Genomic DNA, 57,671 nt, shown 5'->3' on the forward strand with positions numbered 1-57,671 from the left:
GCAGCGCCGATGTGGCCAAGCTGAAGAAGCAGCTGGCGATGTTCTCCGGTATCTTCAACCTGCTGTGGGTTGTCTGCGCCATCCTGATGTACGTCTAAACTCTTCGGTTTAGGCCTCAACAGATAAAACCTCCCAAGCTCTCAGTGAGAGTTTGGGAGGTTTTCTCGTGCAGCGTTGGGGCCGCTGCGGCGCCTAGCGGAGCCTAGTCGCGCCAGCCCCCGCGGCGACCGCCACGGTCGCGGCCACGTCCACCGCGGTCACGGTCACGGTATCCGCCGCGCTCACCGCGTCCGCGTCCTCCGTAACCGCCTCGACCGCGGTCGTCATCGTAGTTCCGGCGCGGCGGGCGGCCGGTATCCTTCTGAATCTTGATGAGCTGTCCAGAAATGCGGGTGTCCTTCAGACGGTCCAGCACTGCCGGGTCCAGGTTCTTCGGAAGGTCCACCAAGGTGTGGCCCACCGCGATGGTAATGCGGCCGAAGTCCTTGGAGGTCAGGCCACCTTCATTGGCCAGCGCGCCCACGATCGCACCCGGGCGCACGTTCTGACGCTTGCCGACGTCCAGCCGGTACGTCTCAAAGTCCCCATCCGGGCGGCGCGGGCCGCGGTCACGGTCGCGGCCACCGCGGTCACGACCACGATCACGGTCACGCCCGCGGCCGTCGCGCTCGAAGCGATCGCGCTCGCGACGGTCCTTCTTAGTCACCGGGCGCTCCTTGAGCAGGAAGTCCGTCCCGCCCTGCAGCTGCACGGCCAAGGCCGCGGCGATATCATCCATCGCCACATTCTCCGCTGCGGAGTACTCGCGCACCATGTCGCGGAAGAATTCGAACTGCTTGTCCTCCTGCGAAGCGCCGATGGAAGCGAAGAACTTCTCCTTACGCTTAGCGTTGACCTCATCCGCGGTCGGAAGATCCATCTCCTCCAAGCGGGCGTTGGTCACGCGCTCGATGGAGCGCAGCATGCGACGCTCACGCGGGGTGACAAACAGGATGGCCTCACCAGTGCGGCCAGCACGGCCGGTACGGCCAATGCGGTGCACGTAGGACTCGGTGTCATTCGGGATGTCGTAGTTGACCACGTGGGTAATGCGGTCCACGTCGAGACCGCGGGCGGCAACGTCGGTAGCCACCAAGATGTCGAGGCGGCCATCCTTAAGCTGATCGACGGTGCGCTCACGCTGCTGCTGGGCAATATCGCCATTGATGGCGGCAGCGTTGTAGCCGGCCTCCTTGAGGCTATCGGCCACGTCTTCGGTCGCGTGCTTGGTGCGGCAGAAGACGATGATGGCGTCGTAGTCAATGACCTCGAGGATGCGGGTAAAGGCATCCATCTTGTGGCGGTGCGGGGTCAGCAGGAAGCGCTGCGTGATGTTGTCATTCGTGCGGCGCTCCGACTTCACAGTGACCTCGGCGGGGTCGTTGAGGTACTGCTTGGACAGGCGGCGAATCGAGTTCGGCATGGTGGCCGAGAAGAGTGCGACCTGCTTGTCTTCCGGGGTGTCCTCAAGAATGCGCTCGACATCTTCCTGGAAGCCCATGTTGAGCATCTCGTCCGCCTCATCGAGGACGAGGAAGCGCAGCTGCGAGATATCCAGGGAGCCCTTCTCCAGGTGGTCGATGACGCGGCCCGGGGTGCCCACGATGATCTGGGCGCCACGGCGCAGCCCGGAGAGCTGGATGCCATAAGCCTGGCCGCCGTAGATGGGCAGAACTTCGATGCGACCCAAGTGGTCGGCGAAGGACTGGAAGGAGTCCGCTACCTGGAGGGCCAGCTCGCGCGTGGGCGCGAGGACCAGAGCCTGCGGGTAGCGGGCCTCGGTATCGATCTGGGAGAGAACCGGCAGCGCGAAGGCCGCGGTCTTACCCGTACCCGTCTGGGCCAGACCGACGACGTCGCGGCCCTCCATGAGGATCGGGATGGTTTCTTCCTGAATTGGGGATGGCTTGGTAAAGCCCACCTTGGACACGGCTTCCTGAACGTCATCGGGAAGGCCGAGGTGTGCAAAACCCTGGGAGTTGTCGTTGGCTGAAGTTTCTTCAGCGCCGGTGTCCTCAGGGTTATTCGCAGCCCCGGTGTCCTGGTTGGATACCTGCGAAGCGTCCAGAGCTTCGCCACCTTGCGAGTTTTCCTGAGATTCCGACTTATTGAATTCTTCCGGCTCGTTTACGCCGCCGGTGGCGTTATCGGTAATGCTCATTGCTCAGACCAGAGTACGGCACCGGCACCCAATTAGCTATTTCACCGCTGAATTACCCGACCTTTTCCGCCTCGGGCTACTCCTTCGCAGCGTAACGCGTGGCGCGGTCACCGTGTTTGCCGCGCATCGTGACGTGCCCGGACTCGATGAGCTTGCCCAACGCGTAACGCACCTGGCCGCGGGTGAGCTGCGTGCTGTTTACGATGTCCACGAGCGAGAGCTCGCCGTTCCGGCGTAGTGCAGCAAGCACAAGTGCCGGGTTTCCGCCGAGCTTGGCGACGAGCCCGTCTTCCACCACACTGCCCTCCTTCGCTGTCTGCGCTGGGGCAAGCGCGGGCTCAAAGGAAGCAGAGGCGCTGCGAGTCGCGGGGCCGTGCTCGTCATCGCCTCGCCCCGCTCTCCAGAGGATCACGGTGAAGCGAACACCAGTGTCGATGAGGGTCGGCGGGCGCAAGCCGGCTTTGCGAAGGGACTCAAAGACGACCTTCATGCCTCCGCCCTGGCCCTCGATGACGCGCTCGCCATCCTCTAGACGCAATTTCGTGCTCAGTGCATACAGGCGCGGGTTTACAGCGACGGGTGATAGCACCCTTCCCTTGAGTTCTTCCACGGAGATGCCGCGTAGCCCACCCGGGCTGGTCACGATCAGTGCCTGGCGAGTCAGCCGAATGGTGACGAACTTCCCGGCACCTAAGCTTTCCGGCCCGAGGTCTCGGTGGACCACGGCATTAGCTATGACCTCGCGGACCGCTTCGAGGGGAAGCTCGGGAACCTCGCGCAGATGTCCATCCGTGCCATAGACCAAGTCGGTATCGATATTCCGGCGCACCCACGCCACGGCCGCATCCACCAGATCCGGGACGGGCCCATAAAACTCTTCCAGGTTCCGGGTGCGCGGTCCTTCCTCCCCCGCCGGGTATTGCACGGCCGCAGAAATATGCAGGTCGGGAAAGAATCCCTGCGGAAAGCGCCCCAGAGCGTACAAACCGGCCACACTCAGTTGTCCTCGGGAATCGACCACGCGGAATAGCTCCAGTAACTCGGCATCACTCGCACCCCGCAAACGAGCGGTGGCTTTGCGCAGCTCCGCCACTGCTTCCTTGAGCACCGAATCATCACAAACTTCTAGGCTTGACCCAGGAACGGGTTCTGAGTCATAGGCAATGGCCTCGCGCGCGTGTAGTTTATCCACCTCGATCATGCGGAGGTCATTGGAGCTCATGACATAGTCACCGTCCGCCATGCGCAGGTAGGGCCGCCCCCGATAGAGCGCCGGCCGCTGGTGCGGCAGCACGCCTTCGATGTGGCCGAGCACCACAGCACGCCCTTCGATTTGGAGGGTCTGGGTCTCAATGTAAGGCGCGGGTTCCACGAGGGTGCGTGCCTGATCCGCCAGGGCGCCTTCGATAGCGCCAGGATCGTCCACGCCGTGCACCGCAAAGCCGGGCTCCGCCACTCCAATGATGACGGTGCCGCCACGCGGCATGTTGGCGAAGGCACACAGAGTAGCCCCCAGGGACTGCGGCATTCCGCCGCGTCCCGATTTCACCTCCACGGTCGTCGTATCCGACTGCAAGAGGCGACAGTGCTCGAGGTAATCCTCGAGCTGCTCTGCTGTCCACATCATGCCTGCAGAATACCGCAGACTGCAAAGTTTTACACTCTAGAGTGCGAGACTTTGCTTTCTAGACCTCGCAGCCGCCGACGAAGGTCTTGAACGTCATCGGCATGCCCGGGCGGTAAGCCAGGTGGATAGCGCTCGGGGCATCAAGCACGTGCAGGTCCGCGGCTGCACCGACCACCAGCGAGCCCTTAGCCGGGCGGCCCTTCGCGTCCTTGCCCTCACCGACATCCTGGCGGCGCAGCGCGGTGGCACCGCCCAGCGTGCCGGCGGCAATAGCCTCATCCAGAGTCAGGTGCTGCTGAAGCACGGCCGTGGTCACGCAGAAGTTCATCGAGGACGTATAGGACGTGCCCGGGTTGAGGTTGGAGGCGATAGCGACGGTCGCGCCGGCATCAATAAACTTGCGTCCCGGCGCCAGCGGCTCGCGCGTGGACAGATCGCAGGCCGGCAACAGTGTGGCCACCGTATCGGAGGAGGCCAGGGCCTCAACATCCGCATCGCTGAGGTAGTTGACGTGATCCACGGAGGCCGCGCCCAACTCCACCGCGAGCGCCACGCCTGGGCCCTCGCCGAGCTGGTTGCCGTGCACGCGCACGCCAAGTCCGCGAGCCTTGCCGGCCTCGAGCACGCGGCGCGATTGCTTCTCGTCGAAGGCACCACGCTCGCAGAAGACGTCAATCCACTGCACGTGCTCCGCCACGCCGTCGAGCATCGGGCCCACAACCTCGTCGAGGTAGGTTTCGGCCTCTGCTCCCGGCGGCACGAGGTGCGCGCCGAGGAAGGTCACGTCATCGACGTGGCGGGCCGCCACGCGAGCGGCCTCCACCTCGGATTCGGTATTGAGACCGTAACCGGTCTTCGTCTCCAAGGTGGTCGTTCCACCCCGGCGGGCAGCGGCGATGCGCTCCACCAGAAGCTTTTCCAGGCGCTCCTCCCCCGCCGAGCGGGTCGCGTCCATCGTCACGGCGATGCCGCCAGCTTGGTAGGATTCGCCCGCCATGCGGGCCTCAAACTCGGCGGAGCGGTCGCCATCGAAGATCATGTGAGTATGGGAATCCACCCAGCCCGGCAGAACTGTGCGCCCGCCCAGGTCGACCTTCTCGTCCGCGGCCGGCGCCTCGGACGCCGATCCGATCCAGGCGATGGTGCCGTCGGTGTTGGCGATAAGTGCGGCGTCGGCAAGCGTGCCTGCCTCCGACACCGTGCGCAGCTCTGAGATTCCAGTAAACAGGGTGGACATGATCTTCTTTTCCTCTCTTGTCTAGTCGCGGGCCTTGAATTCCATCGGGATACGCACACCGCGCTCGTCGGCGACTTCCTTGGCGCGAGTGTAACCGGAATCCACGTGGCGGATAACACCCATGCCCGGGTCGTTGGTCAGCACCGCGCGCAGCTTGGCGGCGGCCAGCTCGGTGCCATCGGCGACGGTGACCTGGCCCGCGTGGATGGAGCGACCCATGCCCACGCCGCCGCCGTGGTGGATGGATACCCAGGTGGCACCGGAGGAGACAGCGGTCATTGCGTTGAGCAGCGGCCAGTCAGCCACGGCGTCGGTGCCGTCGAGCATGGCCTCGGTCTCGCGGTACGGGGAGGCCACGGAACCGGAATCGAGGTGGTCGCGGCCGATGACGATCGGAGCCTTGATCTTGCCTTCCTTGACCAGGTCGTTGAAGAGCAGGCCAGCCTTGTGGCGCTCGTTGTAGCCCAGCCAGCAAATACGTGCCGGCAGGCCCTCGAACTCCACGTACTCCTCGGCGGCATCGAGCCAGTTGTGCAGGTGCTCGTTGTCCGGGAAGAGCTCCTTAAGTGCTTGGTCGGTGACCTTGATGTCCTCCGGATCGCCGGAGAGCGCTGCCCAGCGGAAGGGGCCGAGACCCTCGCAGAAGAGCGGGCGGATGTAGGCCGGGACGAAGCCCGGGAACTCGAAGGCGCGCTGGTAGCCGGCCTTGCGGGCCTCATCGCGGATGGAGTTGCCGTAGTCGAAGACCTCAGCACCCTCGTCCTGGAATTCCACCATGGCCTGGACCTGGGCGGCCATGGCCTCGCGGGCCTTCTTGGTGAAGGTGGTCGGGTCTGCCTTGGCCTCGTTGCGCCAATCCTCGACGGTGATTTCGGTGGGCAGGTAGCTCAGCGGGTCGTGCGCGGAGGTCTGGTCCGTAACGATATCCACGGTGAACTCGCCCGCGCGCTGGCGGCGCAGCACCTCCGGGAAGACCTCGGCGGCGTTGCCCACCAGGCCGACGGACAGCGGCTTCTTGTTCTCCTTGGCGTCGAGCACCAGCTTGAGTGCCTCATCCAGGTCGGTGACGACCTCATCGAGGTAGCGCTTGGACTGGCGGCGCTTCAGGCGGGTCTCGTCAACATCGACGATGAGGCAGGCGCCGCCGTTCAAGGTCACGGACAGCGGCTGCGCGCCGCCCATACCGCCGCAGCCACCGGTCAGGGTGAAGGTGCCGGCGAGCGTGCCGTTGAAGCGCTTCTTGGCCACGGCCGCGAAGGTCTCAAAAGTACCCTGCAGGATGCCCTGGGTAGCGATGTAAATCCAGGAACCGGCCGTCATCTGGCCGTACATCATCAGGCCCTCGTCCTCGAGCTTGCGGAAGTGCTCCCAGTTAGCCCAGTCGCCGACCAGATTAGAGTTGGCGATGAGCACGCGCGGTGCCCACTCGTTGGTCTTCCAAATGCCCACCGGCTTGCCGGACTGCACCAGCAGGGTCTCGTCGGATTCGAGATCCTTCAGCGACTCCACGATGGCATCAAATGCTTCCCAGCTGCGGGCTGCACGGCCGGTGCCGCCGTAGACTACGAGGTCCTCGGGGCGCTCGGCAACCTCGGGGTCGAGGTTGTTCATGAGCATGCGCAGCGGGGCTTCGGTCTGCCAAGACTTGGCGTTCAGTTCGGTTCCGCGCGGGGCGCGTACTTCGCGGGGTTCAGACATGACTTCCTTTCGCTCGTGCTTTTCGACGCCCTTCCAAACCCCCAAGGCCGGTTGCCCGGGGCTGTCCCTTGTGGGGCTTGGTCAGCGTCACACATCAGAAGCTACTGTGACGCAGCACCATCTTCTAGGGCTCTTTTGGCCTGCCTGTCTCAGATACAAGACTGTCGCCCGACCAGTATTGGGCGCCGCGCTGCCTGCAATCCAGAGCCCAACCCAAAAGTGCAGACCTGGAAGTGCATTCACGCAGGTGGGCGTCGTCCAGCGCCAAGGCAGTGCTTTGCGACGACCAGCAGGTCTGCACTTCCAGGTCTGCACTTTTACAAGCGCGGGCCGCGTGCCAGGTGCTTGCCCACCGTCTCCTGGAAATAGTCAGGCCGCGAACTCAACTGTTCTGGGCTAAACCTCAAAACGATGTAGCCCTTGTTGAGGATGGCTTGCTGGCGCCGATGCTCCGCGCGAATTACCTCTTCGGCCTCGAAGCGGTACTTGACGTTTCCGTCAATCTCAATCACGAGCCACCCATTAATGACCAGATCCGCTCGATAGTTCTCAATCACATACTGCGCCTTGACCCAGCGCAGCTCCGGGTAGTCCGCCGCAAGAATCAAGGCACGGGCATAGGATTCCCACGGTGACTCCGCGCAATTGACGCTTTCAGCAACCGCCCGCCGCGCGGCGGCAACACCCTTAACTCTCCCCATAGCGCCGAGCGTTTCGTTAATCCCGAACTGACCTACATTGCGCGCCCGCACGGCATCGACGGCAACGAGCCCCTCCTCAAATCCATAGAACCGCGCAATATCAATGGCCGTGCGCTCCAGGGTTGACACGCGAATCCCGTGAACCACCGTCTCTTTACCGCGCAAATCCATGCGGCGATAACGGACAGTGGCTTTAGATCGTGGAGGTACCGAGTTCGAAGGCAACGTCGCCTCCCATTCGGTCGGCGGCACAACCAGCGGAATTCCATGAATAAGGGCGGCGGACTTTCCCACTAATGTCGCCTTGGGCAAGGTCAACCCGAGCACGTACGCCTTCGCGGTCTCCTTCTGCCACGGCTTGAGTTCGTGCCAATGCACCATCGGCAGCACGAAGCACCACGCCAGTTTGGCCACCTTGCCGGCGTGCACCTTCTTCCACCGGGGATCATCATTGGGTAGCTTGCGAAGGTCGATAAGATGCTGGTCTAAGAAGTTAAAGAGTTGTTCATTGTTCATGCACTACTCATAACCCAGCTTTGTGCGCCTCGCCACAGATAGGCTTCCGTTCTTCGCCTCCGCCGCACTACCTGCAATCCGGTGCCCAGCCAAAAGTGCAGACCTGGAAGTGCAGATGTGCAGGTGGGCGTCGTCCAGCGCAAGGCAGTGCTTTGCGACGACCAGCAGGTCTGCACTTCCAGGTCTGCATTTTTGGAAATAAGACGGCAAGAGAAGGCCCCATGGCACATGCCATGGGGCGGGAGGTGTTTAGCGCAGCGTGCCGACGGCCCCCTCTACCGCAGCCACCAGCGCACCCTCCTTGACCAGGCGCACGGTCTCCTCGATCTCCGGAGAGAGGTAGCGGTCGGTGCCCGGGCCTTGGACGGTCTGGCGCAGGGCATCGATGACCGCGCCGGTACCCTTGGCCGGCTGGCCCTCGCGCATATCGATGGCGCGGGCGGCGGTAAGGATTTCGATGGCGAGGACGCGCTGCAGACCGTCGACAGCCTTGCGGAGCTTGCGAGCACCCGACCAGCCCATGGACACATGGTCTTCCTGCATGGCCGACGACGGAATGGAATCCGCCGAAGACGGGTTGGCCAAGCGCTTGAGCTCAGAGACGATGCCCGCCTGCGCATACTGCGCGATCATGTGGCCGGAGTCCACACCCGGGTCATCGGCCAGGAAGGCGTTGAGGCCGCGGCTGCGAGCAACATCGAGGAAGCGGTCGGTGCGGCGCTCGGAAATGGAGGCCAGGTCCGCCACGACGATGGCCAGGAAGTCCAGCGCATAGGCCACCGGCGCGCCGTGGAAGTTGCCGTTGGAGACCACGCGCCCGTCCTTGGCCACCACCGGGTTGTCGACGGCCGCGGCCAGCTCGCGCTCCGCAACCGTTGCTGTGTGCGCCACGGTATCGCGGAAACCGCCAGCCACCTGCGGCGCACAGCGCACCGAGTAGGCGTCCTGCACCTGCTTCTTCTTAAATTCCTCGAGAGCGGCCGCGAGAATCTCCGAGCCCTCTGCGACCTGCAGGATATTGGCCGCAGCATCTGCCTGGCCTGGGTGCGGGCGCAGCTGCTGCAGGTCATCGGCAAAGACCACCAAGGTACCCAGCAGGCCCTCCACCGTCATCGCGGTGGCGATATCGGCGGTCTTGGCCAGCTCACGCAAGTCTGTAATGGCCAGGCAGAGCTGGCCCAGCATGCCATCGGTGCCGTTAATCAGTGCTAGGCCTTCCTTTTCCCGCAGCTTGAGCGGCTCGATACCCGCAGCGGATAGGGCTTCCGCGGCCGGGGTGACCTCGCCGCCATCAACGCGCACCTCGCCTTCACCGAGCAGTGCCAGTGCGCAGTGCGCAAGCGGTGCAAGGTCACCGGAGCAACCCAAGGAACCGTATTCGCGGACCACCGGGTGGATGTTGGCGTTGAGGACCGCAGCATAGGTTTCCGCCACCACCGGACGCACGCCAGTACGCCCAGTGCACAGGGTGGACAGGCGCAGCAGCATGAGCGCGCGAATGACCTCTTGCTCAACCTCCGGGCCCGTGCCTGCTGCATGCGAGCGCACGAGCGAAAGCTGCAGCTGCGCGCGCATCTCCTCCGGAATGTGGCGGCGCGCTAGGGCACCGAAGCCGGTGGAAATGCCATAAACCGGAGTCGGATCCTGGGCCAGCTCCTCGACACGCTCGCGGGTGGAGGCGATTTCCGCCAGGGCATCCTCAGAAATCTCCACCTTCGCGCCATAGCGCGCAACGGCCACGACCTCCTCGATGCTCAGCGCACCGATACCCACGGTCACGGTGGAGGGATAAGAATTAGACATGTAAGGCTCCTTTGACGTCGCTGCGGTACCCCGCCCCACCACCCGCGTGGAAGGGAAGAAGGCACGCGAAAACACGTACTTGCTTTCACAAGAATAGAAAAATAGTGATACGCGCGACAGCCTTACGCGTTGCGCTCATAGTACAACAGGCTGCCCGGCGCGCCAATACCCCGCGCACGACCAGTTAGCGGCGCCCGTACATTCTCTCCGCCACCTGCTGCGCTGCCGCGTGCAGTTGCTGGGCGACGTCGGCGGCGTCGGCAGTCCCCACCGGGAAGGTCACCGCCAGCGCCGCCGCGGGCCTGCCCACGTGGTCAACCACCGCCACGCCTACCGACGCCTGCCCGCGCGCCACCACCTCAACCTCTTCGGCCCATCCGCGTTCGCGCACCTGGCGCAAGATTTCCTTGTACTCCCCAAAACCTAAAGAACCGGGGACGAATGCTGCACGCCACTCCGCCTCTGGGAGCAGGGCCAGCATCGCCCGCCCAGAGGCCGTGCGCTGCGCCTGCAGCCGCACTCCCCTCTCCGTCACCAAGGACAGCGCCCCCGGCGCGCGAATCTCGTTGAGGTAGAGAATCTCCGAGCCCGCCAAACGCGACAGGTGCCCCGATCCCCCGACACTGCTGGCAATCCGCTCGAGGTGCCCCTGGGTTACCCGCACCAGGGGCTGCTGCGTGGCGTAGGCAGCAGCCATCGAATAGGCAACGAGCCCCAACCCATAGGTCTGGTTCTCCGGCAGGTGCACCACAAATCCCGCGTCCACCATCTCCTTGAGCAGGTGATAGGTAGTGGAGCGCGGCAGGTCCAGCTCACTGCGGATGCGCGCGGCGGAAATCGGCACGTCGATAGTGGACAGCAGCCGGAGGATCTCCAGCGCATTGCGCGCCGCCGGGACTCGGGAGGTACTCATGGGCCCACATTCTAGTGAGCCCTCGTACAAGTCCCAGCTAAGTCACCAGGAAGGCAATCGGCGTCGCAATAATGATGGTCAGCACCACGCGCTCGAACCAGATGACCACGATCTGCCAGAGCTTAATCGGAATCTTGGTGGCTAGGATGCACGGCACCAGCGCGGAGAAGAAGATAATGGCGGAGATAGCCACCACGCCGATGACGAACTTGAGCACCATGCTTTCAGAGCCCGCCACGGCCGTCGCCGGCAGGAACATCTCCGCAATACCCATAGCAGCGGCCTTGCCCGCCAGCTCCGGCTCCGGCAGCTGGACAAGCCACGCGAACGGGTAGAACAGGTAGCCCAGCCAATCAAAGAGGGGCGTGAAGTTAGCCAGCAGCAGGCCAATCAGGCCCACGGACATGATGGAGGGCACAATCGCCGACGCCATGCGCACGCCATCGCGCAGGTTCTCCCAAATGGCAGCGCCCAAAGACGGCGCGCGGTCCAGCGCCAGCAGCGCTTCCCGCCACGCGGCCTTAAAGAAATTGCCCTTCACCGGCTTTTCCGGATCCGCTTCCACACCATCGATGTAATCATCAGGAATCCTGCTCAGCGGCGGAATCCACACGGTAATCGCGGTGACCAGGAAGGTCACCACGAGGGAGACACCGAAGTAGATGCCCCACATATCCATAAGGTCGAGCTGCTTGGCGACGATCACCATGAAGGCAGCGGAGACCGTCGAGAAGCCCGTCGCGATGATGGAAGCCTCACGCGCGGTATAGCCGCCGCGCTGGTACACGCGGTCAGTAATGAGGATTCCCAAAGAGTAGGAGCCCACGAAGGAGGCCACCGCGTCAATGGCGGAGCGCCCCGGCGTGCGCCACAGCGGGCGCATGATGGGCTGCATGAATACGCCGACGAATTCCAGAAGGCCGTAGCTGATGAGCAAGGCCAAGAACGCGCCGCCGATGGGCACGATGAGCCCGACTGGCGTGGCAATCGAGTTCCACAGGAAGGGCACGATGTCCTCGTTGCCCAGCACTCCGGGAAGCTTTCCGATGACCATCAGGAAGGAGACCACCAGGCCCACCACGTTGAGCGCAGTAAAGACCGCCTGGAGCGGGCCTTCTTTCCAGTTTTTATTCACGATGCTGCGCACCGTGCCGTAGAGCGCCAGCGCCAGGATGAACCAAGGCACCAAGACGTCCGCATAGGTGCGGATGATGGTGACCATGTGGTCAAGCGGGATGGATTTCTTTCCGTCGTAGCTAATGGGAAAGAAGAATACGAAAGCGCCGATAGCACTGTAGACGAAGAGGCGCCAGATACCCTTCTTGGAGGGGACGTCGTCCTCGCTCTCGTAGAAGGCGTCAACGATTGCGTCTTCAGATTTCATGTTCTACCTCACGGTGGTGGAAACGACACGTCATTAGCACGGCCACAACACGTCCACTACACGAACGCGCCAAGCACACCCTCGCCAACACACGACGGCGAGTGCTTGTAGCCATGCCCACGCGACAGCCACACGCAGGTCTTCCATATACTAATGCCACCCCGAACAAATGTCACATAGGTCACCCCCGAGCAGCGAATGGGTGCAGGGTCATAGGGCAGATCGACCTCTGCCCCGTAGCGGAATTGACCGGACACACTAACTAGAGGAAAGTAGCTCCCGGAATCACTCGCACCAACCACTCCCCTCATCCGCAGCGCTAAGACTAGCTAGCGCCACAACAGGGGCACAGAGGAGGACGCATCCCCGTGGCAGAAACCACCACCAAGCGCCCCGGCTTGAAACACCGGCACCTGCACTTTATTGCCTTAGGTTCGGCCATCGGCACCGGCCTGTTCTACGGCTCCGCCGGCGCCATCCAAGCCGCCGGCCCCTCGGTCCTCTTGGTCTACCTCCTCGGCGGCGCCGTGGTCTACTTTCTCCTGCGCGCACTCGGAGAGATGTCCGTGCACCACCCCGTTACCGGCTCCTTCGCCGAGTACGCCCGCACCTTCTTAGGCCCCTGGGCCGGCTATATCACCGGCTGGATGTTCGCCTTCGAAATGGTCATCGTGGCCCTCGCGGATCTCACCGCCATCGGCGTCTACATGCAATTCTGGTTCCCCGGCTCTCCCAAGTGGGTCTGGGTCGCCGCCACGCTCCTCCTCGTCGGCGGCGCCAACCTCGCCACCGTCAAGGCCTTCGGCGAGCTGGAGTTCGCCTTCACCATCGTCAAGGTCGGCGCCGTCATCGCCATGATCCTAGGCGGCGTGGCCGTGCTCGTCTTCGGCCTCTCCACCGCGGAGACCACCGGCCCGGCCAACCTGGTCAACGATGGCGGCTTCTTCCCCAACGGCGTCTCCGGCATGGTCGCCTCCTTCATCCTCGTCCTCTTCGCCTTCGGCGGCACGGAGATCGTCGGCGTCGCCAGTGCGGAGGCAGAAGATCCCGCCAAGTCCGTGCCCAAGGCCGTCAACACCATCCCGGTGCGTATCCTGCTGTTCTACGTCTTGGCCATCCTGGTCATCCTCATGATCAACCCCTGGCGCAGCATCACCGGTGAGGAAAGCCCCTTCGTCCAAATCTTCTCCACCCTCGGCGTCACCTGGGCTGCGGCCGCCCTTAACGTCGTGGTTATCACCGCGGCGGTCTCTGCCATCAACGCCGATCTCTTCGGCGCCGGCAACGTTCTCACCGGCCTGGCCCGCCAGAACCTCGCGCCGAAGGTCATGGCCAAAAAGACCCGCGGTGTGCCGGTCATGACCATGATTATCCTCATTATCGTCATGATCATCGGCACCGGACTCAACGCGCTCATCCCGGACAACGTCTTCGAGGTCATCGCCTCCCTCGCCACCTTTGCCACCATCTACGTGTGGCTGATGATTCTGCTCGCCCACGTGGCCTCCCGCCGCCAAATGCCGCCTGAAGAACGCGCCAGCCTGAAATACACCGTCCCCTTCTGGCCATGGGGCCAGTACTTCTCCATCGCCTTCATCATCTTCACTTTTGGCATCATGGTGTGGCAGGAGCAGTACCGCCCGGCACTCGCCACGGGCGTTATCTTCATCCTCCTGATGACCGCCATCTTCTACCTCACCGGCCGCCGCAGCGCCGCCGCGAGCTCCCCACAGGGAACAGCTCCGCAAGGAACAGACGCGAAAGGATAACCATGAACACCGTTGATGCCCCCGCCTACTCCCCTGCCCCCGAGTGGTCCGGCCGCTCCGATGGCCCAGGCCCCGAGCATGCGCGGTGGCACAGCGTGATTCGCCCGCTGGACGTCGCCAAGCCCCAGGCAGAACCCGGCGTCGCACTCCTGGGCTTCGCCTCCGACGAGGGCGTGGAGCGCAACCATGGCCGCCCCGGCGCGGCTGCGGGCCCGGCCGCACTGCGCGGCGTCCTGGGTTCCCTAGCGCTGCACCATACGCATCCGTTGTACGACGCCGGCACGATCACCACCCAAGGCACCGACTTGGAAGGCTCCCATGCGCGCCTCTCCGACGCAGTGGAGACACTCTCGCGCGCCGGGCACCTGCCCATCATCCTCGGCGGCGGCCACGAGACCGCCTTCGGTTCCCACCGCGGCGCCTTTAGGGCTCTAGGCCCTCTGCAGATCATCAACCTGGACGCGCACTTCGATCTCCGCACCGCGGACGTGCCTACCTCCGGCACCCCGTTCAAGCAGATTTCCGAACTGGTGGGCCGGGAGGACTTCGACTATTCCGTCCTGGGAATCTCCCGCCCCAACAACACGCCCGTGCTTTTCGACGAAGCCTCCGACCTCGGCGTCACCGTCGTCCTCGACGAGGAACTGCTCAGCATGGACCGCGCCCAGCTGCGCGAAACCGTCGAGCGCATCTGCGCCGGCACCAAGCCCATCCACCTCTCCATCGACCTCGACGTGCTGCCTGCCGACCAGGCACCTGGTGTCTCCGCCCCCGCCGGCCTCGGCGTGCCGTTAAGCATCATCCGCGAACTCGCACTCACCATCGCCGCCACGGGACGCCTGGCGCTTGTCGACGTCGTCGAGCTCAACCCCACCTTCGACACCGACGCCCACACTGCCAAGCTGGCCGCGCGGTTGATTGATGACATTGTGACGGCGCATTTTTCTGCTGCCGCGGACACGAATTCCTAGATAAGACCGGGGCCAGCCGGCATACTGGTCCCCATGAGTTCACCGATTCGTGTTGTCGGAGCCGTCTTCGCTAAGGGCAATAGATTCCTGGCCTGCCGCAAAGCCCCGGGAAAATCCCTAGCCGGCATGTGGGAATTTCCGGGCGGCAAGATTGAACTCGGTGAAACACCCGAGCAGGCTCTCGCGCGTGAAATTAAGGAAGAGCTTTCCGTAACCGCAACCGTTGGCGACAAGGTCACCTCGACCGTGTACGAGTATGACTTCGCCACCATCGAGCTCACTACGTTTCTGTGCACCATCGAGTCCGGTGACCTGACTCTCAGTGATCACGATGCGACTCGTTGGGTGTCCCCTGCCGAGGCGCAGGAACTCGACTGGGCTCCCGCAGACATCCCCGCCGTCAAGCTGGTTTCTTCGCGCCTATGAGTTCCGATTCTCTCCTGCCTTTCGGCATCTATGAAACCCCGGTCACCGCTCGTATCCAGGAGCGGATCGAGGAAACTAAGCGGGCTCGTCCCACGGCCGCAACGGGCATCGCCCATGGAACCATGAAAGACGTGAACCCTCGGTTCGCCGCGGCAGTGTCCCAGCATTTTGCCAAGGTCCTCGAGCAAAAACTAACAGAGCTAAATAAGCCCGAGGAGCGCGTGGCCCTCATTAATGGACTCGCACAACACCTCGGGGAAGATGAGTCTATTTCTGCGGAACAGCTGCTCTATGCCATCTACAGCTCAGAGCTCGCAGAGGCACCAGAGCTTCCCGAGGTCTCACTCAACGCCAGTGCTTTGTTCACCAACAGCGTGGACGACACCAATATGTCGGTCGAGATCGCCCGCGAGATCCGCACTGCGGACTCCGTCGATTTGCTGTGCGCTTTCATCAAGAGTTCGGGTATTGCGGTCATCAGCGATCAACTGGAGTACCTCAGGGATCATCAGATCCCGCTGCGCGTCATCACTTCGACGTATTGCGGAGCGACCGAAGCCGCCGCCGTGCGTCGTCTCGTGGAGGACTATGGCGCTGAGGTCCGGATTTGCTATGAGCACAAGACCACTCGCCTGCATGCCAAGGCCTGGCTCTTCCGCCGCCAGTCTGGCTTCGATACCGCGTTCATCGGTAGCTCAAATCTTTCGCGCTCGGCGCTTGTCGACGGCTGGGAATGGAACGTCCGCGGCTCCCGCTCCTCCACTCCGGAGATCATCGAAAAATTCATCAAGACCTTCGATAGCTACTGGTACGACACTCACTTCAAAGCCTTCGACCCCGAGGAAGACTACGACCGCCTCGTAAACGCGCTCGGCAGCGCCAAATTTCTCGAATCAAAGCACGGCGAGAAGCTCGAGCTATCTGGCCTTCGCGTTGAGCCCTACCCCTACCAGGAGGAGATGCTTGAAGCCCTAGAGTCCGAACGCGAAGTTCACGATCGCCACCGCAACCTCCTCATTGCTGCCACCGGTACAGGCAAGACTGTTGTGGCAGCACTGGACTACCGCCGCTTATGCGAGAAGCTGGGGCGTAGGCCACGGCTACTATTCATTGCGCATCGGCGCGAGATTCTTACCCAGGCCCAGCGAACCTACCGCGAGGTTCTTCGCACTTCTGGTTTTGGTGAGCTCCTCGTCAGCGGTGAGCAGCCAGCCGAGTGGGACCATGTCTTCGCCAGCATCCAGTCCCTGCAAGGGAAGCGCATGGCCCAGATTGCGCCGGATCACTTTGAAGTCGTCGTCATCGATGAGTTCCACCACGCCGAGGCTTCGACCTACCGGGCAGTGCTCGACTACCTGCAACCGCGCGAGCTCTTGGGGCTAACGGCCACACCGGAGCGCGGTGACGGCGAGAACGTGCAGAAGTATTTCGACTACCGCGTGGCCCATGAACTCCGCCTCTGGGATGCGTTGCGCCTACAGCTCCTTGCACCCTTGCACTACTACGGGGTGGACGATGACACGGACCTGACGAGTCTGACTTGGAACCGCGGGAAGAAGGACTACCAGGCTTCGGAGCTCAGCGAGTTCTATATCAAGGCCGGTGAAAAGCGCACCAGGTTCATCATCAATGAGCTCAACCGTCGCATTTTCGATCTCTCCGAGATGAAGGCCCTTGGCTTCTGCGTGACCATCGCCCACGCCGAATACATGGCGGAGCAATTCAACCTTTTCGGCATCCCTTCCCTGGCGGTCAGCAGTAAGCTCAGCGTTGATGAGCGTCGCCGCGCCATCGAGCAGCTTCGCGAAGGCACTATCAAGATTATCTTCGCGGTCGATATTTTCAACGAAGGCGTCGACATCCCAGCGGTCAACACGCTGTTGCTTCTGCGCCCGACGCAAAGCCCGGTGCTCTTCGTCCAACAGCTTGGCCGAGGTCTGCGCCTCAACGAAGGAAAGAATGCCTGCACCGTCTTTGATTTCTTGGGCCTCCAGCACGAGGAATTCGATTTCGAAGAGCGCTTCAAGGTGCTTACCGCCGCTCGCGGAAAGAACTTGGCCAAGGAGGTAGAGCAAGGATTTCCTACCGCCCCGCCAGGCTCCAACATCACCTTGGACCGTGTAACGACCGAGCGCGTTCTCAAGAACATAAAGCGCTTGGCACGTAACTCCATTAAGAAAATACGAGCACTTATTTCTGATTACGGCACAACGGACCTCGCCAGTTTCACTAACAGCTCCGGAGTTCCGCTAGAAGACATCTACCGCCGCAAGGGAATTACGTGGACCACGCTGCTGCGCGATGAGAAGCTTCTGCCCTCCGTCCCTGCGAGCGAGCACGAAGAGTTTCTACTCAGCCGAATCCGGGTCCTGTTACACATCAACGATCCCAACCGCGTAGCGGCCTACAGTCTCCTGGTTTCTCGGGATGGGCCCACCCAAAAGGACATGACTCCCGAGCAGGTTCGGTACGCCACCATGCTCGTGCTGGCGCTGTGGGCGAACTCAAATACGCCGGTACCGGAATCCTTGGACGAGGCCCTCGGAATCATCCGCTCATGCCCTTCCTTCGTCGCTGAGGTAACTCAGGTCATGCAGCTCACGCTCGACCGCTCCCGCGTCATTCCAGAGAAGTCAACGAACAGCGTCTTGGAAACTCACGCCGACTACAGTCTTGCCGAGCTCGTCGGAGCTTTGGACGATGGCACGTTGCGCAAATTGGCAAATCTGCCGCGCGAAGGTGTACGGCGCTTCGATGCATCAAACACCGACCTCTTCCTCGTTACCTTTCAAAAAGACGAGAGTGTCAGTGCTTCCACGAACTACCGCGACTACCCACTGGCGCCGGATCGCTTGCACTGGGAATCCCAATCCACCACGTCGCTCAAGTCCGCGATGGCACGGCGCTACATCCACCATCATGAGCTCAACGGCAACATCATCATTGCTACGCGCTTTAACAAGCGGAACAAGGTGGACACTGCATCGGCATACACCTTCCTCGGCAATGTCGACTACGTTACGCATAGGGGCGAGAAGCCCATCCAGTTTGAGTGGAGCCTTCGCCGTGACATGCCTAAACAGCTTTATGCCGCTGGACGCACTGTGGCTTAAGTCTCACATAAATATAAATAATAAAGTTGACACCACAACTAACCCACTTTAAGATTTTCTTAGCAGATTAAGAAGAGTGCAGTCTCTGTTACCTTGGTGCAGAAGTGTGGAGGACGATCATGGGAGCCGCCAGCAAGCGTAGCCGGAAGCGGTGGAGCCGACCAGAGAACGGTTCCGAGACTTCCACGTACGGCTTTACGCGTTTTCGGGAGCGCAGTTTTAAGACTGGCACCACTCCACGCTGGGCCGCGTGCAGCAAGAAAGTACGCCGCACTCGCTAGGGATACACAGCCCTGAAGACTCAGGCTCCGTCAGTACTGTACTGACGGAGCCTTTCAGTTTTCCGTCTACTATCGCCGCGGGCGGTAGCGGCGGCGCAGGCCGCGCAGAATGCCTGTTCTCTCCCCCAAGGTGTCGCGGCCGAAAACCCACGCCACGACGCCGGCCGCGGCCACTACCGCGCAGAAACCAAAGGCTGCCTCAAACCCGTACCTATCTGCCAGCAGACCAATGACGATGGGGCCCAAGATTTGCCCGAAGTCACCAGCCATCTGAAAAGTTGATAGCACCTGTCCACCCGAGCGCTGCGAGCCGACGATATCCGCCACTGCTGCCTGCTGCGATGGGGCGATAAGGCCCGAAGCCGCGCCGGACAGGGCGGAGAGAATGAGGAGGGAAACGATGTTCGTCGCCAAGCCCAGCGTGCCCACAAACAGAGCGGAACCCACGAGCCCCGCAACGATGAGCGGACGGCGCCCCACACGGTCCGACCAGGAACCGGAGAACTGCAGAACAATGGCGTTGCCCGCGGCGAAGGCAGCCAACGCAACGCCGGATGTGGATGCGCCGTTGGCAAAAATGGCGGCCGCGAACAGCGGGAGAACCGCCACGCGCACGCCCATGTTGATCCATCCTTGGGCGAAGTTCGACGTCAGCACTGCGCGGAAGGCAGTATCCGCCCAGGCTTCCTCCAAGCGCATCGGTGTCAGGTGGCGCCGGCGTTCATCGGCCTCGTTGACCGAGGGCATAAGGATCCACACAACGACTGCTGCGATGGCTACGCCAACGCCATAAATGACGAAAGGCCAGCGGAATCCTAAGAAGGAGAGGCTTGCGCCCACGAGCGGGCCAATCACATTGCCAAGCAGGAAGGATGTTGCATAGGTGGCCGAACAGCGCCCGCGGATGCTGGGTGGCGCCAGGCGCACAATGAGTCCCATAGCCGCGACGGTGAACATCGTCGAACCAATGCCAGCGATTGTGCGCAAGACGACGATCTGCCAGTATTCCTGCGCCATTCCCACCAGGCCGGTCGTCGCCGCAACGGTGAAGAGACCCGTCACGTAGACGCGGCGCGTGCCCACACGGTCGATGAGGAACCCAGCGGCCGGAGCGAAGATGAGGCGGCTGGCGGAAAAGACGGAGACAACGAGGCCTGCTGCGGCCATTGAGACGTCGAAGCTGACGATGAACTGCGGCAGCAGCGGCGCAATGAGCCCGTACCCCAAGGCGATGATGAACCCGGCGGTGACCATGACCCAAATTTCCCGCGGGATTTTAACCTGCGGCGCAGCATTATTTTTCATATCGCCACTCACTGTATCCCACTCCGCCAAATCATCGCACACGAGTTCGATACTCGTGGAGGGAATGTCCGCTCGGTTTTCTAGTGTGTGGGCCATGAAGAACTACAGCAGCATTTACCAATCCGTTCAGTCCCCGTCCACGCTCAGCCCCGGTGAGCTCACCACGGAGATCCTTTACCACCACCATGAAACGCTTCGCTCCATCGAGAGCATCATCCGCCACCCACGCTCGCTCGCGCGGCCCACGCCGCAGTGGCGTCCACCATCCAAGGTGTTGCCGCCGGTAGACATACAAGGCGAAGAATCACTACCGCTGACTTTTACTGTCTCACGCCACCGCGTGGGTGAGCGGGCTAAGGCCCGCGTTCTGGGTTATGGCGAAAAGCGCGTGCCCTCTTACCTCATTACGGTGCGCATCACCGACCCGACTGGGCGTCCCGTTGCTCCCTCCTTGGCTGAGGCATGGGTCCGGGCACTGGTTCCAGAGGAGCTTGTCTCCGCGGTGCATGAGATTTCCAGCAGCAGTGCAGCGACGTTTGTGTGGCTGGTGGATAGCACCTATACCCCGGTGCATTCACCGCTCTCCCTCTTCGAAGGATTCAGCCAAGCCGCTTAAAACCTACTTAACTACTAGCCAAAGTAGGTGTGGCCCGAGTGGTCGGAGCCGCGCAACTTTAGAGCTTTCAGAAGTAGCGCTGCATCCGGCCCAAGAGGTTGCGGGGTGGTTCCTCATCAAGAGAAATCGAGAACCTGTCCTCCGTTAAGACACGGGCACGGGATCGGCGTGTCTCCGGGTAGTCATATAGACGGAGGATGGGCTGCGGCGCCAAGCGAATAGCTACGCAGACTACGAGGGCCGTGAATGTCTTATCAATCACGTCGGAGCTCAGACTCTGCAAAAGAACCGCCAGGCGCCCGTCATGCAAAATTAGCTCCCACAGCGCCATGAGCTTGATGGGTCCGCTTTGCCCATACTCACTGGGCAGGAGCAAGGTACACATCGTGGTCAATAGCCCGGCGACTACACCCACACCGGCGCCGGTGAGCATCATGACCAACATCCGCTTAAAGGCACCACGACGTGCCAGCCAACCAAATAGGTAGGCCACCACCACGGCCACCGGGAGGTACACCAAAAGCAGCGGGTTGTTGATGCTGGCCAAGCACGCAGTCAAAAGCGCTGTTCCCATGCCTAACACCGGACCGTAGACAATAGCCACGAATGCTGTACCCATCATGTCCAGGTATAGGGGCACGTTCACGTTGAAGATCAGCGATGACAGCACCAGGTTCACTGCCACCGCCAGCAACGGGTTAAGCAATGCGTGATGACCCAAAGAACGCCACTGCGCGGCAAGGAAGAGAAGGGCGCCGAGCAGGGTCAGGCACCACACACTGATGGAGAGGACAGAGCCAAAAACATAGTCCCCGCTACCGTAGTTCGAATTCAGCGACAGGACCCAAGCCAGAGCCGCGCACACTAATGCGGAGCCAACACACAGGCGTTGGCTCCGAGATGCCTTCTTGTCCGGCATGTGTTTTGGTTGCTCCTCATTAACGTAGGGAAAAGTACGCACCTACCCTACCCTGGGAGCTTTTAGCCCTCGGAGTCACCGTCGCTATCGGCATCCTCTGCTTCGTCCTCGTCGTAATCATCGTCATCGTCCTCATCGTCGTCGAAGAGAACGTCCTCCTCGTCCTCATCGTCGGCGCCGAAGATGTCATAGACCTCAGGCTCGTCGAAGTCGGAGTCATCGATGCTCACCAGCTGGGCTTCCCAGTCCAGGGCTTGATCAGAAACCAGGCTCAGCACATCAAAGAGGCGGTCGAAGTCGGTGTAGGTGCCCAGTTCGAGGGCCTCGGCGGGAACCTCGATGATGGGGGCTAGCCCGCCGTCCTCGTCTTCCGCATCACCGAAGATGGCAACGCGCTCTTCCTCGCTCATGTCCTCCGGGGTATCAACGTCCCAGAGCTTGCTGATTGCCTCATCCTCCAGCTCATCGAGCTCTTCCTCATCGAAGTCGAAGGAGAGGAAACGCACGATTGCGCTCGGGACACCATCGATGGTTTCCACCAGCACGCGCAGCTCCGAGTCGTTTGCTACCTCCGCCACGACGAGGTTCGGGTTGAACTCATCCTGGAGAAACTCCAACTCAGCGATGCGCTCATCGGTGCCCTCCAGCAGATCACGCAGCACGGTTACCACCTGGTCGGTCGCGATGTGACGCGACACAGCCTCGACTGCATCCTCGACGGAGAACGCCACAGAAACTAAAACGGCCTCGAAGTCCTCATCATCTTCATCCACATCGGCTGCGGCAATATAGACGTTGGCCGCCGGCAGGATGGGGTCAATTTCCACAAACTGGATTTCCAAATCGGAGGTGATGGGCACGAACATCACATCGTCGTTGACGCGGGACTCAATGCCCTCCCCGTCCAGCGCAGAGGCGATATCTTCAAAAAAGCTCATGTGATTAACATCCGTCCATGTGGGAGTCTCACCCGGGCTGCTGCCAAGGCCCCACACATCTTACCTGCGATCCCCATCAATAGCTCTCCTCATTGAGCAGGAATCCCAGTTCCTTCAGAATCTCCGGGCGCCCAGTGCCCCACTCCAACATGTCGTAGGCCTCCCATGCTTGGCGACGCCCCTCCATCGGCGCCTCCTCCACGCGCGGCTCCACATCGAAAACCATGGTCGAGCGCTCTGGGGCTGTGTACTGCGGCCAGTCCTCTCTCGGAGCCCCGCCCCGGATGAATTCGCCCCATTGCGTCTGCATGGCCCCGGTTACGTTCTCCATTTCGGAAGGCTTGGCGATGGTGTTCAGGAAGGAGACGCGCGACGCTCCTGGGTCACCAAAGATATTGGAGAGCTCCATCGAGTGCATCGCCCCCAACCCCAACCAGCGCAGTGCTGCCGGCGCGAAGTCGAAACGGTACATCCACGTCGGATAGCGCCGTGCGTGTTCGGAGGCCACGCGGACGGTGGGGGCCCAGAAGAGGGCGTCGGTCAGAAGGTCCCCAAAGTCGCGGCGTGAGACCGCACCGCCGTATGCCGCAATGACGTCCGGCGCACTCTCCGGATCGAAAGAGGCCAGCAGCCGCAGAGCCGCGCGCTCGCGGGCGCGCTGGCGTTGGAAGAGGAACTTACCAAAGCTAGCCTCACCGGAGTTGGTTCCCACCAGCAGCGGCACTGGGTGTTGGTTGCCGTCCTCAAAGGCCTCGATGGGATGTTGCGGGATGAGGTCACCGTCGACAGTCGGCGCGTAGCAGGAGTTCAGGTACAGCAACTCGCCCGCGCGCCACATCATGGACTGCCCGGAGCGCACCAAGTCCGCGAAATCCTCCTGGCGCAGATCATCCGCGGTGGTATCGCGCGGCAAAGCCATCTTGTGAACCAGCTCGCGGGCCCAAAACACCGACTGCGCCCGCGAATGAATCATGCCTATGGGCGGTGACTGCGCAATCGCGCGGTGAAAAAGCCCTTCTGCGCGCGGCACGGCCATGAGTGTCAGGACCGCTGCGCCGCCAGCGGATTCGCCCATGAGCGTGACGTTGTCCGGGTCCCCGCCGAAGGCGGCAATATTCTCGCGCACCCACTCCAGCGCTAAGACCTGATCCGCCACGGCCGGGTTGGCGCAGGCCTCCCCGCCAAGACTGCGGACGTCAAGGTAGCCCAAGGCGCCTAAGCGGAAATTCACCGAAACATAGACCACTCCCATCTGGGCCGCGAACTCGAAGCCGCGCAACATCAGCATGTGGGAGGAACCCACAATGAAACTGCCGCCATGCAGATACACCACGACGGGCAACTTCTCCCCTGCCGTGGAATCCGCCGGAGCCCCGGAGCCTGCCGAGGTCTCCGAAGGACCTGTACGGTGTGGGCGGACGATATCAAGGGTCAAGCAATCCTCTGCGCCTTCAATGCGATCCGTCCAGGAATAGACCGGCTGCGGGGCCACGTGCCCGAACTCGCGGCAATCCCGGATGCCTTCCCAGGACGGGGCGGGGCGCGGCTCCATGAAGCGGTTGGTGCCAGACGTATCCGCGCCGAAAGGAATGCCGCGCCAAGAGCGGACCGGAGCGCTCAGCGGGCGGTCCGTGCGCAACTCTTCTTCGATGCAGCCGCGTACCCAGCCGCTGGTGGTGAGCACCGTGAGGTCGTCGGCAAGCGCGGTGCGTGCCGCCTCCTGCGCGGCGCAGGCACGGGCATGCAGGGATTCGGCAAGCAAGCGCGCCGCTGCCGCGCTGACCTCGCGCGAAGGGGAAGGCTCAAACTCGCTCATGACTCATACACTAATGCCCTAACCTGCAGGCGCGCTGAATAAAACGTTTTCGATACGGTGGTAAACATACAGTTCAGATTCACAATCAGATTTAGTTAAAAGTTAGGTGAGACAATGTTGGACAAGGTCTTTGGCAAGGACAGCAAAGATAAGGCAGTTAGTCGCCGGGAAGCATCGGTCGATCAAGCCGGCTCCGCAGAGGCCGTGGGCACCTTAGAGGTCGATGAAGCCAACCGCATTACCAAAGGATTCCTGGGGGCCATCGACAAGATCGTTTCTGTTCAGTCGTCTGTCATCATCAACTACGTCGAGGGCGTGAAGAAGCGCAACCCCGACGCCAGTCCGGCGGAGCTGCAAGAGCTCATCGACAAGCACTTCATGAACATCATCACCGGTACGGGTGCTGCCGCGGGCGCCTCCGCGGCTATCCCCGGCATCGGCTTGGTCACTGGTGCAGCCACTATTGGCGCGGAATCCTTGGTCTTCCTCGAGGCGGCTGCTTGGTACATCCTGGCTTCCGCGCACCTGCGCGGTGACAACATCCGGGACAAGGAACGCCGCCGCGCCCTGGTCCTAGTGGTGCTCACTGGTTCTCAAGGCAGCGCATTGGTCGATACCTTTGTGGGTGATGCAACCTCGCTCTCCGGAGTCACCTCCGCTGCTACTCTTTCGCGATTCTCCGGCCCCACCCTTAGCGGTCTCAACGGCCGCTTGACCAAGCTATTCATGAAGCAGGCCACCAAGAAACTCAAGTGGGCATGGGTGTCCAAGCTGCTGCCGATGGGTGTGGGCGCGGTACTGGGAACGACCGCCAACCGTAAATTGGGACGCCAAGTGATCAACCATGCGGGCACCCAGCTCTCCCCCCTGCAGGGGGAATAAAAGGGGCGAAACCCGCCCAGGGTAGTGAGCAAACTTACAAGGGCCGTATCATAAGGGGAGACACTTTTCGGGGTGCCTTTCGCACCCGTGGATTGGCCTACTAGAGTCGAACAAAGACAAACTTAGAAGCACAGAAAGAGGCGAGCATCTGCCGTGAGCAACTCGAGCATCTATGGCCCGAATGCGTGGCTGATTGACGAACAGTTTCAGCAGTACTCCAAGGACCCGAACTCCGTAGACAAGGAGTGGCGCGAGTACTTTGAGGCCAACGGGGCACCGAAGTCGGCCGCACAGTCCAAGGCTGCGAACGCTCAATCCAGCACCCCCACCCAGAAGAAGAGCGCGGCACAGGCCGCGCCGAAGAAGGCCCAGGCTGCGGAGAAGTCTTCCGCTGCTCCGAGTGCTAAGGCACCGAGCGATTCCAAGGCTCCCGCCGCCGAGAAGGCTGCGAAGAAGACGGCGAAGAAGTCTGAGTCCCCGCTGGACCGCATCAAGGAAGCACCGGAGCCGGGCTCCCGCGTACTCAAGGGCATGTTCAAGGCAATCGCCAAGAACATGGACGAGTCCCTGGAGATCCCCACCGCTACCACGGTGCGCGATATCCCGGTCAAGCTCATGTGGGAAAACCGCGCGATGATCAACGATCACCTCAAGCGCACCCGCGGCGGCAAGATCTCCTTCACCCACATCCTGGGCTACGCGCTGGTGAAGGCCGTGCAGATCCACCCGGACATGAACGTGCGCTACGAGCTGCAGGACGGCAAGCCCACCGTCGTCCAGCCGGAGCACGTCAACCTGGGTCTGGCCATCGACCTTCCGCAGAAGGATGGCTCCCGCGCCCTCGTCGTCGCTGCCATCAAGGAAGCGGAGAACAAGACCTTCTCCGAGTTCATCGATGCCTACCAGGACATCGTTGACCGCTCCCGCAAGAACAAGCTGACGATGGATGACTTCTCCGGAGTCACCATCAACCTGACCAACCCGGGCGGCATCGGCACCCGCCACTCCATCGCCCGCCTGACCAAGGGCTCCGGCTCCATCATCGGTGTGGGCTCCATGGATTACCCGGCCGAGTTCGCCGGTACCTCTGCCGACCGCTTGGCGGACCTCGGCGTCGGCCGCCTGGTTACCCTGACCTCCACCTACGACCACCGCGTCATTCAGGGCGCGGAGTCTGGTGAGTTCCTGCGCACCGTGGGCCAGCTGATTCTGGACGATGCCTTCTGGGATGAGCTCTTCGAATCGATGGGCGTTCCCTACCAGCCGTTCCGCTGGGCTGCCGACGTCCCCAACACGGGCGTCGACAAGAACACGCGCGTCATGCAGTACATCGAGGCCTACCGCTCCCGTGGCCACCTGCTCGCGGACATCAACCCGCTGGGTTGGAAGCAGCCGGGCCTGCCCTGGCCGGACCACCGCGACTTGGACCTGGCTACCCACGGCCTGACCATCTGGGACCTGGACCGCACCTTCAACGTCGGCGGTTTCGGTGGCAAGGAGACCATGACGCTGCGTGAGGTGGTCAGCCGCCTGCGCGCCGCCTACACCCTCAAGGTCGGCTCCGAGTACGCCCACATCCTGGACCGCGACGAGCGCGGCTGGCTGCAGGAGCAGATTGAGGCCGGTATGCCGAAGCCGACCAACTCCGAGCAGAAGTACATCCTGCAGAAGGTCAACGCCGCTGAGGCATTCGAGAACTTCCTGCAGACCAAGTACGTGGGACAGAAGCGCTTCTCCCTGGAGGGTGCTGAGTCCCTCATTGCCCTCCTGGATTCCATCGTGGACACCGCCGCTGGCCAGGACCTCGACGAAGTTGTCATCGGCATGCCGCACCGCGGCCGCCTCAACGTGCTCTTCAACATCGTGGGCAAGCCGTTGGCGGATATCTTCGGCGAGTTCGATGGCAACTACAAGGGCGGCCAGATGGGCGGCTCCGGTGACGTGAAGTACCACCTGGGCGCTGAGGGCGAGCACCTGCAGATGTTCGGTGACGGCGAAATCAAGGTCACCTTGGCCGCTAACCCGTCTCACCTCGAGGCTGTTGACCCGGTCATGGAAGGTATCGCACGCGCCAAGCAGGACATCCTGGACAAGGGCGCCGGCGCACACACCGTGGTGCCGATCATGCTCCACGGCGATGCTTCCTTCACCGGCCTGGGCGTGGTCCAGGAGACCATCAACTTGTCCCAGCTGCGCGGCTACACCACCGGCGGCACCGTCCACGTTGTGGTCAACAACCAGGTGGGCTTCACCACCACCCCGGACTCCGGCCGCTCCACGCACTACGCCACCGACCTGGCTAAGGGCTTCGACTGCCCGGTCTTCCACGTTAACGGCGACAACCCGGAGGCTGTTGTCTGGGTGGGCAAGCTCGCTACCGAGTACCGCCGTCGCTTTGGCAAGGACGTCTTCATTGACCTCGTGTGCTACCGCCTGCGCGGCCACAACGAGGCCGATGACCCGTCCATGACCCAGCCGCTGCTGTACGACATCATCGATGACCACAAGTCCGTTCGTGAGCGCTACACCGAGGAACTCATCGGCCGTGGTGACCTCTCCGATGAAGAGGCTGAGGCAGCTGCACGCGACTTCCACGACCAGATGGAGTCTGTCTTCGCCGACCACAAGAAGGCCGAAGAGGCTGGTCCGAAGGAACAGACCGGTATCACCTCCTCCCAGGAGCTGACTCGTGGTCTGGACACCTCCATCACTGCCGAGGAAATCGCCGAGATCGGTGACGCCTACGGCACCCCTCCGGAGGACTTCGAGTACCACAAGCGCGTGGCTAAGGTGGCTAAGGACCGCCAGAAGTCTTCTCGCGAGGGTGGCATCGACTGGGGCTGGGGCGAGCTCATCGCCTTCGGCTCCCTGGCTAACGCCGGCAAGGTCGTGCGTCTGGCCGGTGAGGATTCCCGCCGCGGTACCTTCACCCAGCGCCACGCTGTGGCCTTCGACCCGCGCACGGGCGACGAGTACAACCCGGTTGCACGCTTGGCTGAGTCCAAGGGCAATGGCGGCAAGTTCATGGTCTACAACTCCGCGCTGACCGAGTTCGCCGGCATGGGCTACGAGTACGGCTACACCGTGGGTAACCCGGACGCCGTGGTGGCTTGGGAGGCACAGTTCGGTGACTTCGCCAACGGTGCGCAGACCATCATCGATGAGTACGTCTCCTCCGGTGAGGCCAAGTGGGGCCAGCTCTCCAGCCTGATCCTGCTGCTGCCGCACGGCTATGAAGGCCAGGGCCCGGACCACTCTTCCGCCCGCATTGAGCGCTTCCTGCAGCTATGTGCTGAGGGCTCCATGACCGTGGCCCAGCCGTCTACTCCGGCTAACCACTTCCACCTGCTGCGCCGCCAGGCCCTCGGTGAGATGAAGCGCCCGCTGGTGGTCTTCACCCCGAAGTCCATGCTGCGTAACAAGGCTGCGACCTCTTCCGTGGAGGACTTCACTGAGGTCAAGAAGTTCCAGTCCGTCATCAACGACCCGAACTTCGTGGACATCAACGGCAAGAAGGTCGGCGATACCGACAAGGTCAAGACCATCATGCTGGTCTCCGGCAAGCTCTACTGGGAGCTGGCTAAGAAGAAGGAAGCCGATGGCCGCGACGACATCGCCATCGTGCGCGTGGAGATGCTCCACCCGATTCCGTTCAACCGCCTGCGTGAGGCTTTCGAGGCCTACCCGAACGCAACGCAGGTTCGCTTCGTGCAGGACGAGCCGGCCAACCAGGGCCCGTGGCCGTTCTACAACGAGCACCTGCGCGACCTCATCCCGGACATGCCGGAGATGGTCCGCGTCTCCCGCCGCTCGCAGTCTTCGACTGCTACCGGTAACGCGAAGGTTCACCAGATTGAGCAGAAGAACCTGCTGGAGGAAGCCTTCGACGTCTAAGGGCGCTTAAGCCCCAGGCGCTGGCACACAGCACAGCGACGCTAGCAAGGCCCCGGCCACCACGAACTCACTACGAGTGTGGTGGCCGGGGCCTTTTATTTCGCTAGAAAGACGAGGCCAGGGATGAGGTCTACAAGCCAGCCGAACCGCCGCGGGCGGGCACCGCAACGATCTCGCGCGTAAGTGCAATGTTGCAGTCTCCAGTGTCATATCGACCAACCAGTCCCCCGCGACCATGACCACGCCCCTCCCCTTCGCGCTCACCGTGGAACCTTAATCAGCCTCCCGACGCACCCCCGTGAGCGCGAAGGGAGGCTTGCATGAGATGCCGGCACCACTGGTGGCTTCTTTGACGACGAACACCGGGACGGGATGCCACAGGTGAAGCAACGAAGACCGCGATTGCAGTCACACATAACGACGCGCGCCGCTAGTTAAGCCGTTTCTGAGGTGAGCGAACGACGTCACCGGGTCAATCAAGACGGTATCCGCCGTTTCCCTGCCGCACAGTCTGGGCTCTGCCCTAATACACCGCATTGGCTCTCAACAACGAAATCGAACCACCGCAATGAACTAGGCAAAAAGAGAAACGCCCGAGCTTATGCTCGGGCGTTTCATTCACGGCTTAGTAAACCGTGTCTTCAGGGCCAGCCCGGCCCTGACGCTTCCTAGCGGACTAGGACTCCTTGCGGCGACCAGGACGCAGAAGCAGTACTGCTCCAGCAATCAGTGCCCATGCTGCGGCAAGTAGCCACAGGATATTTGCACCGGTATTCGCCAGGGCTCTAGAAGAGGAGCTCTTCTTGGAGTCCTTCGTGCTCGAGGGCGAGCTAGTAGAGCGAGTGGTATTGTCGCTCTGGCTCGGCTGAGCATTGTTGTTGGACTCCACAGCACTCGGCTGTGCTGCCTCACCTGGTGCCTGCGGCTGATTCGGAGCCTCACCTGGTGCCTGCGGCTGCGGGGCCTCGCCAGGGGCCGGGGCCTTCGGATCCAGCGGCTTCAGCGGCTCAAACGGCTTCTGCGGCAGTGCAGGATCATGCGGCGGCTTGAAGAAGTGACTCAAGACCGGCGGCACAAGAACCAGCGGAATGAGCAGCGGCCACAACCCACCGAGCTCAGGTATACGAGGCTCGTTAGGCTCACCTGGCTTGCCCGGCTCTCCCGGCTCACCTGGCTCGTTCGGCTCATTTGGCTCGTTCGGCTGAGTCGGATCCGTCGGTTCAGTCGGAACCAACGGAGTCGTCGACTCGTCGGTCGGCTTCGGTTCCGGCGTGCCCTTGGTCTCTGTCACAGTCACCGTTACAGTCGGGTCCTCTGACGGCTTCGGCTTGTCTGTGGTCGGCTCCTCCGACGGCTTCGGACGAGACGGATCCTCAGTCACCGTTACCGTGGTGGTCGGCTTAGCCGTGTTGGACGTCGTCGGCTTTGCGGTACCAGAGGGTTCTGGCTCCTCACTCGGCTTCGGCTCCGGAGACTCCTTTGTCTCAGTGACAGTTACCGTCGTAGTGCCACTATCAGAAGGCGTCGGCGTTGGGGTTTCAGAAGTCGGCTGAGGCTCCGAGGGATCCTCGGATGGCTCGGGCTCAGACGGATTGACCGTCGTGGTGACCGTCACCGTCGTCGTTGGACTTGCGCTCGGCTCGTCCGTCGGCTCGGTCGGCTTGGTCGGCTCGTCCGTCGGCTCGGTCGGCTTGGTCGGGTCGTCCGTCGGCTCGGTCGGCTTGGTCGGGTCGTCCGTGGGTTCTTCGGTCGGCTTGGTCGGGTCGTCCGTGGGTTCTTCGGTCGGTTCATCCGTTGGTTCGGTTGGTTCCGTCGGCTCAACTGGGCCACAGCCACAGTTATCGCTAACGACACCGATAACAGTCTTCACGTTGAAGACATCACCGTTCTTCGTGGTCACCTTGACCGGAATCTCCTTGATGGTGCCGCTTGGGGTATCAGCCGGCGGAGTAACCGTCAGCTCACCCGTGGACTCATCAATGGTCACGGTCCAACCAGCCGGAATCTCACCCAACTCGTAGGTGTTGCCCTCAGTGTGGCCGTAGTTGATTCCAACCTTCTTGGTATCGCCGGCCTTGATGACATCCGGGTTGTAGGTCGGTGCCGGGATCAGCTCGGGATCATCTGGTTCAGTCGGCTCGGTCGGCTCCGTGGGCTCATCCTGCGGGTCTTCCTTCACGATGAAGACAGCGTTGGTGACGTACGGCTTGCCGCCCTTCGGGGTCACCGTTACCGGAACCTCGATGTAGTCGCCGGACTTCGCCGTCGACGGTGCAGTTGCCGTCACCCGGCCGTTCTCGTCAACGGAGACGGTCCAGCCGTCCACGTCCGATGGCACCTCATAGGTGTTGCCGTCCGTGTGCTTCTTTACGTCCTGAGACTCAGACTGGCCAGGCTTAACCAGCTCAACACCGTAGAAGGAGCGCTCCAGTTCCGGATCCGGGTACGGGGCCGGCTCCTTCTCCGTCACCGTCGTGGTGGTGTTGCTGGTCTCGGTAACCTTCTCCGTCGTGGTGACCTTAGAGGTCTCCGTGACGGCCTTGGTACCGATGCGCAGCTTGCGTGGCGTCGGTTCCTTGGTCACATTCTCGTTGGTCTCCGGGCCACCGACAGGAACACCGTTCTCCAGCTTCCAGACCTTGGTGATCTCCTTCTCTCCGAAGGAACCAGGTTGCTCCTCAACGACCTTTCCAGCCTCGAGGTTCGGGTCAGTCTCAACGAGAGTATCGAACGGGATGCTCTCCTTGTGCTTATCGGTCAGCTCAGTCTGCGTCGGGGCAGACCCGACCTCGATGATGCGCTTGGTCGGCTCGCTGACGACCTCCGTGGAATCTTCAGTAGTGATTTCACCATTCTCAGACTTCACGTTGACGGTGTGCTTGATCGCGCCCGGCTTTCCTTCTTGGACGACCTTGGTCTCACCCGGCTTGAGTTCAGGGTTAACCCGAACCTCAACTTCGAATGGGGTGTTTTCGGTCCACTCGATGGTCTTGGACGTGGTCTTGCCCTTAGTGCCGACCTTGATGATCTTCTTGACAGGCTCGGTCACGCGCTCGGTCTTGGTCTCGGTACCGACAACATTCGAGTTCTCAATCTTCTGAGTCGTCGTTACCTTGTCCTTGCCCGGCTTACCTTCTTGAACCGTTTCCTGGGTGCCGGCCTCCATGGTGTCGTCGAACTGAATCTCGGTTTCGAATGGAACGTCAACCTCGGTCACTGTCTCATGAGAGCCCTCGGTCTTGGTACCCACACGAATCTCGGCCGCAACCGGCTCCTTGGTGCGCTCAGTCGTCACGGTCGGCTCGCCGAAAGGCTTGCCATCCACGATCTTCTGAGTAGAGGTCTCGACATCAGTGCCGAGCTCACCCTGCTTGTCGACGACCTGCTTGCCTGCCTCCAAGTTCGGGTCCGCGGTAATCTTCGTCTCGAACGGCACCGGCTTCTCAGTCTTGGTTACCACAGAGGTGTCTTCAGCCTTCGGGCCGTACTCGACGATGCGCTCGACAGGTTCAGTGCGGGCCTTGACTTCCTTAACCTGTGCTTCACCGTTGGTGCTGGTAAAGACTGCAGCATAGGAAGCCTCGCCGTTCTTGCCTTCCTGAACCACCCTAGTCTCACCCGGAGCGAGGTCAGGGTTCGGACGCAGAGTCGTGCCGAATGGAATCGGCTCCTTCCACTCGACCGTATCGGTCGCAGTGGCCTGCTTGGTACCAACGGTGATGACCTCGTCGACAGGCTGCTTCGTGATCTCTTCAGAGACCGTCGGCTCACTGTCCGGGTTCGAGTTGGTGATGTTGCGCTTGATCGTCACCGTCTTCTCACCCGGAACACCTGGCGTCGTCACCTTGGACTCACCAGCAGGCATGTTCGGGTCGTACTTGATGACGACCTTGAACGGAGCTTCCGTCTTGAAGGTTTCGACGTTCTCACCAGTGGTCTTGCCACCAACGCGGATGATCTGCTTGACCGGAGCCTTAGTCCGTTCCTTGGTGACTACCGGATCACCGGAAGGTATTCCGTCGACAAGCTTCTGCTTAGTCGTAACGGTCTCTTCGCCTTCTTCACCCTTCTGTTTAACGACCTGCTCGCCAGCCTTAAGAGTGTCGTCATAAATGATCTCAGTCTCGAACGGGATGCGGTTCTTGTCAGTGAAAACCAGTTCCTGATCCTCAAGGCGCGGGCCGTACTCCACAATGCGTGGCTTCGGATCCTTGGTCACGGTATCCGACGTGGTCTTCACCGTTGGAACACCGCCCGGCTCAAGGGTGGCGTCGAATTTCGCAGTGATGGTGTGCTCGCCAGCTTCGCCCTCCTGAACAACCTTCACCTCACCCGGCTTGAGCGCCGAGTTCGGACGCATGATGGTGTCGAAACCAGTAGACATCTTCCAAGTCATTTCATCGGTAGCCTTTGCAGGCTTGGTACCAATGACGACGACCTCATTGACCGGAGCCTTGGTCTGCGACCACTTGCCCTTTCGGTCCTGTACCTCTGTGCCTGGAACACCTTCGGTTTCGACCTTGTAGGTGCCCTGCGGGACGGTGTCATCGAACTTGTACTCAACATCGAACGGCACCTCGCGCGTCGGGGCATCCTGGATGTTGATCGGTGCATAAATCCGATCGGTGGAACCGTCGGAGTAGGTAACCGTGACCGGAACCTTGATAGAGTCACCCGGCTTCGCGGTCTTAGGTGCAGTAGCAATTACGTTGCCCTTGTCATCCAAGCCGACCAGCCAATTGCCGTTGGCCGTCGTAACCGTGTACGTCGGATTACCAAACTCGTTTTTATCCCCGGTTGCAGTGTAGCCATCAGCCGGAGTGATCTTGTACGGCTGATCCGGCGCCACGGTAATACCTTCAGGCAGCTCAATAGTGAGCGGAGAAGTAACCGTCTCACCAGGGAACGTAGTCTCCGGCGGGTAGGTTGGATCGACCTCGAAGTTCTGAGTCAAGTTCACCACAGTGGTTACTGGAGTCTCGTCGGTCGAACCATCGGGGTACGTCACCGTGACGTTGTGTACGTGCTTGTCACCCGGCTTAGAGTCAGCGGGCGGGGTTACGGAAACCTCACCGGTCTTCGGATCGATCTTGTAGGTCCACCCGTCAACGGTGTCCTCAGTTTTCGGCTTGTCGCCGTCCAAGCCGAAGGAGAAGGTCGTACCGTTCGGCGCACCGTCCCGGTTAACGGAACGCTTCACCTCGGCGCCTGGCTTGGTTGATTCGACCGGGTATGTAGGCTCGCTGATGTCCTTCTGGTTCTCCTTGACATTAAACGGTGCATAGACCGTGTCGGTGGAGCCGTCATAGTAAGTGACGGTAACAGGGATACTCACGCCGTCACCAGGTCGAGCGTCCTTCGGTGCGGTGGCGGTGACGACACCGTTTTCGTCGACGCTGACCTTCCATCCATTGAAGTCTGAGGGCACCTGGAAACGCTTCGAAGGATCCTTAGCGAGGTCGCGTTCAGGAATCCTCGTTACTTCCGTAATCTCGGACTTAATTGTTCCACCAGGCGTGGTGTTTTGCAGCAAGTACTGTGCCTCATAAACCTGCCGTACTTCCGCCTTAACGACGACTGTGGCAATCGTCTTATCAGTCGAACCGTCTTTGTATGTGACACGAACAGGGATATCCGCAGAGGTTCCAGGCAGAGCAAACTTGCTGATCGGAGTGGTGATGACACCCGTAACCGGGTCAATCTTCACATCTTCCCATTTCAGGTTGCGGGGTGGATCAATATAATCCGGGTCATTCGGATCCGTAATAATGGAAAACTTCGGTTCAGCAGCATCGTACAGGTTAGTACGATCCACCTGGCTAACCACTAATGTACCGGGTTGACCACTAACCGTCGGATACAAGGGGTCATTCGTACGCGCGTAGGCATCGATGACCGTAAACTCTGCCGGAACAGTAGCGGTGGAACCATCCGGGTAGGTTACTTCTACATTGACGGTGACAGTCGTACCATTCTCCACTGTCGCATTCGGGGTTGCGGTAACCGTACCCTTCTCATCAATGCCGAACTCCCAGTCCTGCGGCAAGTTATCAGGCAACTTGTACTTAGCGAGCTTCGGATCGGACAACATCGTATCGATATCCGAAGTCACCTTCTCCCCTGCCTTAGTCACCTGCGCAGGGTAGGAAGCGAAGTCCTTACCGGAACCATCACCAATAACGTTGATGGTTCCGGTCACCACCTGTGGGGTAGCGCCCGCAGCGTAGTAAGCCTTCACTGGGATGGTTAGTCGCGCGCCAGGTATAGCTGTTTCCGGAATCGTCGAAGTCAGCTCACCAGTATTCTCGTCGATAGTGACTGTCCAGTCACCATATTTGTACTCCAAAGAACCGTCTGGGAAAGTATAGCGATTGGGCTTCTCGTCATCGGCGCGACCGCCCAAGCCAATCTCCGGCAAGGTCGGCTGAAGCGTAACCGTTTCATTTATGTGGCCGGATTCCGCGGTGTAGTCCGGAACCTTGATCGCATTGACGATCTGGAAGGGAACCTCAACGGTATCGGTCGTCCCATCTGGGTAGGTAGCGATAACCCTCGGCAAAATCTTAGTGTTGTTCTTAGCAGCTTCCGGCGACGTCGCCTTGACCTTTACAGTTCCATCATCATCGACCGTTACTTTCCATCCTTCCGGAACGGACGCAGGGTCAACATCAAAAGACTTGGGCCGGACTGGGTCGTATCCCTCAAAGCTGGGCTTTAAATCAAGCTCTGAAACGAGTACTTTACCAGCTGGGCCCTCGACGGTTCCTCTGACAGCAAGTTCCGTCACCTGGGTATTGTTCGGATCAATAACTGCGAGCAGCGGGATAATATCCCGCGAACCATTGGAATAGGTGACAATGACCTGGGGCTGCGCAAAGGTACCCGGGAGCGGGTTGGCAGGTGTCGTGACGGTGACGTCATAGGTGTTTGGATCTAACTTGGCGTCCCAGCCCTGGTAGACATAGCGCTTATCAAGCTTGACCTCGGCTTCAACGCCGCCGTCCTCACGCTTCCTCACCAAATCAGCGATCTTGTCACCAACCTGCTTATAGGTCAGCGTCTGGCGCCCAGTCACAACTGTATTAGTAGTCTTATCAACACCAGAGGTCACCGATTGCTGGACCGGAGAATACTCCGGATCGTGGAACTGGGTGTCGTCGAAGCTCCACTGGTGGTTCCCGATAACGTTCGGCTTGTTATAGCGCGTTAGCGAGTTCGAGCTTTCGAAGGCTCCATCATGCTCGAGAAACTCATTGTTGCTCTTAGCAGCGTCCTGGAGCTGTGTAACCGTACGCGGCTTGGCCAGCACACTGAAGCGCATGCCCTGCTGATCGCTCAGCTTCGTGCCCTTGTACTTCGGCATGGTGTACTTGATGGTGCCGTCAGCGTCAATAGTCAGGCGCTTGTCTTCAGCGGACGCGTCGGGGTCACTCGTGCCGATAAAGTTACCTTGCGAGTCGAAAGCCTCCACGACCATGCGGGACATGGAGTCATCCGTGCCGCCACCAGTAACAGCAGGAACGTTGATCTTGCCGACCTCGAGCACCTCGCCCGGCCTGATGACCAGCTTCTCCTGGTTCTTCCACGAGACCGTGATCGGGTTACATTCGATGTTCTCACTCGGCCACGGGTTCACGACGGCCGTAAAGCCTGCAGATTCTCCCCGGGTGGCCCTAGTCCTTGGGTCGGGATTTTCCTGCTTATAGTTACCCTGCCAGGCGTAACGTACCGGGTTGGCGGCGGTGGCCTCAGCGAACTGCTTGACTTTCGCATCGGTCAGTTCCGCGTTGAGGTTCAGGTTTCGCTGTGTCCTAGAAGGGGTAATAGCGAGGAATTCGTCGGCCTTGTGCGTGACTACCTCGCCTGGAAGAAACGTCTGGCCGACATTCATCGACTGGAATTGGCCTGCGTCGAGGTACGCGCCCATATTGCCTGAATTGGTAAAGCCCCAATCAGCGAACGTGCGGTCCTTCGAGTTATCAAAGGCGACGCTCAAACCCCACCGGGTTTTCGAAGGGGTCTCACCAGTCGGTTCTTGGGTGTTCCAGCTGAAACCAGCCTGGCTGCCCTTCTGAGCGTTTGAGCCGACAACACACGAACCGGCCGGCAGGTCGGAGGCCTTCTGGGCGTCCTGCTCTACCGCGCCGTTGCCGTCGCTGCCGCGGAGGCCGCCGGTAAAGCCAGAAGCTGCTGTGGCCTCGGGGACCACAGTATTAAAAGAGGTGATGCTGAGGCCGCTCAGCGCGAGTGTAATAGCAGAAAGTGCTGCTACTCCTTTACGGGAAGAGGGCCGACGGGCCGAGCCACTTCGTGGTGCATTCATTCCTTAGGTCCTTTCAAATGCAGTACCCTGCCCCACCCCACAGTGTGGAAACCCGAAAGCCGCGGCGGCTTCTCAAGGCATTTCCTCACAAATTCGTTTAAGGATTGACAGGAAATAGGCAGGTGAACGCTAGAAATTGTACCCTCCTATACATAAACCCGCAAGAAAAACAGGGTTTTACCTGGAATCTTTAAGAATAAGTACACAAGCGCGTGGGAATTATAGATTTCCTGGAATCGACCACTCTGTGAGATACTGATCGTTTTCCACACGTAGGGAGTGGGGCGGTGCGGCGAGACGTCGCCAAGCAGGGCGTGTCCAGCGCCGTTTTATACAGTCCTAGGTTGTTCCCCCAGGCGCCGAGGACTGCGCCCCCTAGCTTGTATCTCCTAGGATTCCTCGTGGACCAAATCCGAGCCACCGGAAGAGTTGGAGTCGCCTTCCTCGTTGAGGTTCTGCATGAGGTTGGCCTCCATCCAGGCGCGCACGGTCTCTTCAAAGTCCTCGGAGTCGTCTACTTCCTTCACCACTTCATCGAGATCCTGCGCGGTGAGGAACTTGGTAAAGGAGGCAACTTCCAGCTTCTCATCGCGGTTAAATAGCCCGTCTTGGTAGACCACGACGTAATTCTGTGGAAGCTCCGGCTTTGAATTAGGGCAGCCTGCGGCACCGGCAGGCTCCACCACGGAGACCTCCGGTGGCAGCGAGGCCATGAGCGCGACGTGGGTGCGCTCCAAAAAGTCCACGTCCTTGGTGCCCTCTTCCTTGGCAGCCACGTAGTCCTTGGAAATCGCGCGGGCTTCCTCCGGGTTGTAGACGCTTAAGAATTCACCCGTGCAGCCCACGAAGAAGTTGCCGTTAGTGCTGACCCCGCTGATGTGCTCCCCTCCTTGACGCACCAGCTTTGGCTTCTGAGAAACGGTAGCCGCGCGTCCCTCATCGCGCAGGGTCTGGCGGTAGATCTCCGCCAGCACGCGCTGCTCATGGGATGTCGGGTCAATCATGATGGTGATAGGCGCCGAGTTCACTGGGTTCGGATCCGGCTTGGGTTCATACCCGGAGCAGGCGCTTAACGACGCCCCCGCAACCCCCACCAAGGCCACCCCAACAACGCGGGCGAAGGTGCGGGAACGTGCAATAAGGCGGGGCATCAGAATCAGGCGCATTCTTTCTATTCAACCGGACATGCAGCGCACATGTCGCTGTTCTTCAGGGTTCTCAGTCCGCAGCGCTGGGCCGCGGCATCTGGCTGAATTTTACACACCCCGCTGGCCAGACGGCGGTGTGGCTCTCCCCGATAGCAAGTGACTAGACTAATGCGCGTTATGACTAGCGCTATTACTGAATCTTCCGTTCGCGACGCGCTCACCCGCGTCGATGACCCAGAAATCGGACGCCCCATCACGGAGCTCGGCATGGTGAAGTCCGTAGCCGTCAACGGTCCGGACGTGGACATCGAGCTTTATCTCACCATCGCCGGCTGCCCGATGAAGGGCACCATCGAGTCCAATACCCGCGCGGCCGTGGCGGAGATCGACGGTGTCGGCAACATCAGCATCTCCATGACTCCGATGAGCGACGAGCAGCGTAAAGAGCTCAAGCAGAAGCTGCGCGGCGGGCAAGCCGAGCCGGAGATCCCCTTTGCCAAGCCCGAGTCCACCACCCGCGTGTTCGCGGTGGCCTCCGGCAAGGGAGGCGTGGGCAAGTCCTCCGTCACGGTGAACCTGGCCGCTGCCTTGGTCAACAAGGGGCTCAAGGTGGGCATCGTGGACGCCGATATTTACGGCCACTCCGTGCCCAGCCTGCTGGGTTCCACGGCGGGCCCCACAGTGCTTGACGACGAAATGCTGCTTCCCCCCATCTCCCACGGCATCAAGCACATTTCTATTGGCCAGTTCGTGGAGGGCAATGCGCCGGTGGTCTGGCGCGGGCCGATGCTCCACCGCGCCCTCCAGCAATTCCTCGCGGACGTCTTCTGGGGTGACTTGGACGTGCTCCTGCTCGACCTGCCGCCGGGTACCGGCGACGTTGCACTGTCGGTGGCCCAGCTCATCCCCAATGCGGAGCTGCTGATTGTGACCACCCCGCAGGCGGCCGCGGCCGAGGTTGCCGAGCGCGCCGGTTCCATCTCGCAGCAAACGCGCCAGCGCGTGGCCGGCGTGATTGAGAACATGGGTGCGATGGTCATGCCGGATGGTTCCACCATGGATATCTTCGGCTCCGGCGGCGGCACAGTAGTGGCCGAGCGCCTCAGCGTGCTGCTGGGCCACGAGGTTCCTTTGCTGTCGAGCATCCCGCTCGACCCGAGCCTGCGCGCGGCTGGCGATGCCGGAACCCCCATCGTCATCTCTGCGCCCGACTCCCCCGCTACCGCAGCCATCAACAAGGTGGCGAATTCCATTGCGGTGCGCTCCGATTCCCTCGTGGGCAAGAAGCTTGGCTTGGGTGTCACCCGCAAGGGCTAAATAACCCTTAGGTGACGTCCTCCCAGGAGGAGCTGCCCTCGCCGGTGGATGCATTTCCGCCGCGCGGGGGCTGTGTCGTTTTAGCCGCCTTCTCCCCCGCCGGCTGCTGGGCGCCAAGGTCCGGATAGACCTGCGAATAATCGAAGGTCGGCCGGCCAGTGTTCTGCTCCGGCGCTGGCTGTGCCGGCCCCTGCTGGTTATGCGCGGGTTGGTTGTTTATTTCCGCGTCATGCTCATACGGGCTGGTGCTCTTCTTGATGTCCTCAGCCATCTTCTTCGGGTTGAAGTCGTCCCAGGCGGAATCGTCGCCGTCGAAAAGCGCCTTGGTGATAACCCCGCGCGGGCCCATGCGCGTCCATTCCGCCGCCTGGCTCAGGGGCACCCGGAGGTCATCGAACTCCGCGCCGAGACCGCTCATCTCACCGTTGAGCTCCGCCTTGGCGTTCGCAATGGCCTTGCGCGCGGCGTAGATAGCCGCGCGGACGTCCATAATCACGCCGGGCAAGCGCTCGGGGCCGATGATCACCAGCCCCAGCAGCACGATGACGAGGATCTCTACCCAACCAATTGAGGAAAACACGAAACTATCTTAACTACTTCGCTAGAGGTAACTGGGCGACGGGCGCGCGGAAGGCTTGGGGCTCTTCTTAGCCCCGCTGGTTGTGCCGGATGGCGCGCACAACCATCTCCACCTTGTCCAAGAAATCCTGACGTGGCTGGTGCGCAGGCGCTTCCGCATCCGGCCCGGGCCCTACGCCCTGATGAGCGATACCTGCAAGCTTCGCCATCAGGGAATCAGGAGCCTTGACATGGGATTCCACGCTGCATTCACGAACCCACTCGGCGGCGTTGCGCTGGTGGTGGATTTCTGCCCGGCATTCCGGGCAGTGCACGAGATGGATGCGTACGCGGTGGGCATATTTGGCGGGCATCTCGCCGTCGACGAAAGCGACGACCGCCTCGGGCCCCAAATGGCCGATGGTATCTGCCCGCTGGGCGCGGGCCTTCGCCTTATCGCGGACTTTGGCTTGGGCCTCGGTGAAGAATCCGGACAGACTCAGGGACTGGCCGTCGCTGCTATGTCCTTCTGCTTTCACCTCAACGTCACCTCACCTCAGTGCGCGCTCCTCTGCCCTAGGCGGCAGAATTCTCGCGGTCTCAGACTTAAACGCTGCCCAGTCTAGCGCGTACGCAGCAGGCTGCGGGTGTCTGCGTTGCTCTCGGCTTCCTTCTCCAGAGCGGCACGCAGCTGGGAACGGCCGCGGTGGATGCGGGAGCGCACGGTGCCCATCTTGACGCCGAGGGTTTCGGCGATTTCGTCGTAGCTCATGCCCACGACATCACAGAGAACCACCGCCACGCGGAAATCCGGTGCGAGGTTATCCAGCGCGGACTGCAGCGCCGGATCCAGGTTAGCTACCGAATAGGCCTGCTCCGGGGTCATGTCGGTTCCGGGGACGCGCTCATAATCCTCCGGCAGGGCCTCCATGCGGATCTTGGAGCGGTGGCGGACCATGTCCAGGAAGAGGTTGGTGGTGATGCGGTGCAGCCAGCCCCCAAAGGTTCCCGCTTGGTACTTATCCAAGGAGCGGAAGACACGCATGAAGGTCTCCTGCGTGAGGTCTTCAGCATCGTGCTGGTTGCCGGAGAGGCGGTAAGCCAAGCGGTAGACATCATCGGCGTGCTCAGCCACGAGTTCACCCCAGGAAGGCATATCGGCTTGGCCGGCGTCGAACGCAGCGGTTCCGGTCAACTTCTCAGTTTCAGCGCTGGCATCATGGCTGCCAGTGGCGGAGGAATCGGTGGAACGGTGAGCGTGCTCAAACTCGCGCTGCTGTGTGGTCATGCCGAATATCTTTCTATAGTGCGCGGCGAAACTCCAGCCACGGCCCTGTGAGCAACCTGTGAATCCGTCACACCCCTTACATGCGCTTCTTGCGTCACAGCTGAGGAGAGTTGCGGGCGATTCTCGGCACGCAGCTGTGGCGATTTCACTATGGTTTTCTTTTGTGACTACTACGGCTTATGACGCAATGCGAACCTACATCGAATCCACCAGCGAGGTCTCCAAGGTTCTCGCCGGCGCTCGCGCCCACGCGGAGGAGTATGGCCTGCCAGCCCCGGATGAGGCAACCGGCCAGTTGCTCACCACGCTCGCGGCGGTTTCATCCGGCACCACCTCGCGGCCGCAGGCGGTGGCGATTACTCCCGCAGCATCCGTCGTGGGCCTCTATCTGCTTGCCGGCATGCCAGAGAACGGAATCCTCACCTGCATCGATCCGGAGGCAGAGCACCAAGCCAGCGCCAAGCGAACCTTCCGCGAGGCCGGCTACTCCCCCAGCCGCGGCCGTTTCTTACCCTCGCGCCCCCTCGACATCATGGGCCGTCTGGCTAATGACACCTACCAGGTGATCTACGCCGAGGTCCCCGCGCTCGACATGCCTGCGCTGCTCAAGGCCGCCTGGCCGCTGCTGCACCAGCACGGCACTTTGGTGCTGGCCAATGCGCTTCTCGACGGCACCGTGGCCGACCCCTCCCGCACCGACCGCGACACCGCCGCTGCCCGCGAGGCCGACGAGGTTGCCCGCTCCCTCGAGGGCGCGGCCGTCACGCGCCTGCCCTACGGTGCGGGTCTGACACTCATCACCAAGCTGTAGCCACCTTCTGAAACTGCCCGATCTGCCAAAACCATCGCCTGTTTTCGATCGGCACGGAGACTTTCGTCATTTAGGGCACCATTGGTTTAGCCACTGATACGTCTCCGAGCAAACCCCGCCCTGTGGCGCCGGTGTCCTTCTTTGCGCCCACTTTTACTCCTTCTCCGTTCCCACCCCCGCCCTTCGCGCTCACCGTGGGGCTTCACGAGGCGGGCCGCGCGCTCTCGGTGAGCGCGAAGGGTGTGTTGGTGCAGGATTGTGGTGTTGCACGGGTGTGTTGGTGCAGGGTGTGGTTGTGCCGCGCGTGATGTTGCAGGGTGTGCTGTTGCAAGGGTGTGTTGTCGCGCAGGCTCCTGAAGCAGCCTGGGACTCGTCGGCGCCATCAAAGCCACGAAAATCGGGCGTGGAGTGGACTTCAATCCACCCGCACGCCCGCTTAAACTACTGTGCTGTCTCGCGGCTTAGACCTTTACGTTCTTACCCACGACGACCACGCCACCTTCGGAAACCTTGAAGCGCTCCTCATCGCGCTCGCGGTCCACGCCGATGATCGCACCATCGCTGACCACCACGTTCTTGTCCAGGATGGCGTGGCGGACCACCGCGCCGCGTCCAATGCGCACGCCCGGCAGGATGACGGAGCCTTCCACCGTCGCGCCATCGGCCACGTGCACGTCCGAGGAGAGCACAGAGTTGCGCACCGTACCGCCGGAGACAATGCAGCCCGGAGCCACCATCGAGGACTGCGCGATACCGTTCTGCACGAACTTCGCCGGCGGGAAGTTCGAGTCATCCGTGGAGTGAATCGGCCACGAACGGTTGTACAAGTTGAAAATGGGGTGCACCGAAATCATGTCCATGTGTGCCTCATAGAAGGAGTCGATGGTACCGACATCGCGCCAATAGCCATGGTCACGCTCCGTAGAACCGGGCACCTCATTGGCCATGAAGTCGTAGACGTGTGCCTGCTCACGCTTCACGAAATAAGGAATGATGTTGCCGCCCATGTCATGCGCGGAGTCCTCATTCTTTTCGTCTTCCAGCAAAGCGTCGATAAGCGCCTGCGTGGTGAAGACGTAGTTGCCCATGGAGGCGTAGGTCATGTTCGGATCATCCGGGGTGGCCGGGGGATTCGCAGGCTTCTCGACGAACTCCGTAATCGTGCCCATCCCATCCGCCTGGATGCAGCCGAAGGCAGAAGCCTCCGAGCGCGGGACGCGGATGCCCGCCACGGAGCAGTCCAGGCCAGTCGCGATGTGCTCCTCCACCATCTGGGCCGGGTCCATGCGGTAGACGTGGTCGGCGCCAAAGACGATGACGTAATCCGGCTTCTCGTCATAAATCAGGTTCAGCGACTGCAAGATGGCATCGGCCGAACCGTTGTACCAACGCTTACCGCGGCGCTGCTGGGCGGGTACGGAGGCGATGTACTGCGGAGTCGGGCCAGACAGGTTCCACGCCTGGGAAATGTGGCGGTCCAAAGAGTGGGACTTGTACTGGGTTAGCACCGCAATCTTGAGGTATCCGGCGTTAACGAGGTTGGACAGCACGAAGTCGATCAGGCGGTAGGAGCCGCCGAAAGGAACGGCGGGCTTAGCGCGGTCTTCCGTCAGCGGAAAGAGGCGCTTTCCCTCGCCGCCGGCAAGGACAATGGCAAGGACATTAGGAAGGCTTCTCACACCACCCAACTTATAGACATTTTCCGCATCGTGCAGTAGAAGTTTGCGTGTTTTTACCCCCTTTAACCTCCCTCACCCCTCTTGCGTGCTTCCTTCGTGTTTGCGTCCCAAAGCCGCTGCGCGCCGCGCCCGAGGCGCGCGATAGGAAGGTTTAGCGCGCGCTGCGGAATGTCCGTATTCTGGCGAGTATGAGAGCCGGAATTTTTTCTAAGGAGTATCCGCCTGAGATTTACGGTGGAGCTGGCGTCCATGTTGCAGAGCTCACCCGTTTCATGCGCGAGATCATCGATGTCTCCGTCCACTGCATGGGGTCTGAGCGCGACGAGAAAGACGTTTTTGTCCATGGCGTTGACCCCGCATTGAAGGATGCCAACGCTGCGCTGCAGACACTGTCTACGGGTCTACGCATGGCCAACGCCGCCTCCGACATCGATGTGGCTCACTCGCACACGTGGTACACGGGCCTTGGTGGGCACCTCGCCAGCCGGTTGTACGGTATCCCCCACGTGGTTACCGCGCACTCCCTCGAGCCGCACCGCCCGTGGAAGCGCGAGCAGCTGGGCGGCGGTTATAAGGTCTCCTCTTGGTCGGAGAAGAACGCGATGGAATACGCCGACGCCGTCATCGCCGTATCTGCCGGCATGAAAGATTCCATCTTGGATGCCTACCCCCGTATCGACGCCGATAAGGTGCATGTGGTCCTCAATGGCATCGATACGCAGGTGTGGCAGCCGGGTGAGTCGGCGGTGCTGGATAAGTTGGGCGTCGACAAGCAGCGTCCCGTCGTTGCCTTCGTGGGCCGGATTACCCGACAGAAGGGCGTGAAGCACCTGCTCAAGGCGGCCCAGAGCTTTGACGAGGATATCCAGCTCGTGCTGTGTGCGGGCGCGCCGGATACGCCGGAGATTGCGGCGGAGACCGAAGCCCTCGTGGAGGAGTTGCGCTCCAAGCGCGATGGTGTGTTCTGGGTTAAGGACATGCTGTCCCGCGAGGAGATTAAGCAAGTCTATTCCGGTGCCGATGTGTTCGTCTGCCCGTCGATCTATGAGCCGCTGGGCATTGTTAACCTCGAAGCCATGGCTTGCGGCACCGCGGTCGTAGCCTCCAATGTGGGTGGCATCCCAGAGGTCGTCGTGGATGGTGAGACCGGCGTTTTGGTCAATTACGATGCCGCTGATGAAGCCACCTTTGAGGCTGATCTCGCCGCCGCCGTGAATCGAGTGGCAGCGGACAAGGAACTGACGCAGCGCTTTGGCAGCGCCGGTCGCCAGCGCGCCATTGATGCTTTCTCGTGGGCTACCATCGCGCAGCAGACCGTGGACATTTACCGTTCGTTGATGTAGGAAGGACTGCCGTGACTCTTAACGAACCGCCTCATCGCCCAGAACTACATTTCGTTCCCGACACCGGGATCCTCGAAGCCCCCGCGGGAATCGTCCGCGACGGTAACACGTGGCACCTGTTCCACCAGTACCGGCCCGCGGCTGACCAGCCCGCACGCTGGGGCCATTCCACGTCGGAAGAAACAGCTTTTGAGTGGCTCGACTGCGACGATGTCCTCGCCCCCGTGGGCGGAGAGCTGTCGCTGCGTGCTGGCTCCGTCGCGGAGGGCAAGGAGGCCCTCAACCTATATTTCACCTCGGTGACCTCGGTGGGTACGAGCGTGCGCCTAGCGCGCTACACCGACTACGCCGATGAGTGCGTCGTCTCCGATGACCCTACGGCGCTCGACCCGGATGTCGTCCGCTTCGGCGAAGCTGTCGGTGCCAGCACCAATCACGACCGCTTCCGCTCTCCCTCTGTGGTCCCAGATTGGGCTAAGGAGGACCGCGAGGAAGGCCACGATGGCTGGCTCATGCTTGCGCTGACCGGGCACTCGGACGCGCCGGTGCCGGTGATCCTGGATAGCCCCGATGGCGAATCCTGGACGCTCCTCGGGCCGTTGAGCTTCGACGGCGACCCCGGTTTTGAGGAGGGCGAGGTTCCGGCTACCTCCCCCATCCCGCCGGTGGTCTCGCCGCGCTTGGTGCGCCTGCGCGACGAGGTCGATAGGGAAATCTACGATGTGCTCTTCGTGACCTTAGAGCGCGAGGGCCGCGATGTTTCCGGCTATATCGTGGGCCGCCTTGATGGCACGGTGTTCACCGTGGCGAAGGGTTTCCAGCGCGTGGACTTTGGCCACGATTTCTCCCGCCCGCGCAACACCAACACCACGACCGGAACGATTCCGCAAGAGCGCCGCTACGACCGTGCGGTCATCCTCGGTCTGCTCAACGGCAACGGTCGCGGTGACGACGCCACCAAGCACCCATCCTGGGAGGCGGAGGGCTGGGCCAATAGCCTGTCGCTGCCCCGTGCGGTCACGCTGCAGGGCGGTGTGCTGTACCAGACCCCGGCGGAGGGTCTGCCGGATGCGGTGAAGCTCTCCGATTATGCCCAATCCTGGACTGGTGTTTTGGAGGTTCCGGAAGGCTCCGCCGTGACCGTCACGCTGAAGGACGGTAACGGTGATGCCGCCGCGGTCATCCGCCACACCGGCTCCGAGATCAGCCTGGATCGCTCCATGTCGAAGGCCTTTGATCACTACTTCAAGGACTCTGCTCCTGCGGTGACCCAGCTGGCTGAGGGCGATTCGGACACGCTCACCGTCATCCAGGACGGCGCTAGCGTTGAGGTGTTTGTGGATGGCGGCTTGGTGGCCATGAGCTCTCGCGTCTACTTCGAGGGCGGGTGCTCTGCCATCGAGGTCAGCACGGAGGGCGAGGCTGTCATTGAGCAGTCGTGGAGCCGAAAGGGCACCAAGCGCTCTTAATCGCATCGCGCGTGTGTTGAACTATAAGAGGAGGACCGGGATGACCGGTCCTCCTCTTAATGCGCTCCCCTACCCTTCGCGCTCACCGTGGACATCAAACAACCACCGCGGGCGCTGCCGGTGAGCGCGAAGGGAGATTAGCGAGGATGCCCTCGAGCGCCAGCGGGACCACGCAGCTGACGCGCGTCACTCAGCCAGGCCGGGCCTCACCCCGCCCTTCGCGCTCACCGTGGACTTCAGACAACCGTCGCGGGCGCTGCCAGTGAGCGCGAAGGGAAGTTTTGGTAGCCGCGCGGCGTCAAGGCCGGACCGAGGATGTAGCCATGAAATGCTGAGGCTGGACCGGGGATGTAGCCATGAAATGCTGAGGATGGGCCACAGCTGCAGCTTTGAAGCGTTTAGGCCAGAAATGCAACCAGCATGCGGCCGAGAATAAAGCCGCCTATTAAGCAGAGCGCAGACGGTCCAGACGAGCGTGCGCCGTCACGGTCAGGGTTTGCGGCAGAGAGGCCATACGCTCGGCCAGCCCTTCCGGGCTGATGTGGCGCGCAGAAGGGCTCATTCCCACCTGCGCAGCGATGGATGCCTTGTCGAGGACGATGGGGAAGGAAATATCGACCGGGTCGGCCGCCTGCTCAAGGAAACCTTCCGCCTGCGCGTAGAGACGCTCCACCTTTCCTTCCTCGACGCCGAGGATGCCCAAAGGCTCCCGCAGCTCATCGAGGTGGCCAGCCTGCGGAGTCAGCACAATAACCTCCCCGCCGGGGGCGAGCACGCGCTGGAATTCCGCCGGGTTGCGCGGGGCGAAGACGACCGAGATGGCGTGAATCGAATCATCCTTCAGCGGCAGACGCTCCCACACATCCGCGACCACGGCACCGACGCGCTCGTGCGACTTGGCCAGGTGCTTGGCCGCATGTGTGGAGATATCCAGGCCCACGCCGCGAGCGCCCTCAATCGAATCGAGCGTGTGGGCAAGGTAGTAACCCGTGCCCGCGCCCACCTCAAGGAGCGCGGGGGCGGTGTCCACATCCAGGCCTGCTACGTGCTCAGCCGCATCCTGGGTTTCCAAAGAGTCCTGGACCGCGCCGGTCACTGCCTCCACGAAGGGCGCGAAGTGCCCCATGGCCAGGTAGGTCTCGCGGGCGGTAACCATCGCGGCATCGTCGCCCTGATGTTTCAGGCCCGCGCCGGCTGCCAGCGTGACGTAGCCCTGCTTGGCCACGTCATAAGAATGGCCGGTCTCCGACACGAGGCGAGAAAAATCATCCGCGCCCTGCAGGGCGCTGCCATCGGCGGGATCGGCCAGAATATCGACGATATGTGAAAGCATGCTCCTAGACTAGCTAGAAACTGCTACGAGGAGTGAACCCAGCTCCGCTGCTTCTTCTTTACTGAGCTCAATGACAATGCGCCCACCCCCGTCAGAAGGAATGCGCATCACGATCTTGCGGGACTCCTCTACCGCTTCCATCTCTCCACCAGTGGTACGGGGCTTCATCGCTGCCATATTGAGTCTCCTTCGACTATTTTTAGAACGTCCTTCTAGTCTAGCTCTTTTTCGGCCGACAGCGGCAGGCTCGTTGCCTCACCCGCGGCGGAAGGTTCCGCAGAATCATCTGCAGAACCGTCAGAAGCCACCGACTCAGCGCCCAGGCGACGCTCCACGGCGGCCAGCAGGGCGTCCACTTGGTCCTGGCGGTAGCCGCGTGTCACGACGTCGAAACGCAGGTCGTCGAAGCGCCCCTCCTCAAGGGCGCGGAGATTCTCCTCGTTGGTATCCACGGCCGTATCGGGAGCCTCCATCACGGTCCCCCGACCCACGATGGTTCCCCACGCCCATGTGCCAATGATGACGAGGGCGATAAGGACGACGATAAGAAGAATCCAGGACATCATGCGCTAAATCTTACCCAGCAGCGGCGGACGTTGGGCAACGGGGCCAACCACGCCCGCGCGGGAGAGGATGGTGCGCGCGACAACATCGGCCATCGGGGCTAGTTCCTCGAGCGGGCGGTTGCGGTGGGCGCGGGTGCCCAGGTCCACCTCGGCGATGGCGTGGGGGCCATAGCGCTTGGCGACGTCTATCAGCAACCCCGCCTCCACCCCGTAGCCCGCCACAAAAGGCAGGCCCAGGGCTGTCTCGCGGCGAATCGCGTACTCCCCGCCCAGAGGTTGATCGATGTGCGCGAGCTCGGGGAAGAACATGCGCAGCAGCGGCTTGGCGCTCAGCTCCGTAACTCGCCCGCCACCGGTGGGCTGGCCGTTCAGGCTGCGCGCGTAGCGCACCTTGACCAGCTGTACGTGGGGATCCACGAAAGGCTCGGTCAGCGCGGTAACCATGCCGGGCGCAGCAGACTCTAAATCCGCGTCGATGAACACGACCACCTCACCACGGGCCGCGGCCACCCCGCGCCACAGGGACTCACCCTTTCCCGGACGCGGTTCCTCGTCCAGCACCTCGCGCCAGTTGCACACCCGGGCACCCGCCGCGGCGGCCCGGGCGGCGTCTCATCGGTGGAGTCGGCGTCGATGACGATGACCTCTAAAGGCTCATCCGCCAGGCAGGCGCGCACGACGTGCGCGACGGTGCGCTCCTCATTCAGCGCAGGGATGACCACAGAAATGCTCGGAAACATGCCTTAGGCCAGCCCCCGCGTCGTCGCGAGCGGCGCCATGTGTCCCTGAATGGCAGCGGTCATGCGGATGACATCGAGCGTCGGGCCCACCTCATGCACCCGAAACGCCGCCACGCCGCGCGCTGCCGACCACGCCGTCGCTGCCAGGGTGCCCGCGACGCGCTGGTCGACGGCTCGGTCGAGGGTCTCGCCCACAAAGTCCTTGTTCGATAAGGCCATGAGCACCGGCCAGCCCGTTGCCACGATCTCATCGATGCGCCGCAACAGTTCCAGACCGTGGAAGGTGTTTTTGCCAAAGTCGTGCGTGGGGTCGATGAACGTCAGCTCCTCCGGGCAGCCGAGGTCGGCGGCGCGCTCCGCCAGTCGCGTGGTCTCGCTGATGACGTCGGCGACCACGTCGTCGAAGTGCACGCGGTGCGGGCGGGTGCGCGGGGTCACGCCACCGGTGTGCGAGCACACGTAACCCACCTTGTGGTGGCCGGCGACTTCGATGAGCTCGGGGTCCCAACCGGCCCACGTGTCGTTGACCAACCCGGCGCCCGCGGCGATAGCTTCCTCTGCGACCTCGGCGCGCCACGTGTCCACGGAGATCAGCGCCTCAGGGCGGCGACGGTGCAGCTCCGCGATGGTGGGCACGACGCGCTCGATTTCCTCGGCCGCGTCGACGTGCTCACCCGGGCCGGCCTTGACGCCGCCGATGTCGATGATGGAGGCGCCGTCGTCAAGCGCCTGCTCAGCACGCTGGATTGCGGGGTCGAGCTCGAAGGTCGCGCCCTTGTCGTAGAAGGAGTCCGGCGTGCGGTTCACAATCGCCATGACCCGCGCGAGGTTGGGGGCAGAGGTCACTTGTCTTCTTGCTCCCGCAGGCGCTTGTCCGACATGACCTTGTGCGCGGCCAGGATGTGGGCGACGGCTTCATCGATATCGTCGGTGACGAGGAAGAGATCGAGGTCCTCGGGATTGATGAACCCACCCTCGGCCAGGGTCTTCTTCATCCACTCCACCAGGCCGGCCCAGTAGTCGGTGCCCATGAGCACGATGGGATAGTTGGTCACCTTGCCGGTTTGGACCATGCACATGACCTCGAAGAACTCATCCATGGTGCCCATGCCGCCGGGCAGACAGATGAAGGCCTGGGAGTACTTGAGGAACATGGTCTTGCGGGCGAAGAAGTAGCGGAAGTTCAAGCCCAGATCCACGTAGGGGTTCAGGCCCTGCTCGTGCGGCAGCTCGATGCCGAGGCCCACAGACAGCCCGCCAGCCTCGTGCGCGCCGCGGTTGGCCGCCTCCATAATGCCCGGGCCGCCGCCGGTGATAACGGCGTACTTGGCTTCCACAAGTCGGCGGCCCAAGGCCACGCCCAGCTGGTAATTCGGGTCATCCTCCGGGGTGCGGGCAGAGCCGAAGACGGTCACGGCCTTGGGCAGCTTGGCCAGGGCGTCGAAGCCGTCCACGAACTCGCCCTGGATGCGCAGGACGCGCCAGGGATCGGCGTGCTGCCACTCATGATCCGCGCCGGACTGCAGCAGGCGCTGGTCGAAGGTGGAGGACTGCTCTCCGGCGGTGCGCACGAGAAGAGGTCCGCGCAGGGTGCGCAGTTGCTCAGGAGTCATGGTGGTGTTATCCCTTCAGGTAATTCAAGAGTGCGGTCGAGACTTCGGTGATCTGGGCGATGGGCACCTGCTCGTCCTTCTTGTGAGCAAAGCCCGGATCGCCAGGGCCGAAGTTAACGGCTGGGGTACCCATCTCGGAGAAACGGGCCACGTCGGTCCACCCGTACTTGGCGCGGACGTTGCCGCCGACGGCGTCGACAAGCGCGCGCGCCGCTGGCTGCCCCAAACCGGGCAGGGCGGCCCCAGCGATGTCATCGACCTCCACGGTGATGTTTTCGTGTTCGCCGAGGACCTCCATTAGGTGAGCCAGCGCCTCCTCGGAGCTGCGGTCGGGGGCGAAGCGGAAGTTGACGAACATCCAGGCCTCATCCGGAATGGTATTGGTGGCCACGCCGGATTCGAGGTGAACGATGTTGAGGCCTTCCTTGTAGGTGCAGCCGTCAATCTCGACGTCGCGTGGCTGGTAGTTGGCCACGTTGAGCATCACCGGCGCCAAGGTGTGCGCCGCGTTGGAGCCCAGCCAGGCGCGGGCCGAGTGCGCGCGAGTGCCGTGGGCGGTAACGCGCACGCGGATGGTGCCTTGGCAGCCGGCCTCGATCATGGCGCCGGAGGGCTCGCCCAGCAGCGCTAGGTCCCCATGCAGCCACTCCGGGTGATCTTTCTGCAGGTGGCCCAGGCCGTTGAATTCGGTGGCGACCTCCTCGCCCTCATAGGCGATGACCGTGAGGTCGTGCTTGAGCTCATCGGAGTTGTACAGCTGCGCAAAGGCGTTAAGGTAGACCGCCATGCCGGACTTCATGTCCACGGTGCCGCAGCCATACATGGTGGCGCCGTCCTCCGACATGGTGTGGGGGACGTTATCGGCCAAGGGCACGGTATCGATGTGACCGGCGAGGACCACGCGGCTTTCAAAGCCCCGGTTCGTCCGGGCGCAGACGGTGTTGCCGTAGCGTTCCACCTCTACTGTGCTCTGGTCCAGACCACGCAGGGCTTCCTCGACGGCATCAGCGATCGCTTGCTCGTGGTGCGAAGGGCTAGGGATATCCACCAGCGCCTTGGTCAGCTCGATGGGATCGGAGAAGAGATTTAAAGTCACAACCCGCCATGCTAGCGCCCCCGGTTGCTTAGTGCATTGCGTAAAGTACTTCCCGTTGCAAACAATCAACAGCGTTGAAGGTGATTTCCCTATGGCTGCGGCCACTCAACTCAAAACCCGCCACCTCACCATGATGGGCCTCGGCTCCGCGGTGGGCGCAGGCCTCTTCCTGGGCGTCGGCCTGGGCATCCAGGTATCCGGCACCTCCGTCCTTATTTCCTATGCGGTGGCTGGTGCGCTCATCGCCTTGGTGATGTGGATGCTCGGCGAGATGGCCGCCGCCCGGCCTTCGTTGGGCGCTTTCTCTACCTATGCGGGCCAGGCCTTCGGGCCCTGGGCCAGGTTTACCTTGGGCTGGATTTACTGGTTCATGCTGGTCATGGTGATGGGCGCGGAGATTACCGGTGCCGCGGCGATTGTCTCCAACTGGTTCGGGGTGGACCCCTGGATTCCGGCATTGGTGGCCGTGGTCTTCTTCGCCATCGTTAACTTTGCCGCCGTGGGTGGCTTCGGCGAATTCGAGTTCTGGTTCGCCATCATCAAGGTGGCCACGATCGTGGCCTTCCTGGGCGTCGGTGTGCTCATGGCACTGGGTATCCTGCCGGGTATGGACCTGTCCATGGCGGGACATAACTTCACGGAGAACTTCCTGCCCAACGGCGGCCCCGGCTTTGCTGCCGGCTTGCTCGCCGTGGCTTTCGCTTTCGGTGGCATCGAACTGGTCACCATTGCCGCGGCGGAATCTGAGGACCCGGCCCACAACGTCGCTACTGCCGTGCGCGCCATCATCGTGCGCATCATGGTCTTCTACATCGGCTCCATCCTGGTCATCACCATGGCCTTGCCTTTCAGCTCCATCCAGGACGCCGATGTGGCCGCGGACTCGCCCTTCACCCTGGTCCTCGCCGCCGCGAAAATCCCCTTCGCCGCGGGATTCATGGAAGCCATCATCGCCTTGGCGCTGCTGTCTGCCTTCAATGCGCAGATTTACGCCACCTCCCGCTTGGTCTACGACATGGCCAAGGACCACAGCGCGCACCACGTCTTCTTGAAGACCAACGTCTCCGGCTCCCCCATTTATGCGGTCGTGCTCTCCATCATCTTTGCCTTCGCGTCGGTGGTGCTGCAGTACTGGAACCCGCCGGGGCTTCTGGCCTTCCTCTTTAACGCGGTGGGCGGCTGCCTGCTGGTCATCTGGTGTTTCATCGTGGCCTCCTACATCAAGCTGCACCCTCAGATGAAGGCCAACGGCGAGCTCACGACGCTGCGTGTGCCGGGCTTCCCCTGGCTGCCGTGGCTGACCGCCCTGGCACTGGTGGGTCTTACGATTCTCATGCTTTTCGACGCCTCCGCCCGCAACCAAGTCCTCGCCGTCCTCATCCTGACCGTTTCCCTGGTTGTGATCTTCCACCTACTCCCGGGTAACAAAAGGCGCGCGTCGAACGCGTAGCTGCTAGGGTGTGACCCTATGACTTCAGCATCCGCACGCGGCCTGGCAACCATTACCCATGACGGCACCGTCCTGGACGTCTGGTTCCCCGCAGTTCACACCGATATCTCTGTAGAAGCCAGCGGCACCGAGCGCTTGGAGGAGGTTCCGCAGCAGTTCGCTGACCTCGTTGGCCCCGACGAGGAGCGCGGCGTCGCCCGCATCGCGGTGGAGACGTCCATCAAGGATCTGGACGAGGCTCCCGCCGACACCTACGACGCTTACCTGCGCCTGCACCTGCTCTCCCACCGTGCAGTCAAGCCTCACGGCCTGAACGTCGACGGTATCTTCGGCAAGCTGGCCAACGTGGTGTGGACCAACTACGGCCCCTGCGCGGTTGCCGATTTCCAGATGGTCCGCGGCCGCCTCGCCTCCCGCGGCCCGGTCGTGGTCTACTCCGTCGATAAGTTCCCGCGCATGGTGGACTACGTTGTCCCGTCCGGCGTGCGCATCGGTGACGCCGACCGCGTTCGCCTGGGCGCCCACCTCGCTGAGGGCACGACCGTGATGCACGAGGGCTTCGTTAACTTCAACGCCGGCACCCTGGGCGCCTCCATGGTCGAGGGCCGTATTTCCGCAGGCGTCGTCGTGGGCGATGGCTCCGATATCGGCGGCGGCGCCTCCATCATGGGCACCCTGTCCGGCGGCGGCAAGGAGGTCATCTCCATCGGTGAGCGCTGCCTGCTCGGCGCGAACTCCGGCGTGGGCATTTCGCTTGGCGACGACGCCGTCGTCGAAGCCGGCCTCTACGTCACCGCCGGTACCAAGATTGCCGTCTTTGGCAAGATCGCGGAGGCCCTGGGCCTGTCTGAGGGCGACACCATCAAGGGCTCCAAGCTCTCTGGTGTTTCCGGCGTGCTGCTGCGCCGTAACTCCGTGACCGGCGCCGTCGAGGCCGTGGACTGGAAGTCTGAGGCTGTGGCCCTCAACGAGGACCTGCACAAGAACTAGGCTTAGCAGCATTAAGGCCCCCGTGTCTGCGGGGGCTTTTCTTGATCCCGGGCCCCTTTATGCCCAACCGACTAAAGCCGCGGCCTAGAATGCTAAAGGTGACTGCTCAAAACGATTCCTCCTCCTCTCGCTCACTCGGCAGCGGCTTGAAGGTCCGCCACCTGACCATGATGGGGCTAGGCTCCACTATCGGCGCCGGCCTTTTCTTAGGCACCGGTGTTGGCATTTCTGCTGCCGGCCCCGCGGTCCTCTTGGCGTACCTCATCGCTGGATTCCTTGCCATCCTGGTCATGCAGATGCTCGGTGAGATGGGCACGGTCATCCCCGCATCCGGCTCCTTCTCCGAATACGCGGAGCACGGCATCGGCCGCTGGGCAGGCTTTACGCAGGGCTGGATTTACTGGCTAGCCACCGTCGCGGTCCTGGGCGCGGAAATCACCGGTGCGGCCGGGTTCATCGGCGCGTGGTTTAACTGCCCGCCCTGGATTCCTGCAGCCATCTGCGTGGCTCTCTTCGGAACCATCAACCTGCTGCGGGTGCGCTTGTTTGGTGAGTTTGAGTACTGGTTCGCCTTCATCAAGGTTGCCGTCATTATTGCTTTCCTCGTTATCGGCGCGCTGCTCATCTTCGGCCTTCTCCCCGGCCACACCTTCATCGGCACGTCAGTCTTCCTTGCCGACGGTTTCATGCCCAACGGCCTTGGCGGCGTGGCCGCCGGCTTGCTTGCCGTGGCCTTCGCCTTCGGCGGCATCGAGGTCGTTGCCATCGCCGCGGCGGAATCCGAGGACCCCGAGAAATCCCTCGTCAACGCAGTGCGCACCACCATTACGCGCATTTCGGTGTTCTACCTGGGCTCTGTCCTCGTCATCACCTTCCTCCTGCCCTATTCCTCGCTCGGCTCCGCGCAGTCTGCCGCCGAGTCGCCGTTCACCATGGTCTTGGACCGCGCGGGAATCCCAGGCGCGGCTGCCATCATGGAAGTGGTCATCGTTCTCGCGCTGCTCTCTGCTTTCAACGCGCAGATCTATGCTTCCTCCCGCATGATGCACTCGCTGGCCTCCCGCGGTGAGGCGCCCAAGCTCTTCGCCGCAACAGATCGCCGCGGCGTGCCAACCGCCGCCATTGCCCTGTCGGTCATCCTCTCCGCGGTGATGGTTGTTCTCAACTATGCAGATACCGGGTGGCTGCTGTCCTTCATGCTCAACGCCGCTGGAGCCTCGCTGCTCATCGTGTGGGTCTTCATCGCGGTGAGCCAGTTGCGCCTGCGCCCACAGCTCGAGGCCATCCACCCGCTGCCGGTGCGCATGTGGGCCTACCCCTACCTCACGTGGTTCGCGCTGGCGCTCTTTGCGGCCATTGCGGTGCTCATGCTTAGCGACGCCTCAGCCCGCATCCAACTCTTCTCCGCCGCCGCCATGTTCGCGGTACTCGCCATCGCCGGTGTCATCAACGCGAAGGCCCGCGGCATTGCCCCGACCTCGCGCCTGCCCCTACCGACGGCCGAGGAGCTCGAGGCCCGCTAGCCGCCCCTCGCCATCTCGCCGCCCCACTCCCTCGTTTCCATCGCCGCCCAACCCCCTCGTTTCCATCGCCGCCCCACCTTTCGCGCTCACCGGCCGACCAGCGTTGTACAGTTTGTCCGCTCTTGGTGGCCGCCAAGGGTCAGGCGCAGGAGCTTACCCACTCAATCACTCCCTTCGCGCTCACCATCGATGAGCTGAAGAGCGCCAGGCACGTGCTCCGTGAGCGCAAAGGGGAAGGCGGAACCAAACGGGGCCGCTTTCCCGCCACGCCTATCACTGACCACCCTTCGCGCTCACCGGCGACCGGGGTGTCGCTTTTTCAAGGCTGCCCGTGGGCGCGAAGGGAGTTTCGGGGCGGGCAAGAGGTGCAAAAATTGCGGACGCGACAGCTTTTTAGCGCAAAATCGACGCCGCAGGGCCAAGTTATCCACAGGCGGGGAATTGACCCTCGACGCGTCGTGAAGCACTGCATACCTTGAGCTTCATGAAGGCATGGACGACCGCGGAGCTTCGCGAGCAGGGCTTGAGCAAGGAGGCAATCAGGCGGAAGCTTCGCGCGGGGACGCTCTTTCGCGTGCACCGCGGGATTTATAGCGACGAGTGGTCGCCGCTTGCCGTGGCGCGGGCTCTGGCACACGGGCTCAGTCGAATACATTTCACGGGCAAGACCGCACAGGAGATTCACCTGGGGAGGAAGCTGACGTTTCCGCTGGAAGCCGAGGGCCCGCGCACGCTTAAGGGCAAAAATTTTCGCGTGACTCATTCACGCCTGTCGGCTACTGCCAAGGTAAATGGCCTGCCTGTTGTTCAGGTGCTGTGGGCAGCCCGTCGTATAGCCGCGGCGTGCGGGCAGCTGCTGGAAGCGCACTACCGCGGCAAAACAGGACCAGCCCGCCTCGAAGATGACCGGCGAAGGATGCGTCGGGTTCCCCGGCGCTTGAAAGAGACTATCCGACGCACGCCGATTGGGGCCGATAGCGTACCGGAGCGCCAGCTCAGCCGAAGGCTTAGCGCGGACGGGATCTTTCCTGAGCACAACGCGCTCATTGCGGGGTACCGCTTTGACCTGAAGATTGGCAAGCTCATCATCGAGGTCGACGGCTGGGAGTACCACAAAAATGATCGGGCGTTTCAAGCGGACCGCTCGAAGCAGAACGCGGCCGTAGCCCATGGGTATACGGTTTTGCGCTTTACTGCCGACGATATCCGCTACCACCTCAACGACGCCTTCTTGCTTATCAAAGCGACTCTTGAGCTGCTCAAAGGACGAAATCCCAAGCTCCCTTCTGCGGCGACCCAGCCTTATTGGACTTGGCACTTATGCATGCAAACATTGCCATCGTGACAAGTTTTCTTTACACTTAGGCATGTAAGAGTTACACACCGTAAAGGAGGCCAGATGGCCGAGCATCAGA

At 61.8% G+C, this 57,671-nt stretch carries 41 protein-coding genes and 1 pseudogene (2 of these 42 cut by a window edge); 17 read left to right on the plus strand and 25 right to left on the minus strand.

All coding sequences use genetic code 11. The features are described from left to right. Positions 1 to 98, plus strand: partial view of a hypothetical protein gene (locus HMPREF2526_RS10780; protein WP_046648900.1) — the final stretch only. It extends 346 nt beyond the left edge of the window; only the last 98 of its 444 coding nucleotides appear in the window; its start codon lies off the left edge, out of view; its stop codon occupies positions 96 to 98. Between the two features lie 104 nt (positions 99 to 202). Here the strand turns inward: HMPREF2526_RS10780 and HMPREF2526_RS10785 are convergent, their stop codons facing one another. The 8 genes from HMPREF2526_RS10785 to HMPREF2526_RS10820 all read right to left on the minus strand — a co-directional run bounded on the left by HMPREF2526_RS10785 (position 203) and on the right by HMPREF2526_RS10820 (position 12,079). Next, the gene (locus tag HMPREF2526_RS10785) at positions 203 to 2,200 is read right to left on the minus strand and encodes a DEAD/DEAH box helicase (RefSeq protein WP_070547261.1); all 1,998 of its coding nucleotides are present in this window, start codon (positions 2,198 to 2,200) and stop codon (positions 203 to 205) included. Between the two features lie 76 nt (positions 2,201 to 2,276). Beyond that, a complete protein-coding gene (locus HMPREF2526_RS10790) occupies positions 2,277 to 3,827 on the minus strand; it encodes an ATP-binding protein (protein ID WP_070547262.1) in 1,551 nt (516 codons plus the stop codon). Between the two features lie 58 nt (positions 3,828 to 3,885). Beyond that, the gene (gene hutI, locus HMPREF2526_RS10795; RefSeq protein WP_070547263.1) at positions 3,886 to 5,064 is read right to left on the minus strand and encodes an imidazolonepropionase; all 1,179 of its coding nucleotides are present in this window, start codon (positions 5,062 to 5,064) and stop codon (positions 3,886 to 3,888) included. Positions 5,065 to 5,085: 21 nt separating this feature from the next. Next, positions 5,086 to 6,762 carry a urocanate hydratase gene (locus HMPREF2526_RS10800; protein ID WP_070547264.1) on the minus strand — a complete coding sequence of 559 codons (1,677 nt, stop codon included), beginning with the start codon at positions 6,760 to 6,762 and terminating at the stop codon, positions 5,086 to 5,088. Between the two features lie 317 nt (positions 6,763 to 7,079). After that, positions 7,080 to 7,979, minus strand: coding sequence for a DUF559 domain-containing protein (locus HMPREF2526_RS10805; RefSeq protein ID WP_070547265.1), 900 nt, complete (start codon positions 7,977 to 7,979; stop codon positions 7,080 to 7,082). Between the two features lie 249 nt (positions 7,980 to 8,228). Next, positions 8,229 to 9,782 (minus strand): histidine ammonia-lyase, encoded by a 1,554-nt coding sequence (hutH, locus tag HMPREF2526_RS10810; RefSeq protein ID WP_070511507.1) that lies wholly within the window; start codon positions 9,780 to 9,782, stop codon positions 8,229 to 8,231. A gap of 184 nt (positions 9,783 to 9,966) precedes the next feature. Continuing rightward, positions 9,967 to 10,695, minus strand: a complete 729-nt coding sequence (locus HMPREF2526_RS10815; protein WP_046648892.1) for an IclR family transcriptional regulator — start codon at positions 10,693 to 10,695, stop codon at positions 9,967 to 9,969. A 37-nt stretch (positions 10,696 to 10,732) separates the two neighbouring features. Beyond that, complete coding sequence (locus tag HMPREF2526_RS10820; RefSeq protein WP_070515527.1) at positions 10,733 to 12,079, minus strand: YjiH family protein; 1,347 nt, start codon at positions 12,077 to 12,079, stop codon at positions 10,733 to 10,735. Between the two features lie 368 nt (positions 12,080 to 12,447). On the opposite strand from HMPREF2526_RS10820, the gene HMPREF2526_RS10825 reads away from it, so the two are divergent. Genes HMPREF2526_RS10825 through HMPREF2526_RS10840 form a run of 4 tightly spaced genes read left to right on the plus strand, consistent with a single transcriptional unit; the run spans position 12,448 to position 18,358 of the window. Next, positions 12,448 to 13,848 (plus strand): amino acid permease, encoded by a 1,401-nt coding sequence (locus HMPREF2526_RS10825; RefSeq protein ID WP_070547266.1) that lies wholly within the window; start codon positions 12,448 to 12,450, stop codon positions 13,846 to 13,848. A 2-nt stretch (positions 13,849 to 13,850) separates the two neighbouring features. Continuing rightward, positions 13,851 to 14,819 carry a formimidoylglutamase gene (gene hutG, locus HMPREF2526_RS10830; protein WP_070547267.1) on the plus strand — a complete coding sequence of 323 codons (969 nt, stop codon included), beginning with the start codon at positions 13,851 to 13,853 and terminating at the stop codon, positions 14,817 to 14,819. A 33-nt stretch (positions 14,820 to 14,852) separates the two neighbouring features. Beyond that, positions 14,853 to 15,245, plus strand: coding sequence for a (deoxy)nucleoside triphosphate pyrophosphohydrolase (locus tag HMPREF2526_RS10835; protein WP_070515521.1), 393 nt, complete (start codon positions 14,853 to 14,855; stop codon positions 15,243 to 15,245). After that, the gene (locus HMPREF2526_RS10840; protein ID WP_070547268.1) at positions 15,242 to 18,358 is read left to right on the plus strand and encodes a DUF3427 domain-containing protein; all 3,117 of its coding nucleotides are present in this window, start codon (positions 15,242 to 15,244) and stop codon (positions 18,356 to 18,358) included. The genes HMPREF2526_RS10835 and HMPREF2526_RS10840 overlap by 4 nt, the downstream gene beginning before the upstream one ends. A 350-nt stretch (positions 18,359 to 18,708) precedes the next feature. Here the strand turns inward: HMPREF2526_RS10840 and HMPREF2526_RS10845 are convergent, their stop codons facing one another. Next, a complete protein-coding gene (locus tag HMPREF2526_RS10845; RefSeq protein WP_070547289.1) occupies positions 18,709 to 19,944 on the minus strand; it encodes an MFS transporter in 1,236 nt (411 codons plus the stop codon). A gap of 94 nt (positions 19,945 to 20,038) precedes the next feature. Here HMPREF2526_RS10845 and HMPREF2526_RS10850 point away from each other — a divergent pair, with 94 nt between their 5' ends. Beyond that, entirely contained in the window at positions 20,039 to 20,560 is a 522-nt protein-coding gene (locus tag HMPREF2526_RS10850) for a hypothetical protein (RefSeq protein ID WP_246819891.1), read from the plus strand. A 67-nt stretch (positions 20,561 to 20,627) separates the two neighbouring features. On the opposite strand, the gene HMPREF2526_RS10855 is transcribed toward HMPREF2526_RS10850, so the two are convergent. The 3 genes from HMPREF2526_RS10855 to HMPREF2526_RS10865 form a co-directional block, all read right to left on the minus strand. Continuing rightward, entirely contained in the window at positions 20,628 to 21,479 is an 852-nt protein-coding gene (locus tag HMPREF2526_RS10855; protein WP_070547269.1) for a hypothetical protein, read from the minus strand. 62 nt (positions 21,480 to 21,541) lie between these two features. Continuing rightward, positions 21,542 to 22,417: a DNA primase gene (locus tag HMPREF2526_RS10860; protein ID WP_070547270.1), complete on the minus strand. Its 876-nt coding sequence runs from the start codon at positions 22,415 to 22,417 to the stop codon at positions 21,542 to 21,544. Between the two features lie 76 nt (positions 22,418 to 22,493). Beyond that, positions 22,494 to 24,233 (minus strand): carboxylesterase/lipase family protein, encoded by a 1,740-nt coding sequence (locus HMPREF2526_RS10865; RefSeq protein WP_070547271.1) that lies wholly within the window; start codon positions 24,231 to 24,233, stop codon positions 22,494 to 22,496. 114 nt (positions 24,234 to 24,347) lie between these two features. Here HMPREF2526_RS10865 and HMPREF2526_RS10870 point away from each other — a divergent pair, with 114 nt between their 5' ends. Together HMPREF2526_RS10870 and HMPREF2526_RS10875 are read left to right on the plus strand one after the other, a co-directional pair. Beyond that, complete coding sequence (locus HMPREF2526_RS10870; protein WP_049156986.1) at positions 24,348 to 25,115, plus strand: hypothetical protein; 768 nt, start codon at positions 24,348 to 24,350, stop codon at positions 25,113 to 25,115. A 153-nt stretch (positions 25,116 to 25,268) separates the two neighbouring features. Continuing rightward, positions 25,269 to 29,009 carry a multifunctional oxoglutarate decarboxylase/oxoglutarate dehydrogenase thiamine pyrophosphate-binding subunit/dihydrolipoyllysine-residue succinyltransferase subunit gene (locus HMPREF2526_RS10875; RefSeq protein WP_070547272.1) on the plus strand — a complete coding sequence of 1,247 codons (3,741 nt, stop codon included), beginning with the start codon at positions 25,269 to 25,271 and terminating at the stop codon, positions 29,007 to 29,009. 676 nt (positions 29,010 to 29,685) lie between these two features. Here HMPREF2526_RS10875 and HMPREF2526_RS13305 read toward each other — a convergent pair. Together HMPREF2526_RS13305 and HMPREF2526_RS10885 are read right to left on the minus strand one after the other, a co-directional pair. Beyond that, positions 29,686 to 37,332: a G5 domain-containing protein gene (locus HMPREF2526_RS13305; protein ID WP_070547273.1), complete on the minus strand. Its 7,647-nt coding sequence runs from the start codon at positions 37,330 to 37,332 to the stop codon at positions 29,686 to 29,688. Between the two features lie 389 nt (positions 37,333 to 37,721). Beyond that, the gene (locus HMPREF2526_RS10885; RefSeq protein ID WP_070547274.1) at positions 37,722 to 38,498 is read right to left on the minus strand and encodes a hypothetical protein; all 777 of its coding nucleotides are present in this window, start codon (positions 38,496 to 38,498) and stop codon (positions 37,722 to 37,724) included. A 159-nt stretch (positions 38,499 to 38,657) separates the two neighbouring features. Here HMPREF2526_RS10885 and HMPREF2526_RS10890 point away from each other — a divergent pair, with 159 nt between their 5' ends. Next, positions 38,658 to 39,797, plus strand: coding sequence for an Mrp/NBP35 family ATP-binding protein (locus tag HMPREF2526_RS10890; protein ID WP_210384419.1), 1,140 nt, complete (start codon positions 38,658 to 38,660; stop codon positions 39,795 to 39,797). A 7-nt stretch (positions 39,798 to 39,804) separates the two neighbouring features. On the opposite strand, the gene HMPREF2526_RS10895 is transcribed toward HMPREF2526_RS10890, so the two are convergent. The 3 genes from HMPREF2526_RS10895 to sigE all read right to left on the minus strand — a co-directional run bounded on the left by HMPREF2526_RS10895 (position 39,805) and on the right by sigE (position 41,643). After that, positions 39,805 to 40,377, minus strand: coding sequence for a twin-arginine translocase TatA/TatE family subunit (locus HMPREF2526_RS10895; RefSeq protein ID WP_070516831.1), 573 nt, complete (start codon positions 40,375 to 40,377; stop codon positions 39,805 to 39,807). 67 nt (positions 40,378 to 40,444) lie between these two features. Then, positions 40,445 to 40,894, minus strand: coding sequence for an anti-sigma factor family protein (locus HMPREF2526_RS10900; protein ID WP_046648303.1), 450 nt, complete (start codon positions 40,892 to 40,894; stop codon positions 40,445 to 40,447). Between the two features lie 83 nt (positions 40,895 to 40,977). Further along, entirely contained in the window at positions 40,978 to 41,643 is a 666-nt protein-coding gene (sigE, locus tag HMPREF2526_RS10905) for an RNA polymerase sigma factor SigE (protein ID WP_070516829.1), read from the minus strand. Between the two features lie 163 nt (positions 41,644 to 41,806). Here sigE and HMPREF2526_RS10910 point away from each other — a divergent pair, with 163 nt between their 5' ends. Beyond that, a complete protein-coding gene (locus tag HMPREF2526_RS10910; RefSeq protein ID WP_070547276.1) occupies positions 41,807 to 42,454 on the plus strand; it encodes an O-methyltransferase in 648 nt (215 codons plus the stop codon). A 461-nt stretch (positions 42,455 to 42,915) separates the two neighbouring features. Here HMPREF2526_RS10910 and glgC read toward each other — a convergent pair whose 3' ends face one another. Next, complete coding sequence (gene glgC, locus HMPREF2526_RS10915) at positions 42,916 to 44,133, minus strand: glucose-1-phosphate adenylyltransferase (RefSeq protein ID WP_046648300.1); 1,218 nt, start codon at positions 44,131 to 44,133, stop codon at positions 42,916 to 42,918. A gap of 188 nt (positions 44,134 to 44,321) precedes the next feature. Here glgC and glgA point away from each other — a divergent pair, with 188 nt between their 5' ends. Continuing rightward, on the plus strand, positions 44,322 to 45,476 hold the full coding sequence (glgA, locus tag HMPREF2526_RS10920) for a glycogen synthase (protein WP_070547277.1): 1,155 nt from the start codon (positions 44,322 to 44,324) through the stop codon (positions 45,474 to 45,476). An 11-nt stretch (positions 45,477 to 45,487) separates the two neighbouring features. Next, positions 45,488 to 46,945, plus strand: a complete 1,458-nt coding sequence (locus HMPREF2526_RS10925; protein ID WP_046648298.1) for a GH32 C-terminal domain-containing protein — start codon at positions 45,488 to 45,490, stop codon at positions 46,943 to 46,945. A gap of 445 nt (positions 46,946 to 47,390) precedes the next feature. Here HMPREF2526_RS10925 and HMPREF2526_RS10930 read toward each other — a convergent pair whose 3' ends face one another. The 7 genes and pseudogenes from HMPREF2526_RS10930 to dapE form a co-directional block, all read right to left on the minus strand. Beyond that, positions 47,391 to 48,278 (minus strand): methyltransferase domain-containing protein, encoded by an 888-nt coding sequence (locus HMPREF2526_RS10930; RefSeq protein WP_070547278.1) that lies wholly within the window; start codon positions 48,276 to 48,278, stop codon positions 47,391 to 47,393. Positions 48,279 to 48,287: 9 nt separating this feature from the next. After that, positions 48,288 to 48,455, minus strand: coding sequence for a DUF3117 domain-containing protein (locus HMPREF2526_RS10935; protein WP_010187237.1), 168 nt, complete (start codon positions 48,453 to 48,455; stop codon positions 48,288 to 48,290). A 35-nt stretch (positions 48,456 to 48,490) separates the two neighbouring features. After that, the gene (locus HMPREF2526_RS10940) at positions 48,491 to 48,844 is read right to left on the minus strand and encodes a DivIVA domain-containing protein (protein WP_049154387.1); all 354 of its coding nucleotides are present in this window, start codon (positions 48,842 to 48,844) and stop codon (positions 48,491 to 48,493) included. 3 nt (positions 48,845 to 48,847) lie between these two features. Continuing rightward, positions 48,848 to 49,584: pseudogene (locus HMPREF2526_RS10945) on the minus strand (glucosyl-3-phosphoglycerate synthase). Between the two features lie 3 nt (positions 49,585 to 49,587). Next, positions 49,588 to 50,400, minus strand: a complete 813-nt coding sequence (folP, locus tag HMPREF2526_RS10950; protein WP_210384420.1) for a dihydropteroate synthase — start codon at positions 50,398 to 50,400, stop codon at positions 49,588 to 49,590. Between the two features lie 26 nt (positions 50,401 to 50,426). After that, complete coding sequence (locus HMPREF2526_RS10955; RefSeq protein ID WP_070509630.1) at positions 50,427 to 51,197, minus strand: LOG family protein; 771 nt, start codon at positions 51,195 to 51,197, stop codon at positions 50,427 to 50,429. Between the two features lie 7 nt (positions 51,198 to 51,204). Then, positions 51,205 to 52,293 (minus strand): succinyl-diaminopimelate desuccinylase, encoded by a 1,089-nt coding sequence (dapE, locus tag HMPREF2526_RS10960; protein WP_070547280.1) that lies wholly within the window; start codon positions 52,291 to 52,293, stop codon positions 51,205 to 51,207. 91 nt (positions 52,294 to 52,384) lie between these two features. Between dapE and HMPREF2526_RS10965 the strand changes: the two genes are divergently transcribed. The 5 genes from HMPREF2526_RS10965 to HMPREF2526_RS13540 form a co-directional block, all read left to right on the plus strand. Then, entirely contained in the window at positions 52,385 to 53,743 is a 1,359-nt protein-coding gene (locus HMPREF2526_RS10965) for an amino acid permease (protein ID WP_070509627.1), read from the plus strand. 18 nt (positions 53,744 to 53,761) lie between these two features. Continuing rightward, positions 53,762 to 54,733 (plus strand): 2,3,4,5-tetrahydropyridine-2,6-dicarboxylate N-succinyltransferase, encoded by a 972-nt coding sequence (gene dapD / locus HMPREF2526_RS10970; RefSeq protein ID WP_070547281.1) that lies wholly within the window; start codon positions 53,762 to 53,764, stop codon positions 54,731 to 54,733. Positions 54,734 to 54,822: 89 nt separating this feature from the next. After that, a complete protein-coding gene (locus tag HMPREF2526_RS10975) occupies positions 54,823 to 56,256 on the plus strand; it encodes an amino acid permease (RefSeq protein WP_070547282.1) in 1,434 nt (477 codons plus the stop codon). A 484-nt stretch (positions 56,257 to 56,740) separates the two neighbouring features. Continuing rightward, positions 56,741 to 57,601 carry a DUF559 domain-containing protein gene (locus HMPREF2526_RS10980; RefSeq protein ID WP_049154375.1) on the plus strand — a complete coding sequence of 287 codons (861 nt, stop codon included), beginning with the start codon at positions 56,741 to 56,743 and terminating at the stop codon, positions 57,599 to 57,601. 54 nt (positions 57,602 to 57,655) lie between these two features. Beyond that, a protein-coding gene (locus tag HMPREF2526_RS13540; RefSeq protein ID WP_046648286.1) for a helix-turn-helix transcriptional regulator crosses the window boundary here: on the plus strand, positions 57,656 to 57,671 show its 5' portion. It continues 194 nt past the right edge of the window; only the first 16 of its 210 coding nucleotides appear in the window; the start codon lies at positions 57,656 to 57,658; its stop codon lies beyond the right edge, outside the window.

The organism is Corynebacterium sp. HMSC070E08 (assembly GCF_001808895.1).
In the GTDB taxonomy this organism is placed as follows: domain Bacteria; phylum Actinomycetota; class Actinomycetes; order Mycobacteriales; family Mycobacteriaceae; genus Corynebacterium; species Corynebacterium hiratae.

Excerpts from the sequence above, each read along its gene's own strand:
- HMPREF2526_RS10805 (WP_070547265.1), bottom strand. The coding sequence starts at position 7,979 with ATGAACAATGAACAACTCTTTAACTTCTTAGACCAGCATCTTATCGAC.
- HMPREF2526_RS10845 (WP_070547289.1), bottom strand. The coding sequence starts at position 19,944 with ATGAAAAATAATGCTGCGCCGCAGGTTAAAATCCCGCGGGAAATTTGG.
- HMPREF2526_RS10785 (WP_070547261.1), bottom strand. The coding sequence starts at position 2,200 with ATGAGCATTACCGATAACGCCACCGGCGGCGTAAACGAGCCGGAAGAA.
- glgA (WP_070547277.1), top strand. The coding sequence starts at position 44,322 with ATGAGAGCCGGAATTTTTTCTAAGGAGTATCCGCCTGAGATTTACGGT.
- HMPREF2526_RS10800 (WP_070547264.1), bottom strand. The coding sequence starts at position 6,762 with ATGTCTGAACCCCGCGAAGTACGCGCCCCGCGCGGAACCGAACTGAAC.
- HMPREF2526_RS10885 (WP_070547274.1), bottom strand. The coding sequence starts at position 38,498 with ATGCGCCTGATTCTGATGCCCCGCCTTATTGCACGTTCCCGCACCTTC.
- HMPREF2526_RS10850 (WP_246819891.1), top strand. The coding sequence starts at position 20,039 with ATGAAGAACTACAGCAGCATTTACCAATCCGTTCAGTCCCCGTCCACG.
- HMPREF2526_RS10840 (WP_070547268.1), top strand. The coding sequence starts at position 15,242 with ATGAGTTCCGATTCTCTCCTGCCTTTCGGCATCTATGAAACCCCGGTC.
- sigE (WP_070516829.1), bottom strand. The coding sequence starts at position 41,643 with ATGACCACACAGCAGCGCGAGTTTGAGCACGCTCACCGTTCCACCGAT.
- HMPREF2526_RS10815 (WP_046648892.1), bottom strand. The coding sequence starts at position 10,695 with ATGAGTACCTCCCGAGTCCCGGCGGCGCGCAATGCGCTGGAGATCCTC.
- HMPREF2526_RS10865 (WP_070547271.1), bottom strand. The coding sequence starts at position 24,233 with ATGAGCGAGTTTGAGCCTTCCCCTTCGCGCGAGGTCAGCGCGGCAGCG.
- HMPREF2526_RS13305 (WP_070547273.1), bottom strand. The coding sequence starts at position 37,332 with ATGAATGCACCACGAAGTGGCTCGGCCCGTCGGCCCTCTTCCCGTAAA.
- HMPREF2526_RS10940 (WP_049154387.1), bottom strand. The coding sequence starts at position 48,844 with ATGATGTCCTGGATTCTTCTTATCGTCGTCCTTATCGCCCTCGTCATC.
- HMPREF2526_RS10790 (WP_070547262.1), bottom strand. The coding sequence starts at position 3,827 with ATGATGTGGACAGCAGAGCAGCTCGAGGATTACCTCGAGCACTGTCGC.
- hutG (WP_070547267.1), top strand. The coding sequence starts at position 13,851 with ATGAACACCGTTGATGCCCCCGCCTACTCCCCTGCCCCCGAGTGGTCC.
- HMPREF2526_RS10870 (WP_049156986.1), top strand. The coding sequence starts at position 24,348 with ATGTTGGACAAGGTCTTTGGCAAGGACAGCAAAGATAAGGCAGTTAGT.
- HMPREF2526_RS10855 (WP_070547269.1), bottom strand. The coding sequence starts at position 21,479 with ATGCCGGACAAGAAGGCATCTCGGAGCCAACGCCTGTGTGTTGGCTCC.
- HMPREF2526_RS10820 (WP_070515527.1), bottom strand. The coding sequence starts at position 12,079 with ATGAAATCTGAAGACGCAATCGTTGACGCCTTCTACGAGAGCGAGGAC.
- HMPREF2526_RS10975 (WP_070547282.1), top strand. The coding sequence starts at position 54,823 with ATGCTAAAGGTGACTGCTCAAAACGATTCCTCCTCCTCTCGCTCACTC.
- folP (WP_210384420.1), bottom strand. The coding sequence starts at position 50,400 with ATGGCGATTGTGAACCGCACGCCGGACTCCTTCTACGACAAGGGCGCG.
- HMPREF2526_RS10860 (WP_070547270.1), bottom strand. The coding sequence starts at position 22,417 with ATGAGCTTTTTTGAAGATATCGCCTCTGCGCTGGACGGGGAGGGCATT.
- HMPREF2526_RS10965 (WP_070509627.1), top strand. The coding sequence starts at position 52,385 with ATGGCTGCGGCCACTCAACTCAAAACCCGCCACCTCACCATGATGGGC.
- HMPREF2526_RS10890 (WP_210384419.1), top strand. The coding sequence starts at position 38,658 with ATGACTAGCGCTATTACTGAATCTTCCGTTCGCGACGCGCTCACCCGC.
- HMPREF2526_RS10835 (WP_070515521.1), top strand. The coding sequence starts at position 14,853 with ATGAGTTCACCGATTCGTGTTGTCGGAGCCGTCTTCGCTAAGGGCAAT.
- hutI (WP_070547263.1), bottom strand. The coding sequence starts at position 5,064 with ATGTCCACCCTGTTTACTGGAATCTCAGAGCTGCGCACGGTGTCGGAG.
- HMPREF2526_RS10955 (WP_070509630.1), bottom strand. The coding sequence starts at position 51,197 with ATGACTCCTGAGCAACTGCGCACCCTGCGCGGACCTCTTCTCGTGCGC.
- hutH (WP_070511507.1), bottom strand. The coding sequence starts at position 9,782 with ATGTCTAATTCTTATCCCTCCACCGTGACCGTGGGTATCGGTGCGCTG.
- HMPREF2526_RS10980 (WP_049154375.1), top strand. The coding sequence starts at position 56,741 with ATGAAGGCATGGACGACCGCGGAGCTTCGCGAGCAGGGCTTGAGCAAG.
- HMPREF2526_RS10935 (WP_010187237.1), bottom strand. The coding sequence starts at position 48,455 with ATGGCAGCGATGAAGCCCCGTACCACTGGTGGAGAGATGGAAGCGGTA.
- HMPREF2526_RS10930 (WP_070547278.1), bottom strand. The coding sequence starts at position 48,278 with ATGCTTTCACATATCGTCGATATTCTGGCCGATCCCGCCGATGGCAGC.
- dapD (WP_070547281.1), top strand. The coding sequence starts at position 53,762 with ATGACTTCAGCATCCGCACGCGGCCTGGCAACCATTACCCATGACGGC.